Genomic DNA, 40,802 nt, shown 5'->3' with positions numbered 1-40,802 from the left:
GGCAGCAGCAGTCGCAGGCAGGCGGGCAGCAGCAGTCGCAGGCAGGCGGGCAGCAGCAGTCGCAGGCAGGGGGGCAGCAGCAAGCGCAAGCGGGCGAGGGGGAGCCACAGGGCGCACCGCCGTGCGCCCCTACGCCCCTCTCCCACCCTGTGGGAGAGGGGTCGGGGGTGAGGGCAACACAATCAGCGGCGGGCGAGGGCGCAATCCACTGGGACGAGGGCAGCGGGGTGCATGGGCAGGCGCGCCCGTGGGAACTGCACGCCGACGACCCCAGCACGAACGCCCTCAGCGACTTCGACCGCCAAGCCCTGCAAGAGGAGGTCGCACGGCGCATCGTGGAACATCAAAAAGAGCGCGGCACAGCGCCCGCGGGCTGGCTACGCTGGGCGGAGGCGATTCTCAAGCCGAAGGTGAACTGGCGCGAGCAGCTCAAACGCATCCTGCGCGGGGTCATCAGCGAAGGGCTGGGACACCGACTGGACTACAGCTACCGTCGCCCGCACCGCCGCAGCGCGGTCTATCACCCGCTCTACCTGCCCGCGCTGCAGGGCGAATACAAGCCGCGCGTGGCGTGCGTGGTGGACACTTCGGGGTCAATCAGCGACCGCGAGCTTATGCAATCGCTCGCGGAAGTGCGCGCCGTGCTGGAGGCGTTGCGCATCCCCGTCACGATTATCCCCTGCGACGCCGTGCCGTATGAGGCGATTCGCGTCTTTCACGGCTCCGACTGGCTCAAGGTGCGTCAGGGTCTGCGCGGGGGCGGGGGCACGGATATGGTCGCGGGGCTGAACGCCGCGCTGGCGCTGAAGCCGAAGCCTGAAGCGGTGATTGTGCTGACCGACGGGCACACGCCGTTCCCCGCCACGCGCCCGAAGGACACGGCGGTCATCTGGGCGATATGGCAGTACGGCGACGGCGAGCCGCCCAAGCCGCCGATGCCCCCGTGGCGCGCACGGGATGTGGTGATTGTGCCGATTAGCTAACGCCCAACAGTCGCGCAGGGCGGGTACAATCGTTATATGCCAAAAAGCGCGTCGCTTGTGGCGGTGCAGATGCAGTACCGCTTGGAGGACTACCGCAGCGCGGAGGCGTTCCGCGAGCGCGTGCTGGGGGTGATGCGCGCCGTGCGTCAGCGCGCCCCCAAAGGCGACCTACTGGTGGTGTTCCCTGAAGATGTGGGGCTGGGGCTGATTTTCACGCAGGACTTTGAGCGCATCCAGAGCGCCAAGACGATGGTGGAAGCGGGGCTGCGCCTGATGGAGCGGTATCAGATCAACGCCTTCGCGAATGAGGGGGGCTTCGCGGGGGCGACGCGCACGCTGCTGCGCACGCTTAGCCCCTTCGTGGAGCGGGTGTACCACGAGGTCTTCTCGGAGGCGGCGCGGGTCGGCGGGGCGTGGGTCGTGGCGGGCAGCGCGCCGATTGCGCAGGGCGAGTGTGTCCACAATGTCAGCTACACCTACAACCCGAAGGGCGAGCGCGTGCTGGTGCAGCGCAAAATCAACCTCGTGCCACTGGAGCAGGAGGCAGGCTTGAACCTATGCCCTGCGCCGCGCGAACTGCCCACCGTGAACACCCCTGTGGGCAAGCTGGGCGTGCTAATCTGCTTGGATGGCTTCTACCACGAACTCATCGACCAGCACGCGAAGCGGGGCGTGCGCGTGATTGCGATGCCCTCCTACAATCCGCTGCCGTGGACGAAGGAGGAGGCGCAGGGCTGGGAGAGCGGACTGCTGGCGGGCGTGCAGAAACATCCCGATATGATTGGCGTGAACCCGATGGGCGTGGGCGGCTTCTTCGATGTGCGGGCAGAGGGGCAGTCGTCGATTGTTGCACCGCGCAGTCGCACGCCCGACGGCAGCGGCTACCTCGCCCGTGCTAAAAGCAAAGACCAGGAGGAAATCCTGTTTTACCCTGGGTAGGCAGTGCGCCTGCTTTTTTCAAGTAGCTGTGAACGGTGTGTCGGCGCATTTACCCCAGCCCCTTGACAAGACCCCCTGTCAGTGTGGTATATTAATGGCGTCAACAACGCGGGGTGGAGCAGTCCGGTAGCTCGTCGGGCTCATAACCCGAAGGTCGTGGGTTCAAATCCCACCCCCGCAACCACTTTTTTTAACACCCCCAGGTAGGTACAATTCTCTCCCCATGCTGCCTGAGTGGCTGATTCAGGTGGGCAGCGCGACGCCCGCGCCGACGCATGGCGACCCCACCGTCTGGCGCGAGGCGTGCCTTGAGTCGCGCCCTGTGCTGCTGGCGTCGTGGCTCGCCGAACAATCCCAGCCTGTAGTGATACTCACGCCGTCGTTGGCGCGCGCGGAGCAGTGGCTGGCGGTGCTGCTGCGTCTGGGGCTGCCCGAAGAACGCCTGATGCGCCTGCCCAGTAGCCTGACGCCGCTGCTGGAGCCGACAGGCGTGGAGCAAGAGACGCTCCACGAGCGACTGCGCGCGATGCACGCGCTCTATCGGGGCGAGGCGGTGTGCATCCTTGCGCCGATTGCCGCCGCGCTGCAGCGCACAATGCCACCCGCGCTGTTCGAAGCGGAACTGGTACGCCTGCGCCTGCCCGACGCCGAGCCACCCGACGCGCACGAGTGGCTTACCCACATCGAGCCAGACGCACTGCTACGACGCCTTACTGAAGACGGCTACGAGTACCAAGAGCCTGTGCGCCTGCCTGGGCACTTTGCGCGGCGCGGCGGAATCGTGGATGTGTTCCCGATGGGCGCGGAGTTGCCCGTGCGCATCGAGTTCTGGGGCGACGAGATTGCCAGCCTGCGCCTGTTCGAGCCTGCGACACAGCGCTCCATTAAGCAAATCAGGCACGCTGCCATTCCGCCTGCACGCGAGGCGCCGATGGGCACGCCCGATGTTGCCGAGCGTGTTCGCGCCGAATGGGAAGCCCGAATCGCCCGTCAGCCTGCCGCGCTGCAGCCGACCCTGCGCCAGCACTTGGAGGACGACTTGCGCCCGCTGATGCAAGGCGCGCCGTTCGATCGGCTGGAACTCTACCTGCCGTGGCTGCTGCCCGCGCGCGCCTGCCTATTGGACTACCTGCCCGCAAGCGGCTGGCTAGTGCTTGACGAGCCGCTGATGCTGAACGCCGCCTATGACCGCGCCCTGGAGGAACTGAGCCAGTCGCTCCGCTCGCGCGCCGAGCGCGGCGACATCCCGCCCCTGCAGCCCGACGAATACATGGAGCCGTTCACGCGCGTCGTGCAGCACCGCGCCTGCCTGCTCCTGGGCGACCCGATGCTGGCGTGGGGCAAGCCGTTCCCTGCGACGCGCCAGCACGAGTTGGGCACACGCGCGCTGCGCACGGCTGGGGGCACAGTCGCCGACTTGTGGCAGCGCGTCTACCGCTGGCAGCAAGCAGGCTACAAAATCGTTATCGCGACCGACCGACCCACACAGGTGCGAAAGGCGTTGCAGGAAGCGTCGCTGGAGGGGAGCGTCGAACTGTTTCAAGGCAACCTCGGCGGCGGGTTCGTGTGGGACGCCGAGAAATTCGCGCTGCTGACCGACGGCGAGCTGTTCGAGAGCCACCGCCTGCGCCTGCCGCCGCGCCGATTCACCGAAGGCGTGCCCATCACCTCGATTATGGACTTGCAGCCAGGCGACTATGTGGTGCATATCTATCACGGCGTCGGGGTGTTTCGCGGGCTGACCACGCTGGAGCGCGACGGCGTCAAGCGCGAGTACCTACTGATCGAGTATGCCCACCCCGACCGAATCTTCGTGCCCGTCGACCAGTTAGACCGCATTCAGAAGTACCTTGCGCCCGACGACAAGCCGCCCGAAATCAAGCGGCTGAATAGCCTGATGTGGGCGCGCACGGTCGCCCGCGCCCGCCAGAAAGCGAAAGAGGTCGCCGAGGAGCTGGTGCGCATCTACGCCCTGCGCGAGAAAGCCACCCGCCCCCCCTACGGCGAAGACGCCCCTTGGCAAGCCGAGATGGAGGCGATGTTCCCCTACATCGAGACTGACGGGCAGATGCGCGCGATTGGCGAGGTCAAAGCAGACTTGGAGTCGCCCCACCCGATGGACAGGCTGCTGATTGGCGATGTCGGCTTCGGCAAGACGGAGGTCGCCCTGCGCGCGGCGTTCAAGGCGATTCTGGCAGGACGGCAGGTCGCGCTCATGTGCCCCACCACCATCCTGGCGTATCAGCACTACCAGACCTTCAAAGAGCGGTTCGAGCCGTTCGGCGTGCAAGTCGCCCTGTTGAGCCGCCTAATCAGCCCCGCCGAGCAGAAGCGCATCCTGCACGGGCTGAAAACGGGCGCGGTGGACATGGTCATCGGCACGCACCGCCTGCTAAGCGACGATGTGCAATTCAAAAACTTGGGGCTGGTCATCATCGACGAAGAGCAGCGCTTCGGCGTGATGCAGAAGGAGAAGTTCAAGAAGTTGCGCGGCACGGTCGATGTGTTGTCGATGAGCGCAACGCCCATCCCGCGCACGCTATATATGGCGCTGACCGAGATTCGCGACATGAGCATCATTACCGACCCGCCGCCAGGCAGGCTGCCGATACGCACCGTCGTCGCGCCTTACACAGATTGGATGACGCGCGAGGCGATACTGCGCGAGTTGCAGCGCGACGGGCAGGTGTTCTATGTCGTACCGCGCATTCAGGGCATCACCCATGTTGCCGAGCGGTTGCAGGGACTGGTTCCCCACGCGCGAATCGCCGTCGCGCACGGACAGATGCCCGCGCGCGATGTGGAAGAAACCGTGCTGGCGTTCTACAACCGCGAGTACGATGTGCTGGTCAGCACGACGATTATCGAGAACGGGCTGGACATGCCGAATGTGAACACGCTAATCGTGGAGGGAGCGGAGCGGTTCGGGCTGGGACAGCTCTATCAGTTGCGCGGGCGCGTGGGGCGTTCCGACCGTCAGGCGTATGCCTACTTTCTGTACCGCGCAGGCAAGCTCACCGAGAAGGCGGAAGATCGCCTGCAGGCGCTGCGCGAGTTCTCGCACTTAGGGTCAGGCTTCGCGCTGGCGATGCGTGATTTGGAGATTCGCGGCGCGGGCAACCTGCTCGGCGAGGAGCAGCACGGCGCGATGCGCTCCGTCGGGCTGGAGCTGTATCAGGCGATGCTGCGCGACGCCATCCGCCGCCTGCGGCAGGGGGAGACGCACTGGAGCTTGGACGCGCCCGTCGAGGAGGAGCTGCCCGACGCCAGCAAGTTGCCCGTCCACGCCTACATCCCGCACGAGTATATTCAGGATGTGGCGCAGCGGCTGGGGTATTACAAGCGCATCGCGGGCAGCCGCACACGCGAGGAACTCAAGTCGCTCGTGCGCGAGCTGCGCGACCGCTACGGCGAGCTGCCCACCCCACTGAAGAACCTGATTCGGCTGATGGAGCAGCGTATTCTCGCGCACGCGCTCGGCGTGCAGACAGTCGGCATCGAGGGCAAGCGGCTCGTGCTGCGGTTCAAGCCTGACCGCAAGCTCAAGGCGCGCTGGCAGCTCGCACTGCAGCAAGCGATTCGCGGCATCCGCACGCAGCCCGACGAACTCAGCGCGCCGCTGGGTGAACATCCGCTGGAGACGCTGATGCAGGTGCTGGGCGAACTCAAGGCGTGTGTGGAGACTTAGCCGCCTTCGTAGGGGGGATACCGTCGCCTGAAAGAGTTCTACCAACTGTGCATTCGCCCATCCCCCTGAGATGCGGAACGCCCCACCTGCAAGATTGTCGCTGGTGTCGGGCTGCCCGACCGTGCCGCCGAGGTTGAAGGTTCCGCCTGTGGCGAAGGTGACCCCGCCGCCGTCGATTGTCCACCAGCTGGGGTTCATTCATACCAAAGCAAGGAGGGTTTTTCAGTTGCTTTTCACCCTATGGGGGCTGCCGTAGCCATCCAGGTCTGTAAATCGCCCATAATTTGCCCGTTTTCGGCGTCTTTTGGGCGATTTCGCTTGACTTTACCGCTTTGTGTTGGGTACACTATCCCCGCGCACGCTCGCCGTGCGACATAATCCCAGACAGGAGGTGATTCCCATGATTCGTTTCGTCTTGGGCGCGATGGCGTGCGTTGCCGTCGCGCATGCGGACACCATAACGCTGACGGACGCGCTGCAGCGGGTCGCCCAGAACCATCCGCTGGCGCGCGCGGTGGCGCTGGAGCTGGAGGCGACGCGCTGGCGTGGGCGCGCGGAGGCTGCCTTCGCGCCGATGAGTGTCTACCTTGCGCCGATGATTTCGGACGGCGGCTCTGGGGAAGAGTTGATTGTGCAGCAACCGCTGGAGCTGAACGGCGGTCAGCGCGCCCGCGCCGCGCTTAGCCACGCGCGCTACCAGCTCCACCGTGCAGAGACGCAAAGCGCGCTCAACGAGTTGCTGACCCAGACTGCCGAAGCGTTCGTAGACGCCTACGCCTACCAGCGTCGCTTGGAGGCGGTCGCGCACTATGTGCAGACGCTCGACGCGCTGCAGCCGCAGGTCGCCGTTCACGCGCCGCGCGAGACTGCACTGGCGCGGGCAGTGGAGTTTGGCGAAGCGCACCGCCGCGCGCTCTATCGGCTGAACGCGCTGCTGCAGCGACCGCTGGACGCGCCGCTTAGACTGCTGCCTGTGCAGGCAGTGCCCGACACGCCCGCTGCGGACGACGCTGTAGACGCGGACGCCGCCCAGTTAGCCCTGCTGCAGGCGGAGCTGCGCCTGATGCGGGCGCAGCTGCTGCCCGATGTCGTGTTTCAGGCGCGCGTGGAGAAGTTTGCGGGCAACGCGACGCGCCCTGCCTACGCGCTGGTGCTGGAGTTCCCGCTGATTGACTACGGCGCGCGCCGCGCCGAGATCCGCGCTCAGCAACTGCTGATACAGGCGCAGGAACTGCGCATCGAGGCAGCGCGCCTACAGGCGCAGGCGGAACAGCGCGCGGCGGAGGACGCCTACCGCACGGCGCGCGCGCAGCTGACGCAAGCGCAGCAGCGCGTCGAAAGGCTCAATGCCGCCAGTGTGCAAACCGTCGCCAACGACGCCAGCACCTTGCTGGAACACGCGACCGAGCTGTGGCGCGCCCGCATGGAACTCATCGACGCGGAGCATCGCGCCCTACGCGCATGGGTTGCGTGGAAATCCATCGACGAAGCGTTCCTGAAGGGGGTGAGACTGCATGCGATCCGACCCTGACCCCGTGAGTCGTCCCCTTGAACCATAAGAGCAGGCGTACACATCATAACGCCTGCTCTTGTTATTCTGCTACTTAATCAGGTCGCTGAGGAACCAGTAGGCGTAGCCGAAGTAAATCATCACGCCCGCCAGATCCATCACCGAAGTAATCACGGGACCGCTGAGCGTGGCGGGATCAAAGCCCAACCGCCGCGCCGCGAACGGCAGCCCCACGCCAATCAGGCTGCCCACAATCGTCACCGTGAGCATCGCTAAGCCGACGACCAACAGCACATCGCCGCCAATCCCTTTGGAGAAGTACGCCAGAATCGCCTCCAGCACGCCGATGGCGACGCCCATCGCCAGCGCGACGGGCACATCGCGCTTGAGAATAAACAGGAAGTCGCGCAGGCGCAGGCGCACCTGTCCCAGCGCCATCGCGCGAATCACCAGCGTCGCCGACTGACTGCCCGTGTTGCCGCCCATGTCGATAATCGGCGCGATGAACGCCGCCAGCACAATCGCGCTGGAGAGCAGCTCCTCCTGCTGCGCCACGAAGGTGGAGGTGATGATCCCGAAAAAGGTCAGCACGATTAGCCAGAAGATACGCGCCTTGAAGATGCGCAGCAGCGGCGACTGCACGATGTCCACATCGGGACCGCTGACCGCGACCGTGCCGCCGAACACGGTCAGTCGCTGCGCCTCGCTCTCCTCGACCAGTTCCAGCCCGCGCTCGGCGTCAATCGCGCCGACCAGTCGCCCCTCCTTGTCCACGACGGCAATCAGCGGGTACTGCCGACGCAGGAACATCTCGGCGACCTTATCTTGGCTGTCGTAGGCGGAGACGGCGACGGGCGCGTCGCTAACCAGCATCCGAAGCGGCGCGCTTGGCGGCGCCTTGAGCAACTGCGTCGCCGCCACATAGCCCAGATACTGACGCCCCTCGCCCAACACCAGCACCATCTGCAGATACTCTGGATCGAGCGGCGACTCGCGCAGCCGTTGCAACGCCTCGTGCGCGGGCGTGTCGGCAGGCAACGCCAAGTAGTTCGGGTTCATCACGCGCCCCGCCGAACCTTCGGGGTAGCCCAGTAGCAGGCTCATCGACTGGCGCACCTCGGGACTGACCTCCAGCAGCACGCGCTTGGCGACCTTCGCAGGCAACTCCTCGAACAACGCCACCCGCTCGTCAGGCTCCATGCTCTCCACCAGCCGAATCAGGTCGGGGTCGTCCATCGCGCGCACCAAGTCGCTCTGCTCGCTGCGCGCCAGCGATTCGAATACCTGCAGGGCGCGCTCCTTGTCCAGTAGTCGGAACAGCAGCGCCTGCTCCTGCGGCGACAACTCACGCAGACACTGCACAACCGCGTCTACCTTCGCTTCGCGCAGCAACGCCTTGAGACCATCCAGATTCTGCTCCGAAAGCAGATTCTTGACCGTTTGAATCAGCATTTCGGTTCACCTCCTTAGTTTTTTGTTTGATTATGGCGCAATTCACGCGAAGACGCGCGAAATCGCGTTTTTGCTGCCGTGCAGACGCGACGCAATCGCCGCGTGTACGGCGTTTCTGCAACGATCGGCTGATGGTTCGCTGTGAGAGGGTTCCCCTGACACTGTGGCGGGCGTCGTCGCGCTCCAAGCGTGCGAACCAAAGAATTATAGCACATCCCCGCGCGCGGTGTCAAGTGTTTGGGCGCGAAAAGAGGACTTTTGGAGCAATTTGGGGGCAAATTGCGCTTCCGAACGCTTGAAACGGTCAGCAGCGGCTTTTGAAGTCCACAGTAGGCTTAGGGCGGCTTTGGTTGGCTCTGTATGTATTTCGGCGCGAAAAGGTAAAAGGTTCGCCCGAACACCTCCGCTTGTCCGATTCGAATTGCCGCGTCGCTGCCGAAGTCGGGGTCGGTTGTCAGGCAGTATGCGCCCGTTTGAATCATCTGCGCCTGCGCCGTTGCGGGGTCGCCGACGGGCAGGTACGCGCCCCGCCGATAGAACTGCAGGCTGGGGTAGCCAGGATGTACGCGGCAGAGAATCAGCGTGCGATAGGGCGGCGGTTTGAGCGCGAGGTCGCGCACGGGACGCAACGCGAGGCGGTCATAGCCCGCCAGCGCGCCGTTCCAGCCAATCAGCAGCGCAAGTGCGCCCGCTGTCCGCATCCAGGACGGCGCGGCTGGACGGTACAGCGCGAGCATTGCCAGTGGCATGCCCAGCGCAAGCGCAACCGCCCACGGCGCGCCCTCCCAGAGCGGGCGATACAGCGCAATGCTCGCCCACACCGCCGCGCCCAGCAGCACGACGAGTGTCCCTGCACGGCGCATTAACTGCCCGCGCTGCGCCGAATCGCCCGCCGATACAAGCCGCGCCTGCGCCACACGCGCGCCCACCAACAACGCCAACGCAGGGAACATCGGGAAGATATACGCAGGCAACTTCGTGAAACTGAGCGTGAACAGCCCGAACACCAGCCACGCCCAGCGACGCAAGTAGAGCCGTAGCGGGTCGTCCTCGCGCGCCCACAGCACGCTTGTCCAGCCGACCATCGACAGCCCACCCAACCACAACACCACAACATAAAACAGCAGATACACTGCAACACCCGCGATTATGCCGCCCACATCCCCGCGCTGAATCAGCGGCAGCACCGAGTGCGCCGTGTCGCCCCCCGCGAAACGCAGCAGGTTCTGCTTCACCACGAACTCGTTGAAAAACGCCCCGCCATGCTGCAGGTAGACCCCCACATACCACGGCAGCGCGGTCAGCAGCGCGACGACAAGCGCAAGCAGCACCCAGCGGAAGCGCACGCCCTGCGCACACAGCGTCCGCGCGTTCCACAGGTACAGTAGCCCGACCAGCCCCAGCCCGAACGGACCCTTTGTGAGGAACGCCAGCCCCAGCGCGACGCCCCCAATCAGGCTCCAGCCCAGCCCGCGCGCCTCCCAGAGCGCAATCACCGCCAGCGTCAGGAAAAACGCGAGCACCATGTCGGTAATCGCCAGCCGCGCCAAGATGAGGCTTAGCGGTGCAAGCGCGAACAGCAGTGCTGCCCAACTGCCCGCGCCCGCCCCCAACCGACGATTGCCCCACCACGCCAGCAGCAGAATGGTCAGCGCGTACATCAGGGCGGACGGCAACCGCAACGCGAACTCGTTCTCGCCGAACAGTCGCATGCTGCCCAGCATCAGCCAGTAGAGCAACGGGGGCTTCTCGAACCACGGCTCGCCCAGAAAGCTCGGCGTGCGCCAGTCGCCCGATTGGCGCATCTCCCACGCGACGGAAGCGTAGAAGCCCTCGTCGAGGTCGGTCAAGCCGAACGCGCGCAGGTCTATCAGCGCCGCCACTATGCACAGCCACAGCAGCCAACGCATCGGCTTATGGGGTAAGGACGCAGACGCCGTCCATGTAGGGGCGCAACGCTTCGGGGATTGCCACGCTGCCGTCCGCCTGCTGGTAGTTCTCCAGAATCGCCGCCATCAGGCGCGGGGTCGCCACGCCCGAAGCGTTCAGCGTATGCACGAACTCAGGCTTGGCGGTTGGCTCACGGCGAAATCGTATATTCGCCCGCCGCGCTTGGAACGCCTCGAAGTTGCTGCACGAGGAGACTTCCAGCCACATCTGCACGCCTGGCGCCCACACTTCGAGGTCGTAGCACTTGGCGGCGGCGAAGCCCAAATCGCCCGTGCAAAGCGCCACGATGCGATAGGGCAGCTCCAACCGCTGTAGCACCGTCTCCGCGTCGCGCAGCAGTTTCTCGTGTTCCTCGTAGGAGGTTTCGGGCGTCGTGAACTTGACCAACTCCACCTTGTTGAACTGGTGTAGACGCAGTAGCCCGCGTGTGGCTTTGCCCGCCGCGCCCGCCTCGCGCCGAAAGCAAGGCGAGTACGCCGCCAAGTAAATCGGCAGCTGCTCCGCCGATAGAATCTCCTCGCGGTATAGGTTCGTCACGGGCACTTCGGCGGTCGGAATCAGGTACAGCGGGTCGTCGGCACAGCGGTACATCTCCTCCTCGAACTTGGGCAGCTGCCCCGTGCCGACCATCACTTCAGGGCGCACCAGAAACGGTGGGAAGACCTCCGTGTAGCCATGCTCGCGCGTGTGCAAATCCAGCATGAAGTTGATAAGGGCGCGCTCCAGCCGTGCGCCCAGCCCCGTGTAGAAGTGGAACCCGCTGCCGCCGACCTTCGCGCCGCGCTCGAAGTCAATCAGTCGTAGCGACTCCGCCAGCTCCCAGTGGGGTTTCGGCTCGAACGCCATCGGGTGGGGCTGCCCGCCGCGCCGTACCTCCACATTCTCGCTGGCGTCTTTGCCGACAGGCGTCGTGGCGTGGGGGATGTTGGGCAACAGCAGCAGTTTCGCCTCGCGTTCGGCTTCCAGCGCGCGCCGCTCATCTTCGAGAGCCTCGATCTGCGCTTTGAGGGCGCGCAGTTGTTCCAGCAGCGGCGCAATATCCTCGCCCGCTTTTTTGCGCAGGGGTATCTCTTTAGAGACGCGGTTCTGCTCGGCGGTGAGCGTCTCTACTTGCGTAGTCGCCTCGCGCCAGCGCTGGTCAATTGCTAACCACTCGTCGAGGATGTCGGTCGCGTAGCCGCGTTTGTGCAGCGCGTCGCGTACTGTGTCAGGCTCGCTGCGCAGGAGTCGGTAGTCCAGCATGCCGCTAATTGTACCGAAACGCCTGCGTTAGGGCTGTGACTCCTCGTCGATGACGACGCCCTGCTGCCGTAGGCGTTCCATCAGTTGCGCCAACTCGGCTTGCAGCCGTTCGCGCTCGGCGCGTTCCTGCTGCGCTTGGGCTTCTGCTTCCGCCGCGCGCGCCTCTGCACGCGCCTCCCGCTCCTCCCGCGTCAACACCAACTGCCCATCCCTATCCCACAACCGCAACCACGACCATACACGACCACGATACTCCCCTACCCACACACCCAAATACGCACCCAACACCTCACTCCACAACCAACCCCGCTCGTTCGGCTCTATCCGCTCATATCCACCCCGAACTAACCGATACCCCACCAACTCCCCAAAACGACGGTCAAACCAAAAATACTCGGGCACACGAAACACTTTCGCGTAAAACTTCACATTCCTGTCTACATCCTTCTTGCGCGTGGAAGTGGAGATAAACTCCACCACCAAGTCGGGATACCGACCGTCCTCCTCCCACACCACCCAACTGTCGCGCGGTTTGGTTCCGTCCACCTCCTTCACAAGGAAAAAGTCAGGACCCTTGAAACGCGGCTTGCGTTTGACACTCTCGGCTTCCACATATTCTTCAATCTCTTTGGCTTGTTCGATGCTGTAGTAGAGGAACATATTGCCGCCGCAGAAGTAGTGTGTGGGTGCGCCGAGGTAGTTGCGGACGAGTTCGTCGAGGAGCGAGATGCTGACGACATGCCAATCCGATTCCATTCGGTCTCCGTCTCCTGTGGGGAGTTTGAGAGATTGGAGTTGCTGCAGCGACGCGGCGATGGGGTCTGGGCAGGGTTGGGGTGTGTCCTGCCGTTGGGTGCGTTTCTTGCGTTTGGGTTGGGCGGTTGCTGTCTGCGTCGCCATCGCGTAGGGATTATACCCGTTTTTCAGGGCGTAAACTTGCGGCAAGAGGCAAACCTGCCCCTTGCCGCGCGTGGATTGCCGAACGACAGAGGATTACTTCACCAGCTCCATCTTCATGGTGCCGTCGATGGGCATCGGCGCGCCTTCGACCTGCCATCCCTTCAGCTGCATCTCGGACTTAATCAGCATGCCTGTTTTGGGGTCAATCCAGATATGCCCAGAACTGGAGAATCCCTCGCCTTCTTTGGCGTTGGCCGCGCGTGCAGAGACTTTCATCTTCAGCGCCTCGGAGTCGGCGACCTTCTCCGCTCCGATCAGCTCATAGGTCGTCTCGATATCTGGCGCGCCGTTCTGTCCCTTGACTGTGTGGCTCCACTTATCGCCAGCCTTTACAGGTTTGTCGGGGAAGACGGCGCTCCCCATGTTGGATGGCAGCGGACCTTGCGCACTTTCCATTTTGACAACCTCGCCGTTAGGCTTGAAGGTTATCTTGGTCGCTGGGGACGCAGGCTGGGGCATCTCTTGGTCGCCGAACTTGACGATTAACTCGCTCGATGCCGACTCCATCTGGATATTCCCATTCTCCTCCACTTTCAGCACCTTATTCGTGACGGTGGTGGTTACCAGCACGGATTGCCCGCCGAAGTCGATATCCATCGTCATGCGGTACTTGAAGGTATCGCCCTCTTTGACATTCAACTTGAGGGTGTACTCTTGCGAAAGAGCCGCGCTCAGACCCATCAGCGCGCACGCGGTTAGCAGCGTTGCTCGAAACACTCGTCTCATCGGTTTAGCCTCCTGTTGCGCAGTCGCGCGGGGCGATTATACCCCATCGACGGTATAATTGGCATGCTATGGCTATCCTAACGCGCGGTTCAACTGCCCCCGACTTTAGCCTTGCCGACCAGCAGGGCAACATCGTTCGCCTAAGCGACTTTCGGGGGCGTTGGGTAGTGCTGTATTTTTATCCGAAAGATATGACGCCTGGCTGTACGCAGGAGGCGTGTTCATTTCGCGATGTGCATCCCGACCTGCAACAGGAGGGCGCGGTGGTGCTGGGCGTCAGCGCGGACGATGTGCAGAGCCATCGCAAATTCACCGATAAATATGAATTGCCGTTCCCGTTGCTGGCGGACACGGATCATGCGGTGAGCGAGGCATACGGTGCGTGGCGCAAAAAGCACATGTACGGCAAGGAGTTCTGGGGCGTGGAGCGCATCACCTACCTGATTGCGCCCGACGGGACAGTGTCGCATGTGTTCACGAAGGTCAAGCCAGCTGCGCACGGCGATGAGGTGTTGACCGCCATTCGACAGGCGAAACAGCATGAATCCAGCGGTGCTGATTGAGGCGCAGGGCGCGTCGCTAATTTACCGCGATGGCGAGCGCGAGGTACGCGCCGTCGACGCGGTGAGCCTGCAGGTGCGCCCCAGCGAGTTCGTGGGGATTGTCGGACCGTCGGGGTCGGGCAAGAGTTCGCTGCTGTATTTGCTGAGCGGGCTGAAGTTGCCCACGCACGGCGCGGTGCGCTATCGCGGGCGATGCTACACGGAGGCGTCCGACGCGGAGCGCAGCGCGATGCGCCGCGAGCGGTTCGGCTTCGTGTTCCAGCAGCCGTACCTGTTGGGCTACCTGACCGTGCTGGAGAATGTGGTGGTCGGCGCGCCCGATGTGCGCGCGTATCGCGAGCGTGCGCTGGGACTGCTGGAGCAGTTAGGGCTGGCGGACAAGGCGCACCGCTACCCGCCTGCGCTGTCGGGCGGCGAGCGTCAGCGGGCGTGTGTGGCGCGCGCGCTGCTGATGGAGCCAGAGGTCATCTTCGCCGACGAGCCAACCGCCGCGCTGGATCAAGCCACAGGACTGCATGTGCTGGACTTGCTGGAGCAGCATCGCGGGGGCGGCGCAGTCGTGCTGGTCACGCACGATCCTCTGATGCTGCGCTACTGTGATACGGTCTACAGATTGCGTAATGGGCGCATCGAGTCGGTAGAGGCAGCGCAGGGCAAGGCTTCGGAACGCGCCGCGCCGCCCAGAACGCCGTAAGCCCGACCGCGAGCCACCAGCCCCAAAGCGCGACGCCTGCCAAGTAGGGCGTGCCTGCCAGACCCACAAACAACACCGCGTTCACCCAAAGCCAACGGTCGCGTAGTTGCGCCCCAAGCCACGCACATACAACTGCCATACCCATGAAAAAGAGCATCGTGTCGCCTCCCCACGCTGATTGTTCCACAATTCGCTCGAATTGCCTCCAACCGCCTGCAATTTCACAGCGTTTGGCACGAAAGTTGCTGTTGCTGGAGTAGGCTCGCTGCTGATGCCTCTTCGCCCAGAGGCATTTGTGCGTGAGAGCCGAACACTTGCAAAGGAGGATTATGATGCGACGAACACTGTATGCAGTAGCGATGAGCGCGGCGCTGGTTGCGGGAGCGCACGCTTGGACGGTTACAATCATCAACAGCTCAGGGGTCCTGAACCCTGGCGCGGTGACGACGAATGTGCCTGTGGTGGTACTGAATAACCCGCTACCTCAGGTCACTTTCCTGACGGCTGCGGGCGTACCGAACCCGATTCTGGTCGGCGACGGTACCAGCTTCACCAACGGTACCTTCAGCGCGACCTACTCGATTGCCCCAAGCCCTGGTGACGGCAATCTAACAGGCTTCAACTTCGTCATCGCGGCGTTCATTCAGGGCAACGCGCAGATTATCTGGCAGAAGAAGGTCGTGCGCAACTCGGACAACGCAATCCTGTACGATGATGCGGGAACGATAAGCAGCTCAGGCTCCTTTGTGTTCTCCGTAAGCTTGTCTGAGCCTGCCAACAATGTGACGGTCTACGAGAACTTCGTTCTGTACATTACGGGCAGTGCGCCGGGCACAGATACCGCCTCGCTCCTACTGGTGGAGCAGGACTGGGTGCCTGAGCCTGCGAGCCTGATTGCGCTGGGCGCGGGGCTGGCGGGTCTGGTCGGGCTGCGCCGTCGTCGTGTGCGCTAAGTCGCGCTCATTATAAGGGTCAACGCGAGGGCTGGCAACCCCGCCAGCCCTTTTTGCGTATTCATAGGTGATGGACTCTTCCGTACACTGGGTGCTGTGGGACGGCGCGTGCGATTTCTGCGCGTGGTCGGTTGCACAGTTGCGTCGGCGCGACACGCACGGTCGGTTCCGCATCGCGCCGTTTCAGAGCGCGCCGCCCGAACTGTTGCAGCGCGTCTCGCCGAACGCCCTGCAGCGCGGCGTACATGTGATCACCGCCGACGGGCGCGTGTTGCGCAACGGGCGCGCCGTGCTGTTCATCGGCGAGCAACTCGGCTACGGTTGGCTCACTCGCCCCCTCAGCCTACCCCCGATGATTTGGATAGTCGAAGGGGTATACTGGACTATTGCCCGACTGCGGGGCAAACTGAGCCGATGGCTACGCTTGAGCGAGACGGAATGCCCCCGATGAGCGAGCGCGAGTGGCGTCCCGCGCTGAGCATGCGCTGGAAGCACCTGCTGTTCGTGCATTGGCGCGTGCCCCTAGTGAGCCTGCGCCCGCTGATCCCAGAGCCGCTGCAGGTGGACACTTATGACGGCGCGGCGTGGGTCGGCTTCGTGCCCTTCGTGATGGAGAGCGTGCGCCCCGTGTGGCTGCCGCCGATTCCGAAACTGTTCGACTTCCCCGAAGCGAATGTGCGTACCTATGTGCGCTATGGCGAGCAGCGCGGGGTGTGGTTTTTCAGCCTTGACGCGGCGCATCGGCTGGGCGTGTGGGTCGCGCGACGCTTCTGGAAGTTGCCGTATTACTATGCCCGTATGTGGTGGGAGATGCTCGCGCCCAGCGAGATTGTCTACACCACGACTCGCAAGAAGCGTCCCCGACCATACGCCCGCGTGCGTTACCGATTTAGCGGCGAGCCGCGCGAGACCGAGCCGAACACGCTGGAGCATTTCCTGGTGGAGCGGTACACGCTGTTCACTGCCTATCGCGGGGAACTCTATCGCGGCGAGGTGGCGCACCTGCCCTACGCAATTCAGCCCGCGACACTGCTGGAACTGGAGCAAAACCTGACCGATGCGGCGGGCATTTCGGTGTCGGGCGCTCCCGACTCGGTGTTTTACGCGCCTGGCTTCGGCGTGCTGGCGTCCGCCTTGCAGCCGCTGCATATCGCCAACGCGACGGGGCGCGCGGGGTAGCCGATGGGGTTTAATTGGGTGATGCACTTACGCACAATACTGACCGACGCGGCACGCTTTACAAAAATGAAGCGGATTGACGACCCCCTCCCTAAGGTTCCCCCTGCACGCAGGGGGAACCGAACAGGCGCGCCTCGCTTGGTTCCCCTCGCGAAGCAGGGAAACCTGCGCCCTTGCTCGGTTCCCCTCGTGAAGCGGGGGGAACCTGAAGGAGGGGGGCAATTTGCGAACTTTGCCCGCGCGGTTGGTATAAGCCTGCTGACAATTCTGCTGCTGGCGTTCGTCGCGTGCAGTGCGCCACCGAAGCGTTCGGCGACTGCTCCTGCACCTGCTGCGCCCGCGCCCACCAGTGGATTGGAGCCTGCCCCACAAGACACGCTGCAGGTCGCCTTCCTCGATGTCGGGCAGGGCGACAGCGCGCTGATTACCTTCCCCAACGGCAAGACGATGCTCATCGACGGCGGCGAGACCAGCGAAGGCGTCGCGCTGGTGGGCAAACTGCGTCGGCTGGGCGTGCGACAAATCGACTGGCTCGTGGCAACGCACCCGCATAGCGACCATATCGGCGGTCTTATCCAAGTGCTGAAAACCTTCCCCGTTGTGGAAGTGTGGGACATCGGCATGCCGTTTGAATCGCCTGTATACCGCGACTTCCTGCTGGCGGCGCGCGGCGCGAAGTCGCCCGACGGCAAGCGCCCGAAGTTCCGCGTCGTGCGGCGCGGGCTGACTCTGGAGCCTGCGCCGAATGTGCGCGTCAGCGTGCTTGCGCCGAGCGACCCACTGCTTACAGGCACACGCTCCGACCCGAACAATAACAGTATTGTGCTGCGTATCGACGCGCCTGGGGGCAGTTTCCTGTTCACAGGCGACTTGGAGCGCGAGGGGCGCGCGTGGCTCTACAGCGCACGGGCAAACCTGCGCGCCGATGTGCTGAAAGTGGCGCACCACGGCGCGGAAAACGGCACGGATCGCGCGTTTCTGAGCCGCGTGAACCCGACGGTAGCCCTGATTCCTGTTGGCGCGGGGAATCGCTACGGGCATCCACACCGCGAGACGCTCGCCCTACTTCGGGGCGTGCGCGTCTATCGCACTGACCTGCACGGCGATGTTATCATGCGTCTGGGCGCGGACAAAAAACTTCAGATTGCGACCACGCGCACCGCGCCGACGCAAGTCGCCGCGCAAGCAACGCCTGCCCTCGCCGTCGGCGCGGTTATTGGTAACCGCAACAGCAAGGTGTATCATCGTCCTGACTGTCGCGGGCTGCCCAAGCCGCAGAACCAAGTGCGCTTCCGCTCGGCGCAGGGGGCAGAGCAGGCAGGCTACCGCCCGCACACCTGCGTTCAAGGCGAGTAGCTCGCTACCGCACCGTCACATACGGGCGCATGCTCTCCAGCCGCTTGGGACCAATCCCGCGCACCTCCAGCAACTCATCCACCGACTGGAACCTGCCGTGCGTCTGGCGGTACTCGATAATCCGCTGCGCCAACACGGGACCGATGCCTGGGATGGCTTCCAGTTGCTCGGCAGTGGCGGTGTTGAGGTTGATGGGGAACTGCACAGCGGCGGCTTGGGGCGCGCGGCGGGGCGTTCGGGGCGGCGAGACGCTCGCGGTTGTAGGCGCGCTCGCTTCCCCCTTGCGCGGCACATGGATTTTCTGCCCATCTTGGAGGGGTTCCGCGAGGTTGAGCGCGTCGAGGTCGGCGTGTTCGGTTGCGCCGCCTGCCTGTTCGATGGCGTCGGCGACGCGGCTATCGGGCGCAAGGCGATAGACCCCCGCTCGCTTCACCGCGCCCGACACATGCACGACTACTTCTGCACTGGGCGTCGGCTCCGTCGGCGCAGTTGGCTCGGTTGGCGCGGCTTCGGGCTTGGGCGGTTGGTTAAGGTCAATCACCTCTACGCTGCCTTGCGTGCTGACGCCTGCCGTGTGCATCGGGTTGCTCGCGCTGCTGCTGCGTCCCCAGCCGTAGCCCAGCGTCCACACCAGCGCGAGCGACGCCGCGTAGATGCCCACAAGCAACGCCTTCTCCCGCTTTTCCAGTTTCTCCCAGAGGCTATACATAGACGCGCCTCCCGCGCGGGCAATTTCGCCGCGTCGGGAGGCGCTCCTATCAGATTGCTCGGAGCGGAATTAAGAGTTGGGGTTCTCCGCTTCTGGGTTTTGGTTCAGGCGGATGGTGCGCCCGCCCGCAGATGGGACTGAAGGATGCTGATCCATGAACACGGCATGTGGGATGTTCTTCGCGTGCCCATCGACGAACGCCACATTCCAGTTTTCGGGGATGGGTCCGCCGTTGGGTCCCTTGGAGGTTCCGTGCCACATGGCAAACGCGTCGAAGAAGATAATGATGTCCGCAGGGCGCGCCACGGCTGCCAGCGTCTTGGGGTTCAGCGTCCACTGGGCAGATGTGCCGCCGCGCAGCACATCCGAGTAGTTGTAGATAAGCCAAGTGTTGTACATGTAGTCGTGCCCGAAGACCTGGTAGTGGCGCAGTCCTGTCAGTTCGAACAGCGAGTTCTCGCCGCCGTAGCCAACCACCGTCGTTGAGTCCGCAGGGCAGTACCAGATACCCTTCACCGTGCGCGACTGCATGATTTCCTGACGCTCTTGGGCGACACCTGCCTTGATATAGGGATCGACCAAGCGGTGGATGTAGAACGGGTAGGGCTTGTCGTTGGGTAGTCCTGCGGGGCGCGGCGGCGCGTTGCCGAAAGTCTGCCCAATCGGCAGATAGCGCAAGCCCGCAATGTTGTTGCCGGTGTTGGAGCAGCTCACCCCGCGCGGGTCAATCCAGCACGCGGTGGTGCGCACCCATGCGTTGCGCATCGTAGGCGGTCTGTTGGCATCGAGTGGCTCCGCGGGACCGCCGCTGACATTCACGCCCATCGGCATCCGCTCGTCGTAGTCCTGCACGTACATCAGCGCGCCCAGCGCAATCTGCTTGATATTATTCAGGCACTGGGTGCGCACAGCCGACGCGCGCGCCCGCGCGAACACCGGGAACAGAATCGCCGCTAAGATGGCGATAATCGCGATTACGACCAATAGCTCAATCAGTGTGAATCCACGAGAGTGTTTCATCATAAAACCCCCTTTGTTAGAGTAGTTGTTCTCGCCCTTCGTTCGGGTTCGGCTGGGTAGGTGGTGGAGGCGTTACTGGCTCCACGCTTGGCTCAGGCGTCCGCAGAAACAGGAACCAGCTCAAGAACACCACCACCAGCGCCACCACCAGCAGCCCGATTGCCAGAGCGGGTTTGTCTCGGAAGGTCTGCATGTGCGCCTCCTCACAAGCAGCGGTTCCAGATGAGCCAGCGCGTGTTAGCAGCGTTGAAGTCGCGCAGCTCTTCGTTGTTGGAGCAACCGCCCGGTGGGAACAGGCTGCGGTTCGGGATGACGGCTTCCAGTCGGAACCATTTGGTGTGCAGGTCGGCGAAGGTCAGGTTCAGCCCGCCGCGGTGGCGCGCTATAATCGGCGCGAAGCCCGCCGTGCCGCTGCGCGCCAGCCCCTGAATCACCTGACGGAACTGCCCCGTGCCCTCGCAGCCGCCGTAGGAGTTGTTGTCCGCCGAGAAGCCGAAGCAGTTGCCGCCTTGCTGCGGGGAGCGACCGTTCGCGGTGTCCGCCAGCAGCACGAACTGCGCCGCCTCACGAATCATCGCGAAGTTGGGCACCATAATCGTATGCTCGCCGCTGGGCAAATCGCCGCCAATCCAGAACCAGCCCGCAATATGCGTGTTGTATCCAACCGAGAGCCAGCCGCGCCACGCCCACTCGTTCAGATTGAAGCCTTCAGGCGGTCGCTCCGCATTCGGGCAGAAGTAGATGTCCTTGTTTTTCACATAGGGGTCTACAAGCATCGCCCAAGTGCGACGGAGCGCATCGGGCAGCCCCGTTCCGCCAGGTCCAAGCACCACGCGGTTCATCGGCAGCGTCTGCTCGTGATCCGCTGCGTACATCGAGATGGCTTTCGCCAGTTGGTTCATGTTGGAAGCACAGGTCGTCTGACGCGCCGACTCGCGCGCCTGCGCAAACACCGGGAACAGTATCGCCGCTAAGATGGCGATAATCGCGATGACTACCAGCAACTCAATCAGCGTAAATCCTCTGCCATAACGCATGGATTGTGCCTCCTTTGACCTGCGCAGGGATGACAAACCGATGAACTGCCTGCGCGCGGTCGATGAGTGTTTTCTATTATACACCGATTTTTGCCAGATTCCTGCCAGTGAACGGCTCAATTAGGGGGCAAATTCGGGGGAGCTTTGCCCGAATCGATACAGGTATAATCCCGCCATGTCCAACGAGGCGATTGCCCAGCAGTTTTTGGAACTCGCCGACCTGACCGATTTTGTGGGGGACAGCCCGTTCAAGTCGCGCGCTTATCGGCAGGCGGCGCAACTGCTGGAGTCGCTTCAGACGCCCATCGAGACGCTGGCGGAGGGAGGGATAGACGCGCTCGCCGCGTTGCCAGGCATTGGCGAAGCCATCGCCGAGAAGATACTTGCCTACCTGCAGACAGGCGCGATTCCCAAGCGCGAGGAGTTGCTCCAGAAGGTTCCCGCAGGCGTGCTGGAGGTGATGGGGGTGCCTGGCATCGGCGCGAAGACGGCGCGCTTACTGTACCAGCAACTCGGCGTGCATGACTTGGCAAGCCTGCGCGACGCGCTCGTTAGCGGTGCTGTAGACCGCCTGCCACACTTCAGCCCGCGCAAGCGCGAGCGGCTGTTGCGACTGGTGGAACTCAAGCATAAGTCGCAGCGGCGCACGCCACTGGGGCTTGCCCTCCCGCGCGGACGCGACTTGCTGCAGGCGATTGAGGCGTTGGACGGCGCGAAGCAGGCGATGCTGTGCGGATCCGTGCGCCGCATGCAGGAAGATGTCGGCGACTTGGACTACCTGGTCGCCTCCGACGCGCCCCAAACGGTGGTGGAGGCGTTCGTGCGCCTGCCTGCCGTCACCGAAGTGTACGCGCAAGGCGTCTCGCGTGCGCAGGTGTTCCTGAAGGACGGGCTGCAGGTAGACTTGAAGGTCGTGCCGCCCGAACGCTGGGGCGCGGGGATGCTGTATCTCACAGGCTCGCGCGCCCACTCAATTCGCCTACGCCAGCGGGCGATTGAGCGCGGGCTGAAACTGAACGAGTACGGCGTGTGGCGCGGCACCGAGTGCCTTGCCGACGACACCGAAGAAGCCGTCTACGCCGCGCTGGGGCTGCCGTGGATCCCCCCACCGCTGCGCGAAGACACAGGCGAAATCGAGGCTGTCGAACAGGGGCGACTACCTCACCTCGTCGCACTTGGCGACATTCGCGGCGACCTGCAGAGCCACTCGCACTGGTCGGACGGGCTGGACACGCTCGAAACGATGGCGCAGGCGGCAGGCGCGCGGGGCTATGAGTACCTTGCGATTACCGACCACGCGCACCAGTTCGCCGACCGCGACGCGTTTGAGCAGCGACGGCGCGAGATCGAGCAACTTAACCAGCGCACGGGCGGACGCCCATATCTATTGAATGCGGTCGAGGTGAACATCCTGCCCGATGGGAGCCTGAACGCACCCGAGTGGATGCTCCGCACGGCGGAATTTGTGCTGGCAGGCATTCACGAGGCGCACGGGCAGCCGCGCGCGCAGATGACCGCGCGCCTCATCCGCACGCTGGAGCATCCCGCCGTCGACGCGCTGGCGCATCCGACGGGCAGACGCTACGGCAAACGCCCGCCCAACGACGCCGACTGGGAGCAGGTGTTCGAGCGCGCCCGCGTGCTGGGCAAAGCCGTCGAAATCAACGGCTACCCAACGCGCATGGATCCGCCGACGCCCGTCGCCCGACTGCTGCTGCAAAGCGGCGCGTGGGTCTGTCTGGGCACGGACGCGCATGCCGCGCGCGACCTGCAGGCGATGGAACTGGCGGTCGGATTGGCGCAACGCGCATGGGCGACCCCAGAGCGCGTCCTCAACACGCGCCCACTTGATGCGCTGCTGCTGTGGCTCAACGACAGGAGGCATAACAAATGATTCGCGTCTTTGTGGATCGTATCGAGACCGACACGCGCGGCGAGCCGTTCGCAGTGCTGCTGGTTGCACTTGGCGAGGGTGACTACCTGCACTGGCTCTGCCCGCTGGCGTGGCTCCCGCCCGACACGCGCGAGGGCAGTTGGCTGCGCGTCGAATTCACGCCCGACCCAGAAACGCAAGCCGAAGTGGGCAGTGAAATTGAGAGCCTCCTGCGCGAATTGCAAGAGGAGTGAATTGGGTATAATTCAGTGCCTAAAGTGGAGGGTACTTCTCTGTTGCGAGGGAGCAGAACCATATGGCTACCGTAAGAGCGTTTCGAGCGACTCGTTTTGCGCGGCTTATCCCCGAAGTAGTTGCGCCGCCGTATGATGTGATCGATGACTCCATGCGTCAGGAACTGGCGGCGCGGAACCCGTACAATATCGTGCATCTGACCCTGCCAGCGGGCGACGACGACCGCTATGCACGCGCGGCGCGCCTGCTGCAGCACTGGCTCTCCGAAGGCGTGCTGCGCCAAGACCACGACCCCGCGATTTACCGCTATGTGCAGCGATTCTTTGACCCGCTGTCGGGCAGCACACGCACCCGCACAGGCTACTTCGTGCTGCTGCACACGGAACCCTACGAGAACGGCGTCGTGCTGCCCCACGAGCAGACCTTCCCAGGCGTGAAGGAAGACCGCTACCGCCTCTTGCAAGCGACGCGCACCCATCTGGAGACCATCTTCGGGCTGTTCGAAGACACGCCTGCATTCCAAGAGGCGATTGCCGACCTCATGTGGGAGCCGCTGGCGCAGATAGAGGGTGACGACCTGCCCGAAGGCGTGTTTCACAAACTGGAGCGAATCACGAACCCTGTGGAGGTTTCGCGCTTTGAGCGCGCCTTCGCGAACGCGCGCGTGTGGATTGCCGACGGGCACCACCGCTACGAGACCGCGCTGCGCTACGGGCAGACCTACGGTGCGGATGGCTCGCCCGAACGGTTCGTGCCGATTCTGCTCGTGCCGCTGGACGACCCTGGCTTGGTAATCTTACCGACGCACCGCGTGCTTGCCGCGCTGCCGCCTGGAACGCCCGACGAATGGCAGGCGCGCCTGCAAGCGGAGTTCGAGTGCATTCCCGTCGCGCACGAGGCGGTGCTGGAGCAGATGGCGCAGTTGGGCGGCGAGGCGATTGGCTTTATATGGCGTGAGGGTGCGTGGCTCATTCGCCCGAAGGCGTATCCGCCTGTGCAGGGCTTGCCCGACGCGCTGACGCGGCTCGATTCTTGGGTGCTGCACGAGCGCGTGATGCCCGCGCTGGGCTATCAGGAGCCGCAGAAAAGCTACACGCGCTCGGCGGAGGACGCGCTGAATGCCGTGCGCACGGGCACAGCGCATGCGGCGTTCCTGCTCAACCCGCCCCCGCTGCGCGCCCTGCAGCAAATCGCCAGCGCAGGCGGCAAGATGCCCCACAAGTCCACCTACTTCCACCCGAAGGTGCTGTCGGGGCTGATTCTCTGGCAGGTGGGCGCATGAAAGTCATCGGCGTCATCCCCGCACGGCTTGCTGCAGTGCGGCTGCCCAACAAGCCCCTGCTGGACATTGCAGGCAAACCGATGATTCAGTGGGTGTGGGAACGCGCCCGCCAAGCGCGCACGCTGCACGAACTATATATCGCGACTCCCGACCCCGAAATCATGGAGGCGGCGCAAGCGTTCGGCGCGCAGGCGATGCTCACCAGCCACGCGCACCGCTCAGGCACCGACCGCATGGCAGAGGTTGCCCGCCGCACCGACGGCGAAATTTATGTGAACATTCAAGGCGACGAGCCGCTGCTCAATCCCGACGCGATCGACCGCGCCGTGCAGCCCTTGCTGGACGACCCCAGCGTTATGATGAGCAGTCTCTACTGCCACGCCCAGCCCGAAGACTACGAGGCGCCCAGCGTGGTGAAGGTGGTCGTCGACCAAAACGGCGACGCGCTCTACTTCTCCCGCTCGCGAATCCCGTATCCGCGCGAGACGACCGAAGTGCCCGTGCTGCGCCATATTGGGCTGTATGTGTTTCGCAGGGCGCTGCTGCTCCAGTACGCCCAGTGGGAGCCAACGCCGCTGGAGCGCACCGAGATGCTGGAGCAGCTGCGCGTGCTGGAACACGGCTACAAGATACGGATGGTCTACTTCCCCGAACCCTCGATTGCGGTCGACACGGAGACCGACCTGCAGCGCGTGCGGATGATACTCTCCAGCGCGGGTTCGATGTAGAGCGCGGTGCTGAGCGCGTCGCACAGCGTCGGGTCGTCGCCGATGACCGCCACGGGCGGACGCGGCGGCGCAGGGTAGCCCGTGCGCGGGTCGAGAATGTGCCCGTAGCGCATGCCGTCTATTTCGAAATGCTGCTCTGTGTCGCCAGCGACGGCGAGCGCGGCGTCGCAGAGCAAGGTCTCGCTCCCGTTGGGGAGGCGTATCAGCCAGCCTGCGTGCGCTTGTGAATTGTTGCCCCCCTCCTTCAGGTTCCCCCCGCTTCGCGAGGGGAACCGCTGAGGCTCGGTTCCCCCTGCTTGCAGGGGGAACCTTAAGGAGGGGGTGTTGTCATTCGGCGTGCCCAGCGCGTAGAGCGTGCTGCCGCCTGCGTCTACCAGCGCGCTCCTAATCCCCAGTTCGCGCAAAATTCGCACGCACTGCGCGATTGCCCACCCCTTGCCAATCGCGCCAAAGCTTAGCTCCACACCTGGCAGCGCGTAGTAGACCCAGCAGCCGTTTGGCTCCAGCAGCACCAGTTCCATGCCCACGCGCTCCAGCGTCTGCTCAATCGCGTCGGGGTCAGGTGCGCGGTACTGTTTGTCTACGAAGCCCCATAGGCGCAGCAGCGGCGTCACGGTCGGGTCGAACGCGCCCTGCGTGAGCGCGTAAAGCGACTGGCAAGTCTGTAGCAATCGGAACAGTTCGGGCTCGACGCAGATGGGCTGCTGGTGAGCGTGCGCGTTCAGGTAGCACAGGTCGCTATCGGGTAGGTAGAGGCTGAGCTGGCGCTCCAGGCGGCGCGTCTCCTCCTGCAGCTCGCCTGCAACGCCCGCCGCCCAGTCCCGCTCGCCGTCGGGCAAGTAAAGCGTGAACTCCGTGCCCATCGCACGCCATGCGAAACAGTGCATCGCACGGGATTGTACCTTGTGTCTTGGTCTCGGAGTCCCGCCCCAAACACGGAACGGCTACCAAAGGTATCCTATCAGCACTCCAAACTGTGGAGTGCGGAAGCGGTATCCTTATCTTATGACACGCTGGGCAGGACTACTGGTACTGGCAGGGCTAACGCTGGCAGCCCTCGGCGCGCAGACGCGGATTGAGCAACCGCAACTCATCAGCACGGCGCAACTCGCGCAGCGACTGAACGACTCGAACCTGCGGATTATCGACGCGCGGGGCGCGCTGGCGACCTATCTGCAGGAACACCTCCCGAACGCGCTGTTCCTCAGCACGGAGACGCTGCGCCTCACGCGCGGGGGCATCCCTGGACAGATGTTGCCCCCTGAACGCCTCGCCGAAATCTTCGGCGCGATGGGTATCGGTGCGGAGAACGAGGTGGTCGTCTACTCCAGCGCGGAGGACGCCTTTTCGGCGGCGACCTACACCGCGCTCGCGCTGCTGGCGATTGGGCACACGCGCGTGGCGGTGCTGGACGGCGGCTTCGAGAAGTGGAAGGTGGAGAACCGCCCGCTGACTCGCGCCATCCCGCGCTTCGAGCCGCAAACGCGCACGGCGCAGCCGAACCCCGACCTGTTCCGCACGCTGGAGTGGCTGCAGAAGTATCTTGAGTCGCCCGAACCTGTGCAGGTGCTGGACGCGCGTGCGCCGCAGCAGTATCAGGCAGGGCACATCCCGACGGCGCAGAACCTCTTTTTGCGCGAGATGTTGCGCAACGAGGGCGGCTACAGCGTCTGGCGCAGCCCCGACGAGATTCGCGAGCGGGTGCGGCAACTGGGGCTTGACCCCGCGCGCCCGCTGGTGGTCTACTGCAACTCGGGGCGCGAGGCGAGCCAAGTGTGGTTCACCCTGCGCGCGCTATTGGGCATCGAGGCGCAGGTGTACGACGGCTCGTGGGTCGAGTGGAGCGCACACGGGCTACCGAGCAAGAAGGGGCAAGCCGCGCCATAAATGTAGGGGCGCACGGCGGTGCGCCCTGCCGCGTGCCTCGTAAAGCACGGCGGTGCGCCCTACAGACGACTGCGCACCCACAGGAGCATCGCCGCCAATGTGCCCGTTCCCAGCGAGACAAGCAGGAAGGTGTTGCGGGCAAATGCCTCGCCTTCCGTGCGTGCCAGCCTGTGCCACACCCGCGACCTGAAAGGTAGCCAGTGCCCGCGCGTGGCAACCGTGATGAGTGTGTTGACACTCACCAACGCCAGCCACACGGCAACCCAGAATAGGATGGTTTCTGCCGTCATGGTATCCCCCTAACGACCAATGCTGATGAGCCTGTTATCTTACGAACGCCACTCATAGTCTGTAGACAAGCGTCGCTCACCTCGTGAATAATACCTCTTTGTGCAGACGGCCCATCGAATCACCAAGCGTTTTGGCTTAGCCGTTCGCCAAGTTCGCTGCGAGCGAGGGATTTCGCAAGAGGAGCTTGGCTTCCGCGCAGGGCTTCATCGTACCTACATCGGCGATATCGAGTGCGGTCGACGGAACGCTACTCTGCTCAGTGCCCAGCGGATTGCAGACGCGCTGCAGATACCCCTCAGCGAGCTAATTCGGATTGCCGAGTCCCTACAAGATGAGTAAACTGGATCAAAGACGCGAGGAGTTTTTCCGCTATGTGTGGGATCATACCGCCGATCCCTTTGTGATTGGCTACGAAGCGCGCCCTCCACTGACCGATACCGAAGCGGAGTGGCTCCAACGAGTCTATCAGCACTGTCGAGCAGACGTGGAGAATGCCTCCCGAAGCCTCAAGGAACTTCTTGAAAGCAACGGCGCGGATCTAACAGCATTATTGCTTCAGATTAGCGGCTTGACGCGCAACAAAATCATCAGCGACCTAAAAGCGAGTCTTGGAGAGGTCGCTGCTCCAAGAAGCTACAAGCAGCTTCATAAGTTCGATTCGGGAGTCCGCTACCTTGTGAGGCGGCTGAAAAGGGTGTTTGAACCCCTTTACCGTTCAGGGATAGAGAGCGACGCCGACACTTTGAGGGGCGTTTTCGAGGCGTTGAGTCAGGCGACCTATCCAGGCTACATTCGTCAAGAGCGGGCGAAGCGTCAGGGGCATATGGGCGAACAACGGCTTGCCGAGTTGTTGCACGCGCTGGGCGTACCCTTCGAACCCAAAGAGAAGTTGAAACAGCCCCTCTCGCCTGATGTCAAGATTTGGGATGTGTCGTTCGACTTGGTTGTTCCCAACTCAAAAGCCCCGAAAGTCCTCGTCCAATCGATGATTCAGTCGGCAAACATAGGCATGTTCGGTCAGTCCAAAAGCGATGAGGTGAAAAAGGCTATGGAAGCCATCCACCAAAACTGCCCGAATGCGCCGCCGCCGTTTTTGGTTGCCTTCGTGGACGGAGTCGGATTCGGGTCTAATGCAGAAGGACTCAACACCGTTCTGGAAACAGCGGATGAATTCGTCCAGTTCAAAACTCTTTGGAAATTCGCGATTGTGGTTGCGCATGGGATGAACCGAGTGTTGCTCGTTGAGAATCACCCAGAGCTTGAAAACTTCGCCGAGTTTCTCTCTCGGCATCAGGGGGCTTACGAGATTCGCGAGAACCTTCCCAGCGGAGTGGAGGCAGGTTTCACGAGGGTTGCCCTCAAGGAGCCTCCTGCTCCTCAAGCGAAAAAAGCGTCGGCGGCTGGGGATCGCTAATCAGCGGCAGTTGGGCAAGGCGGGCGGTTTGAAAATGCGCTTTTCGGGGCTTTAGCATGCCAGGAACCATCGTCGATGCGTGCAGGATGTCCAAGTCGCTCCAGTCGGGAGGCTCCCAAGGCTCGCAGATACGCTCGCGAATTAGTTCGGCATAGTGGGTATTCACCTCGAAACCGATTCCGCGTCGATTCATGACGCGAGCCACTTTCAAGGTCGTGCCGCTACCGAGAAAGGGATCTAGCACCAAGTCGCCTTCATCTGTGTAGGTTGCCAGCATGAGCGCGACCAGCTCTTCGGGGTACGCCGCCACATGATAGTTCTGCTGTCTTATGTTCGGCGGACGGTACGCAGGAATGCGAATCACATTCCCAAGGCACCGCCCCTGTTCGTTGAGTTTATATTCGCGTGGGTCCACACCAGCATACTTCTGGGGCACGCGCGGCTTGTGAAACTTGTATTTGTCAGGGTTGCCCTTCAGGAAAACAAGTAGGTACTCGAACTTGTTGTCAAACAGGCGATTCATGTAGTGGTTTGGCTGCGGCAAGGCGTTGGGGATATACCATATCATCACATCCCAGAGTTGCCAGAGCGGGATAGACCTGTAGATGTCGAACGCGATGGGATAGAAGCGTTTATTGGCGCGGCGTGAATTCACATTCACAACCATTATCGAGTGGGGCTTCGCGACGCGGTAGCACTCGCGCCAAACATGATTGAGGCGATGCAGATACACTTCGTAAGGCTCGTGCCCGATTTGCGCCTCGTCGCCGTAGTCTTTGAGGTTCCAGTACGGCGGACTGGTGATGATAAAATCCACGCAAGCGTCGGGAATGACGCTCATGTCCTCTGAAGTGCCAAAGTACACAGTTTGCCCTTCAATCTGGAGCGTTTGCATGCGAGTGGATTATACCTTCACCCGTTTCCAGCCGCCATGACGAAAGAGGGCAATCATCAGCAGCCCGCTGAAGCCCGAGCTGAGCGCCATCGCCCACCACGCGCCGTGCGCGTCCCAGCCCAACCCGAACGCCAGCAGGTACGCCAGCGGGATGCGCACCACCCACTGCGTGACGAAAGTCGCCAGCATCGCCTTGAGCGAGTCGCCCGCGCCCTGCAACGCGCCCGCCAGCGTCATCCCAAACGCCAGCAACGGCTCGGTCAGCGCGTTGATGCGCAAATAGGCTACTGCCAACGCCTTCACCTGCGGGTCGGTCGTGAACAGCCCCGCGAACTGCTCCGCGAACAGGTAGAACACGACCGCCATCGTGGTCATCACAGCGCACGATTGCCACGCCGCCGTCCAGCCGAAGCGTTCCGCCAGGCGTTCATTTTTCGCGCCGAGCGCCTGCCCCACCAGCGCGGACGCCGCAATCGCGAACGCGAAGCCGGGCATGAACGCAATCGATTCGGCGGTCAAGCCAATTGGCAGCGCGGCGACCGCCGCCGTGCCCGCCGCCGTCGCCGCCAAGATGCCCGTGAACATCACCGAGCTGGTTGTGTAGATAAATGTGCGCGCGGAGGCGGGCAGCCCAATCCGCAGGATACGCTTCCACCATGCCCACACAGGCAGCGCGGGCAGAGCCAACGCGCGCCGTCGGCTGAACCACAGCTGCGCCCAGAGCATCCCCGCGCCTGCCCACAGCGAGAGCGCCATCGCAATCCCTGCGCCGCGAATGCCCAACGCGGGGAAGCCGAACTTGCCGAAAATCAGCAGGTAGTCGCCGACGATATGCACGACGGTCGCCACGATGCTGGCGTACATTGGCGAGCGGGTGTCGCCCAAGCCGCGAAAGGTGCCGCTTAGCCCCATCATCAGGAAGCTGGCGGGCGCGCCCAACAGCGCGAGCGTCAGGAACTGGCGCGCCTGCGCGTCCGCGCCCGCCTCCAGACCGTACCAGCGAATAATCTGCGGCAGCAGCAGGTAGCCCAACAGCGTGAACGCGACGCCCAGCACGCAAGCAATTCCCAGCGCTTGGCGCGCCGCCTGACGCAGGCTGTGCGTATCGTTCGCGCCGACCATCCGCGCCACAATCGCCGTCGCGCCCGTCGAGACCGCCATCGCCAGCGCCATCGTCAAAAACAGCAACTGGCTGCCGACGCCGACCGCCGCCAACGCCTCCGCGCCTAAACGCCCCACAAAGATGCGATCCAGAAAACTGTTCGCCGACTGCACCACCGACGCCGCCATCGTCGGCAGCGCCAACCGCCACACTGTGCGAGCAACATTCTCTTCCGATAATAGGTTTGGTTCGGCGGACTCCGATAAACGCAGGGTTTTCATAGGCGGGGTTATTGTACCTGCCGTCGTTGGGTATCCTTTATGGCGTTCCCGCGCCGTGTGCGGGACGCTCACTGCCGAGCCGAAACTCTGGAGGAACAGAACGATGTCTATGCATACCGATTGGACGACCGAAGCGAATAATACGGAGATAGACATACTTTTAGGACACGCCGCCCCCCTGTATCACAACCTTTCTGTCGCCAGCCTTGTGGAGCATGCGATTCGAAATGGGGAAGCGCAGTTGGCGGCGAATGGCGCGCTGGTCGCCGCCACGGGGCACTACACGGGACGCTCCCCGAAAGACAAGTTCGTGGTGCGTCGCCCTGAATGCGAATCGGAAATCGCTTGGGGCGCGGTCAACCAGCCGATGGCGCCAGAGGTGTTCGAGCGGCTGCTCTTGCGCGTCACGGCGTATTTGGCGAACCGCCCGTTGTATGTGCAGGATTGCTACGCGGGGGCGGACCCGCGCTATCGGCTCAAGGTGCGCGTGATTAACGAGATGGCGTGGCACAACTTGTTCGCGAAGCAACTCTTTATCCGCCCGCCGCGCGAGGAGCTGGCAGACTTCCGACCGAACTTTCTGGTGCTGCACGCGCCGAACTTCAAGACCGACCCTGCGATCGACGGTACGCGCAGCGAGGTGGTCGTCGCGCTGGACTTTGTGCGGCGCATCGTGCTGATTGCAGGCACGGGCTATGCGGGGGAAATCAAGAAGTCCATCTTCACGGTGTTGAACTTTATTTTGCCGTTGCAGGGGGTGTTTCCGATGCACTGCTCGGCGAATATGGGCGCGGCGGGCGATGTCGCGCTCTTTTTCGGGCTGAGCGGCACGGGCAAGACCTCGCTGTCTGCTGACCCCGAACGCCGCCTGATTGGCGACGACGAACATGGCTGGACGGATACGGGCGTCTTCAACTTCGAAGGCGGCTGCTACGCCAAGTGCATCAACCTCTCGCGCGAACACGAGCCGCAGATTTGGCACGCCATCCGTTTCGGCAGCGTGGTGGAGAATGTGGTGGTGCATCCCGACACGCGTGAACCCGACTACGCGGACGCCTCGATTACCGAGAACACGCGCGCGGCGTACCCTGTGGAGTACATTGACGGCGCGGTGCTGCCCAGCGTCGGCGGGCATCCGCAACATCTGTTTTTTCTGGCGGCGGATGCGTTCGGCGTGCTGCCCCCAATCAGCCGCCTGAGCGTCGAGCAGGCGATGGATATGTTTTTGCTGGGCTACACGGCGAAGGTGGCGGGCACGGAGCGCGGGATTACGACCCCTGAGACGACCTTCAGCGCGTGTTTTGGCGCGCCGTTTCTGCCGATGCACCCTGCCCGCTACGGCGCGATGCTCGCCGAGAGGTTGCGCCAGCACCATGCGCAGGCGTGGCTGGTCAACACGGGCTGGACGGGCGGCGCGTACGGCGTTGGGCATCGGATACCCATCCGCTACACGCGGGCGATGATTCGCGCTGCACTGAACGGCGCGCTGGACGGCGTCTCGTACCACACCGACCCCATCTTCGGGCTGGAAGTGCCCGACTCCGTGCCCGATGTGCCGAACGACCTGCTGCACCCGCGCGACACTTGGCAGGACAAAGCCGCCTACGACGCACAGGCGCGCCAACTCGCCGAGCGCATGCAAGAACAACTCAAGCGCATTCGGGGCTAAGCGATTGCGAGGAACTGCCAAGCAAGTTAGGCAGAATCCCCCGTTCATCCAGCGCGGCTTTGAGGCGTTGCATCAAGCGGCGTTCGCCTTCGGAGAGGGCAAGTTTGGGCAGTTCGCCACCCGATTGCTCGCACAGCCACCCCGCGCCGCTCAGCACGCGATACTTGGCGGTCAGGGCGCGGATGTGCTGGAGCAGGGCGTCGGTCAACCCGCGCTCGTCGGCGGCGATATAGAGGACGCCGTTGCCCGCGTGCGCCAGCGCGGAGACGCTTGGCAGTTCGCTCCAGCGCGCCATAGCGTCGGCAACCTCGCTGGGGCGCATTAGGATTTGCAGCATCAGCGCGTGCTGGCGCGGGGCGAGCCAATCGCGCACATGCTGCAGCGTCGCATCGGGCACTGGCTCGGCGGGATAGCCCCGTGCGCGCAGTTGCTCGATTTGCCACGCGACGCCTTCGGGCGACCCCGAAAACTCCAGCAGCAGGTACGGCGCAGGCGCACCCTGCTCGGTCTGCAGGCGCGGCTCGGTTTGTAGCTCGTGCTGGGTGAGGGGCGCAACGGTTGGGGGCGGTTCGAGGAGGGTCGAGCGGGCGCACAAGATGAGGTTATCGTGTGTACCCTCCTCTTTAAGGTTCCCCCCGCTTCGCGAGAGGAACCAAGCCCCTTCGGTTCCCCCTGCCTGCAGGGGGAACCTTAAGGAGGGGGTGCAGAAAATCGTTCTGTTGTGAACGCTGACAGAGAAGTAGTTTTGGGAATGCGGCGATTCCACCTGCGCAGCCCACTGTGACGCCCTTGCTTGTATATCTCCACCCCGAAGCGCCAGCACGCTAATCCCATCGGGCTGGAGAGGTATCTGCATCAACTCGGCGAGCGTCGGCTCCAGCGCATCCCAAGTGGTCTGCCAGCCGACCGCCTCGAACTGCTGGGGTATCGGCTGCACCTTGAGCGTGATTTCGGTCAGCACTGCCAGCGTGCCCCACGCGCCGCACAGCAGGCGATGGATGTCGTAGCCCGCAACGCTTTTGACCACCTTCGCGCCACTTTTGAAGGCGACGCCGTCGGGCGTCACGGCGCGGATTGCCAGCAATCGGTCGCGCGGCGTGCCGAACCGATAGCGCCACGAGCCTGCACGGTTGCTGCTCACAATCCCGCCGATGGTCGCCTGCGCAGGCAGCGCGGGGTTCCACGGCAGGTACTGACGATGTTCGCGCAACAACTCTTGCACGGCGTGCAGGGTCATCCCCGCGCCGACGGTCAGCACCAAGTCTTGCGGCGAGTAGTCAATCACGCGGTTCAGGCGGCGCGTGCTGAGCAGCCACCATGCGCGGTCAGGCGGCGTAAGATGGGTCAGGTATGTACCGCTGCCCGCCACGAGGCACGGCGTGCGCATGGCGTGCGTGTATTCCAGCAGGGCGCACACTTCCGACTCGCTGGCGGGCGCAACGACGGCGAAGGGCGCGGCGTCGCCAAGGCGGTAGTTCGCCTCCAACGCGCCGCGCCCCTCACTGCCGACAATCGCGTACAGCCCTTCCTGCATTACAGCTTGATGTCGATGATGCCCGACACCCCAACGCCCTCCACGCGGTCGATGCCGCGCTGCGGGCTTTTCGTGGAAATGGGGACCAGCGCACGCAGGCGCACCTCACGCCCCAGAAAGTCGCCTTCAATCTGCGCGACGGCTTGCACCTTGCGCACGAGGTCGGGCTTGCCCATCACCTGCGCCGCGCCGATGTGTGCGCCATTGCCCGCGCTCAGAATCGGCACGACTTTGGTCGCGAAATTCTTGTCGGGCTTGGTGTTCGTCAGGCGGTTCAGGGCGCGATCCATGTCCCCGCCAAAGCGGTCTACCACCAGCGCAATCCCGCCTGCCTTCAGAATCTTGTCCAACTGCGAATACCCGACCACACAGCCCAGCGTCAACAGCACGCCCAGTCCAAACGCTCGTAAATGGTGTCTCATACGAACCTCCCTGTTGCGTAGTATACCTATTGGACGCGCAAGGAGGCACTTTGGGTATAATTAGGCTCCACCACGCCCCCGTAGCTCAGTGGATAGAGCGCAGGCCTCCGGAGCCTGGTGCGCAGGTTCGATTCCTGCCGGGGGCGCGTTATTTATTGCGCATCACCAGCAGCCGTTTGCCCGCCGTCATCGAGGCTTGGTAGTCCTGCAGGGCGCGGTGTACCTCGTGCAGCGGATATCGCCCTGCCACCTCGCTGCGGAGCAGGTCGCCCAGCGCGTGTTGCACCTGCCGCGCAAGGCGCAATTGCCCCCACAGGCTGCGTTTTGCGAGCCAGTCAGCGAGCCAGAAGCCCTCGACGCGCTTGCGCTGGAAAATCAAATCGCGTGGGTCTGCCATCAGCGGCGATTCGGAGAGCGCGCCGTACAGCACGAGCCGTCCCCCGTCGGGCAGGGCGTGCAGCACCCGCGCGGCGGTCATCCCCGACACGGCTTCGAAGGCAATCGTCGCGTTCAACTGGCGGCAGGTTTCGCGCAGTTGCTCGTCGAAGCCCTCTGCCTCGCTGTTCAGCACATAGCGTGCGCCCAACGAGCGCAGAAGTTGTGCTTGCTCCTCGCGGCGCACGATGTGAATGCCCTCGACGCCGAAATGCAGGCTCAAGCGCAGCAGCATTCGTCCCAGTGCGCTGGCGGCGGCGGTCTGCACGAACGCCCGATGCCCGCCCTTACGCGCGATGTCCATCAGCGCCCACGCCGTCAGCGGGTTCACGATAAGCATTGCGCCCGCCTCGTCGTCGACGGAGTCCATCAAGGGTACGCAGCGTGCGCTGGCGGTGAGCATATACTCTGCCCAAGTGCCGTCGTGCTGGTTTGGCGCGGCGCACGCCACGCGCTTGCCCAGCAGCAGGCGGCTAAGCCAGTCGTCGCCCGTCGCGACCACGTGCCCCGCACCTTCCCAACCAGGCACAACGGGCAGCGGCTTCAGTACGCCGTACAACCCCTTCAGGAACATCAGGTCGGAGGGGTTAATCGGCGCGGCGGTCATCTTGACCAGCGCTTGCCCGCGCTGGGGGCGCGGCACGGGGCGCGTCTCGATGCGCAGCGAGTCGGACGCGCCGTCGTAGGCATACAGCACCGCCGCCTGCATCGTGTCGGGAATCGGCTCGACGGCTCTCATTCGGGGATGATGTCCAGGGTACCTTTCTGCTCGTTGTAGTACGCCTCCAGAATGCGCAGGGCGACATCTTCGGGCTGGAGGGCTTTGGGCGGCATGCGGAACGGCACGCGCTCCCAGAAGCGGGTGGCGACCGCGCCAGGGCGCACGAGGGTAATCTTCCAGCGCGGCTGCTCTTTGGCAAGCACCTGCGCGAAGGTCTCCAGCCCTGCCTTCGCCGTCGCGTATGCGCTCAAGCCAGGCAGCACCAGTTTCTCGCTGAGTGCGCCGATGTAAAACAGGTGCGGTTCGGGGCTAAACAGCGGGCTGAAGGCGCGTGTCGCCACATACGCGCCTGTGAGGTTCGCGTCCAAAATGCGCCGCCACGCTTCCAGCGGCATCTCGGCGACTTTTTGCGCGGTGATGTCGCCCACGGCGTACACCAGCGCGTCCACTTGACGGTCGCCTTGCGCTTGCAGGTGCGCCTGCAACGCCTGCGCTGCGCTCTGAATTGCCGACTCGTCGGCGACATCCTGCACCGTGTGCGCCCACTGAACGCCCGGCGCGAACCGCTCCGCGTGGCGTCCAATCGCCCACACTTCCCATTCGTCCTCCATAAACGCCTTCGCAACGGACTGACCGATAGTGCTGTCTGCGCCAACTAATAGTAGGTGTCCCATAGTAAGTAGATTGTACCTGTTGCAAAGGGCGAATACCGAGAAACTTTGAGTGTGGGGTATCCTCCATATCGCGATACGGACTTGAGGAGGTTTGTGATGCGTGAGGCTTACCGAAAGCTTGGAGTGATTCTGCTGATGACGCTTTGGCTGGGCGCGTTGACGCCCGTGCTGATTGCGCAACGACACCTATCCGACGAAGACCAGTGTGTTTCCCGTATGCGGATGCTTTCGACTGCGATGCTGATGTATCTCCAAGACTACGACGAGGTGTTCCCGTTGGCGTTCGGGCGCGATACGACAGGCAACTGGTTGTGGAGCTATGCGCACCCTGTGCCCTACGATTGGAGGCAGCCTGACCCCAGCCGAGAGGCAGCCTTTGCGTCAATGTGGGCGAACGCAATTCTGCCGTATCTGTCTTTTCGTGGAGGCGCTCCGCGCTACGACTTGCTCTATTGTCCTGCGACGATTGCGACCAAGATTGCGGATAGCAACTATGCGAACCCGCGCCGACGCCCAGCGAAGGTTTCGTACACCTACAACGGGCTGCTCCACCGTCTCTCGTTAGGGCAGTCCGACAATCCAGCGACGGTTCCCGCGCTTTGGGAAGGTCGCGGGCGCACTTATCTTGTGGGCTATGCGCTCAGCAACCCGACGCTTGGGTGCGAAAACCCTCGTATCGAGTGCCGCTACTATTCGCCCGCACGGGATGGCGCTTGCAGAGTTAGCGGTGCTATGTTCACTACGGACTCGGTGTGGATTCACCCCAAGGGCACGATAATGGCGTACATGGACGGGCATGTGAGTTGGCGTCGGCTGGGGTTAGCAATTGCCCCCAACAACACTGACCCGAACTACGACCCCTTCACGGGCTACAACACTTCGGGCGTGCCGTCCTACTACTGGTTCGACGGCTGTAATCCGTGGCTCTTCCGCCCGTACTGAATGCGGTTAGGAGGTGGCTCTGATGAGAATCGCTTTGACGGTCTTGGCGCTTTTCGGCGCGGTATGCTTGGCAATGGGTCAAGCGGTGGTGCGGTGGCAGCGGACATACAGCGTGAGCGGCTATGAGACGCTGTTTGCCGCGCTGCAGCACGATGGGGCAGGCACTTTGTATCTCCTTGCGTCGCTGCGCCAGCTTGAAGGCGAGGACGCGGTGAGCCTGGTGCGCTACACGCTGCGCGGGGCGCCGCTTGACGCGCGTCCGTACGGTATCTCCAACGGCGCACAAGAGGAAGGCTTCGGGCTGCAGGTGCTACCCAACGGCGACTGCGTTGTTGTATGCGCCCTGTCTGAGCCGATTTGGGAATTGGGCACGGTGCGCCCCGAGCAGACCACGCTTGTGTACTATCCTGCGGTGGGCGCGCCCGACTTCGAGCGTCGCGTGAACGGGCTGCCTACGGCGCTGGCGCGGGGCGATAATCGGCTCTTTATCGCGACCCAGACCCCGCGCGGGCAGATCGGTTATGTGACCTTTGACTCCGCGACGCGCGCGCTTCAAGAGACCTCCCTTCCGCTCGGCTACGGCGTTGTCTTGGATGCCGCTTGGGAAGCGGCGCAGGGACTGGCGCTGGGTGGCTGGGGCGGCGCCAGCAGCGGGCGCCCAGGGTTTTATTGGCGCAACAACGCCTTTACCTCCCTGAACGCGCCGTTCAGCTATGTCTCGCAGGTGCAGCCGCTGCCGAACGGCAACCTCGTGTATATTTGGGGCAGCGGCGACCAGAACGAGGCATGGATGCACGGACCCGACGGGCTACAGGCGGAACGGCTGACGCTCCAATCGGCAATTAGCGAGTCGGGTGAGGCGTTCGTCTATGTGATGGCGCAACAGGAGAGCGGCTATTCGCTTGCCTTTACTCTGGTGCGCATAGCCGCTGACACGCTAACGCGCCAGTGGGAGTTGCCCCTTACGGACTTCCACCCCTTGCTATGGGCGGTCGACTCGGCGGGGAGCGTATACCTGCTGGGCAGCAGTCCTGACAGGTATGAGTTTCGGAAAGTCCGCTCCGATGGCTCGCTTGCTTGGAGGCTCCCCGCAAACGATGTCGCGCCACTGCTTCGAGGGGCAAGAAGCCTGCTCCCGCTGCCGAATGGGAGCCTCATCGTTGCGGGCAATCTACCGCTGGAAAGCGACGGCTCTGAGATGGTAGTCGCGCTCATCGGGCGTCGGGGCGACACGAACGGCGATGGCTGCGTGGATGAGGCAGACCTGCTAAGTGTTATCTTCTCCTTCGGAACCGATGAGTTCGCCGCCGACCTCAACACCGATGGTGTCGTCGACGATGCTGACCTGCTGGAGGTGCTGTTCGCCTTCGGGTCAGGGTGCTGAGGCGATTGTGCTTGAGCCATAAGCCTGCCCCCGCTGGGCGTTTCGGAACGCTCACGGGGGCAACCTTAACTTATCGTCGCAACATCTCTTCCAGTGCCTGTTCGAACTTGCGTTGCGCTTCGCGGGCTTCGGCAGTGCCAGGCGCAAGTTCGACGGCTGTTTGCCATGCTTGTAAGGCGCGTTGGAAGTCGCCGCGGCGGTAGGCTTCATCGCCGATGGCAATCTGCTCGCGGGCGGCGTTGCGCTGGTACTCTTGCGCTTGCGCGCCGCGACTATGCTTGGCGGCGGACGCCCAGTGGTTAATCGCGCCCTCGCGGTTGCCTAACCGCGCTTCTATCGCCGCCATGCCCGCGTAGGCTTCGGGCAACGGCGCATACTGAACCGCTCGTTGGTAGGCTTGGAGCGCCTCCTCGTAGCGACGCGCCTCAAAAAGCTGGTTGCCGTACATCGTCAGGGCGGTCGCCGTGTTGCGACGGAACTCCTCTTTCCACTTATTCGACTGTGCGCTGCGGTAGAGCTGGTCGTAAATCTGCGCCGCCTCCAGGTAGCGTCCCTGTCCGAAGAGTTTCTCCGCCTCTTTCGCGCGGGCGGCGACCTTCTCGTCGATCTGTTGGAGTTGGTACTCTTGATAGGCGCGGGTCGCGCTGAACACGCCTAAGATGACGATGCCCAGCGCCGCGCCGCCGATGAGCAAGACCGCCAGCAGCGTGCCCAGAAACTGTCGCGTGGCGGGCGACAAGACAGGCTTCGGCGGTGGGGGCGGCAGGTACGGCGCAGGCGGCGCAGGTGCAGGCGACGGCACGGGCGTCGGCGGCGGCAGCGTCGCCCCTGTCGGCGCAGGTGTCCCATATGGCGATGGGTAGCTGCCTGTCGGCGCAGGCGCGCTGTAGGGCGGATAGCCTCCAGCGGGCTGCGGCGCACCATACGGAGACGCGGGTCCCATCGGTGTGGCAATCACGGGCGGGGCTTTCACCTGCGTTAGGGCGTTCTCCAACGCCTGCTTCATCTCCAGCGCAGACGAAAACCGCTCGGCAGGACTCTTGCGCAACGCCCTGCGAATCACCCACTCCAACGGCGCGGGAATGTTCGGCGGCGACGGCGGCTCGGTATGCACAATATTGTAGGTAATCGTGATGACCGAGTCGCCCTGAAACGGCTTGTAGCCCGCCAGCATCTCGTAGAGGATAATGCCCACGGAGAAGAGGTCGCTGCGCTCGTCAATCGCGCCGCCTTGCACCTGTTCGGGCGACATGTAGCTTGGCGTGCCGAAAATCTGCCCGTCCATCGTCAGGTTCGGCTCGTACTTCAGGCGAGCAATTCCGAAGTCGGTGATTTTGACCAGCCCTGTGGGCAGAATGTGGATGTTTTCGGGCTTGATGTCGCGGTGGATGACGCCTTTGCTGTGGGCGTGCGCCAGTCCATCCAGCACCTGCGTCGCAATGCGCACCGCCTCTTCAGGGGGTAGGGAACCCTCTCGATCCATCTTCTGGCGGAGATTATCCCCCTCCAGATACTCCATCACGATAAAGTAGCGTCCGTTCTCCTCTTCGGTCTCGAAGATGGTGACGATATTGGGGTGCGTCAGCGAGCCTGCAGCGCGCGCCTCGCGCTGGAATCGGGCGATACGGTCTTGGCGCACGGCGTCCGTCGCGCCAGGCGGCATCATCAGTTCCTTGATGGCAACACGGCGGTTGATGCGCGTGTCAACCGCCTCGTAGACCGCGTCGTTGCTGCGGGCGATTTCGCGGATAATCCGATAGTGCCCCAGTACTGTCTCCAGCGCCATAGTCCCCTGCTATAGTATACACCGCCTTTATGCAGTGGTCAGTTCGCCGAGAACGCCGTCGGGGGTTAGGTCTACAAGGCGCACGGGAATCAGTTGCCCCACAAGGCTGGTCGGCGCGGCGAACTCCACCTGCAGGTAGCGGTCGCTTGTGCCTGTCATCAGCCCAGAGAGTTTCGAGCGGGTCTCCACCAGCACGCGCTCGACTGTGCCCAGCAGGCGAGAGGCGTAGCGTCGCGCCGCCGCTTTGCTCACCTGCTGGAGACGCT

Annotated in this window: 39 protein-coding genes and 2 tRNA genes (1 of these 41 only partly in view); 22 read left to right on the top strand and 19 right to left on the bottom strand. The window is 63.4% G+C overall.

Annotated elements, in window-relative coordinates; translation table 11 throughout:
• The 5 genes from NW848_RS02760 to NW848_RS02740 all read left to right on the top strand — a co-directional run.
• Window positions 1-983: VWA-like domain-containing protein (locus NW848_RS02760; RefSeq protein ID WP_414510446.1), on the top strand; the 983-nt coding region annotated here is incomplete at its 5' end.
• Between the two features lie 36 nt (window positions 984-1,019).
• The gene (locus NW848_RS02755) at window positions 1,020-1,922 is read left to right on the top strand and encodes a carbon-nitrogen hydrolase family protein (protein WP_414510445.1); all 903 of its coding nucleotides are present in this window, start codon (window positions 1,020-1,022) and stop codon (window positions 1,920-1,922) included.
• A gap of 107 nt (window positions 1,923-2,029) precedes the next feature.
• A tRNA-Met gene (locus NW848_RS02750) sits at window positions 2,030-2,106 on the top strand.
• Window positions 2,107-2,145: 39 nt separating this feature from the next.
• Window positions 2,146-5,610, top strand: a complete 3,465-nt coding sequence (mfd, locus tag NW848_RS02745) for a transcription-repair coupling factor (protein WP_414510444.1) — start codon at window positions 2,146-2,148, stop codon at window positions 5,608-5,610.
• 400 nt (window positions 5,611-6,010) lie between these two features.
• Window positions 6,011-7,141: a TolC family protein gene (locus NW848_RS02740; RefSeq protein ID WP_414510443.1), complete on the top strand. Its 1,131-nt coding sequence runs from the start codon at window positions 6,011-6,013 to the stop codon at window positions 7,139-7,141.
• A 69-nt stretch (window positions 7,142-7,210) separates the two neighbouring features.
• Here the strand turns inward: NW848_RS02740 and mgtE are convergent, their stop codons facing one another.
• The 5 genes from mgtE to NW848_RS02715 form a co-directional block, all read right to left on the bottom strand.
• A complete protein-coding gene (mgtE, locus tag NW848_RS02735; RefSeq protein ID WP_414510442.1) occupies window positions 7,211-8,572 on the bottom strand; it encodes a magnesium transporter in 1,362 nt (453 codons plus the stop codon).
• A gap of 335 nt (window positions 8,573-8,907) precedes the next feature.
• Window positions 8,908-10,482 carry an ArnT family glycosyltransferase gene (locus tag NW848_RS02730; RefSeq protein ID WP_414510441.1) on the bottom strand — a complete coding sequence of 525 codons (1,575 nt, stop codon included), beginning with the start codon at window positions 10,480-10,482 and terminating at the stop codon, window positions 8,908-8,910.
• Between the two features lie 4 nt (window positions 10,483-10,486).
• Complete coding sequence (serS, locus tag NW848_RS02725) at window positions 10,487-11,764, bottom strand: serine--tRNA ligase (RefSeq protein ID WP_414510440.1); 1,278 nt, start codon at window positions 11,762-11,764, stop codon at window positions 10,487-10,489.
• 27 nt (window positions 11,765-11,791) lie between these two features.
• Window positions 11,792-12,709 carry a Uma2 family endonuclease gene (locus NW848_RS02720; protein WP_414510439.1) on the bottom strand — a complete coding sequence of 306 codons (918 nt, stop codon included), beginning with the start codon at window positions 12,707-12,709 and terminating at the stop codon, window positions 11,792-11,794.
• Between the two features lie 48 nt (window positions 12,710-12,757).
• Entirely contained in the window at window positions 12,758-13,450 is a 693-nt protein-coding gene (locus tag NW848_RS02715) for a hypothetical protein (protein WP_414510438.1), read from the bottom strand.
• Window positions 13,451-13,524: 74 nt separating this feature from the next.
• Between NW848_RS02715 and bcp the strand changes: the two genes are divergently transcribed.
• The 6 genes from bcp to NW848_RS02685 all read left to right on the top strand — a co-directional run bounded on the left by bcp (window position 13,525) and on the right by NW848_RS02685 (window position 18,195).
• Window positions 13,525-14,013: a thioredoxin-dependent thiol peroxidase gene (gene bcp, locus NW848_RS02710; RefSeq protein WP_414510449.1), complete on the top strand. Its 489-nt coding sequence runs from the start codon at window positions 13,525-13,527 to the stop codon at window positions 14,011-14,013.
• A complete protein-coding gene (locus NW848_RS02705) occupies window positions 13,991-14,707 on the top strand; it encodes an ABC transporter ATP-binding protein (RefSeq protein WP_414510437.1) in 717 nt (238 codons plus the stop codon). The genes bcp and NW848_RS02705 overlap by 23 nt, the downstream gene beginning before the upstream one ends.
• Before the next feature lie 329 nt (window positions 14,708-15,036).
• Window positions 15,037-15,660, top strand: coding sequence for a PEP-CTERM sorting domain-containing protein (locus tag NW848_RS02700; protein ID WP_414510436.1), 624 nt, complete (start codon window positions 15,037-15,039; stop codon window positions 15,658-15,660).
• A 70-nt stretch (window positions 15,661-15,730) separates the two neighbouring features.
• A complete protein-coding gene (locus NW848_RS02695; protein WP_414510448.1) occupies window positions 15,731-16,111 on the top strand; it encodes a thiol-disulfide oxidoreductase DCC family protein in 381 nt (126 codons plus the stop codon).
• On the top strand, window positions 16,108-16,839 hold the full coding sequence (locus NW848_RS02690; protein WP_414510435.1) for a YqjF family protein: 732 nt from the start codon (window positions 16,108-16,110) through the stop codon (window positions 16,837-16,839). The genes NW848_RS02695 and NW848_RS02690 overlap by 4 nt, the downstream gene beginning before the upstream one ends.
• A 189-nt stretch (window positions 16,840-17,028) precedes the next feature.
• Entirely contained in the window at window positions 17,029-18,195 is a 1,167-nt protein-coding gene (locus NW848_RS02685) for an MBL fold metallo-hydrolase (protein ID WP_414510434.1), read from the top strand.
• A 4-nt stretch (window positions 18,196-18,199) separates the two neighbouring features.
• Here NW848_RS02685 and NW848_RS02680 read toward each other — a convergent pair whose 3' ends face one another.
• The 4 genes from NW848_RS02680 to NW848_RS02665 form a co-directional block, all read right to left on the bottom strand.
• A complete protein-coding gene (locus tag NW848_RS02680) occupies window positions 18,200-18,904 on the bottom strand; it encodes a helix-hairpin-helix domain-containing protein (protein ID WP_414510433.1) in 705 nt (234 codons plus the stop codon).
• A gap of 69 nt (window positions 18,905-18,973) precedes the next feature.
• On the bottom strand, window positions 18,974-19,927 hold the full coding sequence (locus NW848_RS02675) for a prepilin-type N-terminal cleavage/methylation domain-containing protein (RefSeq protein WP_414510432.1): 954 nt from the start codon (window positions 19,925-19,927) through the stop codon (window positions 18,974-18,976).
• A gap of 13 nt (window positions 19,928-19,940) precedes the next feature.
• On the bottom strand, window positions 19,941-20,117 hold the full coding sequence (locus NW848_RS02670; protein WP_414510431.1) for a hypothetical protein: 177 nt from the start codon (window positions 20,115-20,117) through the stop codon (window positions 19,941-19,943).
• 10 nt (window positions 20,118-20,127) lie between these two features.
• A complete protein-coding gene (locus NW848_RS02665; RefSeq protein ID WP_414510430.1) occupies window positions 20,128-20,961 on the bottom strand; it encodes a type II secretion system protein in 834 nt (277 codons plus the stop codon).
• Window positions 20,962-21,136: 175 nt separating this feature from the next.
• On the opposite strand from NW848_RS02665, the gene NW848_RS02660 reads away from it, so the two are divergent.
• The 4 genes from NW848_RS02660 (at window position 21,137) to kdsB (ending at window position 25,099) form a co-directional block, all read left to right on the top strand.
• Window positions 21,137-22,855 carry a helix-hairpin-helix domain-containing protein gene (locus tag NW848_RS02660; RefSeq protein WP_414510429.1) on the top strand — a complete coding sequence of 573 codons (1,719 nt, stop codon included), beginning with the start codon at window positions 21,137-21,139 and terminating at the stop codon, window positions 22,853-22,855.
• Window positions 22,852-23,088 carry a DUF3006 domain-containing protein gene (locus NW848_RS02655; protein ID WP_414510428.1) on the top strand — a complete coding sequence of 79 codons (237 nt, stop codon included), beginning with the start codon at window positions 22,852-22,854 and terminating at the stop codon, window positions 23,086-23,088. The genes NW848_RS02660 and NW848_RS02655 overlap by 4 nt, the downstream gene beginning before the upstream one ends.
• A gap of 62 nt (window positions 23,089-23,150) precedes the next feature.
• Window positions 23,151-24,371, top strand: coding sequence for a DUF1015 domain-containing protein (locus tag NW848_RS02650; protein ID WP_414510427.1), 1,221 nt, complete (start codon window positions 23,151-23,153; stop codon window positions 24,369-24,371).
• On the top strand, window positions 24,368-25,099 hold the full coding sequence (kdsB, locus tag NW848_RS02645; protein ID WP_414510426.1) for a 3-deoxy-manno-octulosonate cytidylyltransferase: 732 nt from the start codon (window positions 24,368-24,370) through the stop codon (window positions 25,097-25,099). The genes NW848_RS02650 and kdsB overlap by 4 nt, the downstream gene beginning before the upstream one ends.
• Here kdsB and NW848_RS02640 read toward each other — a convergent pair.
• Complete coding sequence (locus tag NW848_RS02640) at window positions 25,012-25,986, bottom strand: FAD:protein FMN transferase (RefSeq protein ID WP_414510425.1); 975 nt, start codon at window positions 25,984-25,986, stop codon at window positions 25,012-25,014. The genes kdsB and NW848_RS02640 overlap by 88 nt on opposite strands.
• Window positions 25,987-26,104: 118 nt before the next feature.
• On the opposite strand from NW848_RS02640, the gene NW848_RS02635 reads away from it, so the two are divergent.
• Complete coding sequence (locus NW848_RS02635; RefSeq protein WP_414510424.1) at window positions 26,105-26,986, top strand: sulfurtransferase; 882 nt, start codon at window positions 26,105-26,107, stop codon at window positions 26,984-26,986.
• Between the two features lie 59 nt (window positions 26,987-27,045).
• Here the strand turns inward: NW848_RS02635 and NW848_RS02630 are convergent, their stop codons facing one another.
• Window positions 27,046-27,276 (bottom strand): hypothetical protein, encoded by a 231-nt coding sequence (locus NW848_RS02630; RefSeq protein WP_414510423.1) that lies wholly within the window; start codon window positions 27,274-27,276, stop codon window positions 27,046-27,048.
• Window positions 27,277-27,376: 100 nt separating this feature from the next.
• Here NW848_RS02630 and NW848_RS02625 point away from each other — a divergent pair, with 100 nt between their 5' ends.
• Window positions 27,377-27,616, top strand: coding sequence for a helix-turn-helix domain-containing protein (locus tag NW848_RS02625; protein ID WP_414510422.1), 240 nt, complete (start codon window positions 27,377-27,379; stop codon window positions 27,614-27,616).
• Entirely contained in the window at window positions 27,609-28,691 is a 1,083-nt protein-coding gene (locus NW848_RS02620; RefSeq protein WP_414510421.1) for a hypothetical protein, read from the top strand. Before NW848_RS02625 ends, NW848_RS02620 begins: the two co-directional genes overlap by 8 nt.
• Here the strand turns inward: NW848_RS02620 and NW848_RS02615 are convergent.
• The gene (locus NW848_RS02615; protein ID WP_414510420.1) at window positions 28,636-29,586 is read right to left on the bottom strand and encodes a DNA-methyltransferase; all 951 of its coding nucleotides are present in this window, start codon (window positions 29,584-29,586) and stop codon (window positions 28,636-28,638) included. The genes NW848_RS02620 and NW848_RS02615 overlap by 56 nt on opposite strands.
• Window positions 29,587-29,595: 9 nt before the next feature.
• Entirely contained in the window at window positions 29,596-30,969 is a 1,374-nt protein-coding gene (locus tag NW848_RS02610) for an MATE family efflux transporter (RefSeq protein WP_414510419.1), read from the bottom strand.
• Window positions 30,970-31,072: 103 nt separating this feature from the next.
• On the opposite strand from NW848_RS02610, the gene pckA reads away from it, so the two are divergent.
• Entirely contained in the window at window positions 31,073-32,638 is a 1,566-nt protein-coding gene (gene pckA, locus NW848_RS02605; protein WP_414510418.1) for a phosphoenolpyruvate carboxykinase (ATP), read from the top strand.
• Here the strand turns inward: pckA and NW848_RS02600 are convergent.
• Both NW848_RS02600 and NW848_RS02595 read right to left on the bottom strand, forming a co-directional pair.
• On the bottom strand, window positions 32,619-34,172 hold the full coding sequence (locus tag NW848_RS02600; RefSeq protein WP_414510417.1) for an FAD-binding oxidoreductase: 1,554 nt from the start codon (window positions 34,170-34,172) through the stop codon (window positions 32,619-32,621). The two genes, pckA and NW848_RS02600, sit on opposite strands and share 20 nt — an antisense overlap.
• A complete protein-coding gene (locus tag NW848_RS02595; RefSeq protein ID WP_414510416.1) occupies window positions 34,172-34,594 on the bottom strand; it encodes a hypothetical protein in 423 nt (140 codons plus the stop codon). Before NW848_RS02595 ends, NW848_RS02600 begins: the two co-directional genes overlap by 1 nt.
• 74 nt (window positions 34,595-34,668) lie before the next feature.
• Here NW848_RS02595 and NW848_RS02590 point away from each other — a divergent pair.
• A tRNA-Arg gene (locus tag NW848_RS02590) sits at window positions 34,669-34,740 on the top strand.
• Window positions 34,741-34,742: 2 nt separating this feature from the next.
• Here the strand turns inward: NW848_RS02590 and NW848_RS02585 are convergent.
• Together NW848_RS02585 and NW848_RS02580 are read right to left on the bottom strand one after the other, a co-directional pair.
• On the bottom strand, window positions 34,743-35,768 hold the full coding sequence (locus NW848_RS02585; RefSeq protein ID WP_414510415.1) for a zinc-binding dehydrogenase: 1,026 nt from the start codon (window positions 35,766-35,768) through the stop codon (window positions 34,743-34,745).
• Entirely contained in the window at window positions 35,765-36,424 is a 660-nt protein-coding gene (locus NW848_RS02580; protein ID WP_414510414.1) for an SDR family NAD(P)-dependent oxidoreductase, read from the bottom strand. The genes NW848_RS02585 and NW848_RS02580 overlap by 4 nt, the downstream gene beginning before the upstream one ends.
• A 96-nt stretch (window positions 36,425-36,520) precedes the next feature.
• On the opposite strand from NW848_RS02580, the gene NW848_RS02575 reads away from it, so the two are divergent.
• Window positions 36,521-37,366, top strand: coding sequence for a hypothetical protein (locus tag NW848_RS02575; RefSeq protein WP_414510413.1), 846 nt, complete (start codon window positions 36,521-36,523; stop codon window positions 37,364-37,366).
• A 22-nt stretch (window positions 37,367-37,388) separates the two neighbouring features.
• Window positions 37,389-38,750, top strand: a complete 1,362-nt coding sequence (locus NW848_RS02570; RefSeq protein ID WP_414510412.1) for a dockerin type I domain-containing protein — start codon at window positions 37,389-37,391, stop codon at window positions 38,748-38,750.
• 70 nt (window positions 38,751-38,820) lie between these two features.
• Here NW848_RS02570 and NW848_RS02565 read toward each other — a convergent pair whose 3' ends face one another.
• Complete coding sequence (locus NW848_RS02565) at window positions 38,821-40,536, bottom strand: protein kinase domain-containing protein (RefSeq protein WP_414510411.1); 1,716 nt, start codon at window positions 40,534-40,536, stop codon at window positions 38,821-38,823.
• A 27-nt stretch (window positions 40,537-40,563) separates the two neighbouring features.
• Window positions 40,564-40,802 carry the 3' end of a tRNA (N(6)-L-threonylcarbamoyladenosine(37)-C(2))-methylthiotransferase MtaB gene (gene mtaB, locus NW848_RS02560; protein WP_414510410.1) on the bottom strand. 1,048 nt of this gene lie beyond the right edge of the window, so only the last 239 of its 1,287 coding nucleotides appear in the window; its start codon lies off the right edge, out of view; the stop codon is at window positions 40,564-40,566.

It is taken from the genome of Synechococcus sp. RC10A2 (assembly GCF_047502605.1).
This window is presented reverse-complemented; position numbering and strand designations above follow the sequence as displayed.

Excerpts from the sequence above, each read along its gene's own strand:
- NW848_RS02755 (WP_414510445.1), top strand. The coding sequence starts at position 1,020 with ATGCCAAAAAGCGCGTCGCTTGTGGCGGTGCAGATGCAGTACCGCTTG.
- mfd (WP_414510444.1), top strand. The coding sequence starts at position 2,146 with ATGCTGCCTGAGTGGCTGATTCAGGTGGGCAGCGCGACGCCCGCGCCG.
- NW848_RS02740 (WP_414510443.1), top strand. The coding sequence starts at position 6,011 with ATGATTCGTTTCGTCTTGGGCGCGATGGCGTGCGTTGCCGTCGCGCAT.
- mgtE (WP_414510442.1), bottom strand. The coding sequence starts at position 8,572 with ATGCTGATTCAAACGGTCAAGAATCTGCTTTCGGAGCAGAATCTGGAT.
- NW848_RS02730 (WP_414510441.1), bottom strand. The coding sequence starts at position 10,482 with ATGCGTTGGCTGCTGTGGCTGTGCATAGTGGCGGCGCTGATAGACCTG.
- serS (WP_414510440.1), bottom strand. The coding sequence starts at position 11,764 with ATGCTGGACTACCGACTCCTGCGCAGCGAGCCTGACACAGTACGCGAC.
- NW848_RS02715 (WP_414510438.1), bottom strand. The coding sequence starts at position 13,450 with ATGAGACGAGTGTTTCGAGCAACGCTGCTAACCGCGTGCGCGCTGATG.
- NW848_RS02705 (WP_414510437.1), top strand. The coding sequence starts at position 13,991 with ATGAATCCAGCGGTGCTGATTGAGGCGCAGGGCGCGTCGCTAATTTAC.
- NW848_RS02700 (WP_414510436.1), top strand. The coding sequence starts at position 15,037 with ATGATGCGACGAACACTGTATGCAGTAGCGATGAGCGCGGCGCTGGTT.
- NW848_RS02695 (WP_414510448.1), top strand. The coding sequence starts at position 15,731 with ATGGACTCTTCCGTACACTGGGTGCTGTGGGACGGCGCGTGCGATTTC.
- NW848_RS02690 (WP_414510435.1), top strand. The coding sequence starts at position 16,108 with ATGAGCGAGCGCGAGTGGCGTCCCGCGCTGAGCATGCGCTGGAAGCAC.
- NW848_RS02680 (WP_414510433.1), bottom strand. The coding sequence starts at position 18,904 with ATGTATAGCCTCTGGGAGAAACTGGAAAAGCGGGAGAAGGCGTTGCTT.
- NW848_RS02675 (WP_414510432.1), bottom strand. The coding sequence starts at position 19,927 with ATGATGAAACACTCTCGTGGATTCACACTGATTGAGCTATTGGTCGTA.
- NW848_RS02670 (WP_414510431.1), bottom strand. The coding sequence starts at position 20,117 with ATGCAGACCTTCCGAGACAAACCCGCTCTGGCAATCGGGCTGCTGGTG.
- NW848_RS02665 (WP_414510430.1), bottom strand. The coding sequence starts at position 20,961 with ATGCGTTATGGCAGAGGATTTACGCTGATTGAGTTGCTGGTAGTCATC.
- NW848_RS02660 (WP_414510429.1), top strand. The coding sequence starts at position 21,137 with ATGTCCAACGAGGCGATTGCCCAGCAGTTTTTGGAACTCGCCGACCTG.
- NW848_RS02655 (WP_414510428.1), top strand. The coding sequence starts at position 22,852 with ATGATTCGCGTCTTTGTGGATCGTATCGAGACCGACACGCGCGGCGAG.
- NW848_RS02650 (WP_414510427.1), top strand. The coding sequence starts at position 23,151 with ATGGCTACCGTAAGAGCGTTTCGAGCGACTCGTTTTGCGCGGCTTATC.
- kdsB (WP_414510426.1), top strand. The coding sequence starts at position 24,368 with ATGAAAGTCATCGGCGTCATCCCCGCACGGCTTGCTGCAGTGCGGCTG.
- NW848_RS02640 (WP_414510425.1), bottom strand. The coding sequence starts at position 25,986 with ATGCACTGTTTCGCATGGCGTGCGATGGGCACGGAGTTCACGCTTTAC.
- NW848_RS02635 (WP_414510424.1), top strand. The coding sequence starts at position 26,105 with ATGACACGCTGGGCAGGACTACTGGTACTGGCAGGGCTAACGCTGGCA.
- NW848_RS02630 (WP_414510423.1), bottom strand. The coding sequence starts at position 27,276 with ATGACGGCAGAAACCATCCTATTCTGGGTTGCCGTGTGGCTGGCGTTG.
- NW848_RS02620 (WP_414510421.1), top strand. The coding sequence starts at position 27,609 with ATGAGTAAACTGGATCAAAGACGCGAGGAGTTTTTCCGCTATGTGTGG.
- NW848_RS02615 (WP_414510420.1), bottom strand. The coding sequence starts at position 29,586 with ATGCAAACGCTCCAGATTGAAGGGCAAACTGTGTACTTTGGCACTTCA.
- NW848_RS02610 (WP_414510419.1), bottom strand. The coding sequence starts at position 30,969 with ATGAAAACCCTGCGTTTATCGGAGTCCGCCGAACCAAACCTATTATCG.
- pckA (WP_414510418.1), top strand. The coding sequence starts at position 31,073 with ATGTCTATGCATACCGATTGGACGACCGAAGCGAATAATACGGAGATA.
- NW848_RS02600 (WP_414510417.1), bottom strand. The coding sequence starts at position 34,172 with ATGCAGGAAGGGCTGTACGCGATTGTCGGCAGTGAGGGGCGCGGCGCG.
- NW848_RS02595 (WP_414510416.1), bottom strand. The coding sequence starts at position 34,594 with ATGAGACACCATTTACGAGCGTTTGGACTGGGCGTGCTGTTGACGCTG.
- NW848_RS02585 (WP_414510415.1), bottom strand. The coding sequence starts at position 35,768 with ATGAGAGCCGTCGAGCCGATTCCCGACACGATGCAGGCGGCGGTGCTG.
- NW848_RS02580 (WP_414510414.1), bottom strand. The coding sequence starts at position 36,424 with ATGGGACACCTACTATTAGTTGGCGCAGACAGCACTATCGGTCAGTCC.
- NW848_RS02575 (WP_414510413.1), top strand. The coding sequence starts at position 36,521 with ATGCGTGAGGCTTACCGAAAGCTTGGAGTGATTCTGCTGATGACGCTT.
- NW848_RS02570 (WP_414510412.1), top strand. The coding sequence starts at position 37,389 with ATGAGAATCGCTTTGACGGTCTTGGCGCTTTTCGGCGCGGTATGCTTG.
- NW848_RS02565 (WP_414510411.1), bottom strand. The coding sequence starts at position 40,536 with ATGGCGCTGGAGACAGTACTGGGGCACTATCGGATTATCCGCGAAATC.